Source organism: Paenibacillus suaedae, from assembly GCF_032337355.1.
GTDB classification, from domain to species: Bacteria; Bacillota; Bacilli; order Paenibacillales; family Paenibacillaceae; genus Paenibacillus_B; species Paenibacillus_B suaedae.
Window position 1 is genome coordinate 1,557,130 of sequence record NZ_JAVYAA010000001.1, and the last position, 57,671, is coordinate 1,614,800.

Consider the following 57,671-nt stretch of genomic DNA (forward strand, 5'->3'; position numbering starts at 1 on the left):
CATATGCAGGCCAAGTTACGGCATTCGATGGTGAAATAGCAGCCTTCGCTGCACAGACAGTGGATAAAGTGGAAGCAGCTATGGAAGAGATGGAATTCTCCGTAGCTCTGACTGCCATCTGGCAGTTCATCAGCCGTACGAACAAATACATTGATGAGACACAGCCTTGGGCACTTGCGAAGGATGAATCCAAGCGTGCAGAATTGGCTTCTGTTATGGCGCATTTGGCAGAGAGCCTGCGTATTTCCTCCATTCTGCTGCAGCCGTTCTTGACCCAAGCCCCAGCGAAGGTATGGGCTCAGCTTGGTATTGAAGCGGGAACGATTACGTCTTGGGAATCTGTTCGCACATTCGGAGCCATTCCGAACGGAACCAAGGTTGTGAAGGGTGACCCGATTTTCCCTCGTCTGGAAGTAGCAGAAGAGGTGCAAATCATCGCTGAAGCAATGAACGGAGGCAAGAAGGAAGAGCCAGCAGCTGAAGAAGCACCTGTCCAAGCAAAAGCAGTAAACAGTGCTGCTGCAGCTGAGACAGGTTCGGTGAAGCCGGAGGATGCCAAAGAAGAAATCGCAATTGATGATTTTGCGAAGGTAGAGCTGCGCGTTGCACAAGTCACACATTGTGAACCTGTTCCTAAAGCAGATAAGCTGTTGCGATTGGAATTGGATATGGGCTATGAGCAGCGTCAGGTTGTATCAGGAATCGCTCAATATTACAAGCCAGAAGAGCTTATCGGACGAAAGGTAATCTGTGTAGCGAATCTGAAGCCAGTGAAGCTGCGTGGTGTCTTGTCCCAAGGTATGATTTTGGCTGCTTCGAAGGATGGTCAATTGACGGTTGCAACAGTCCCAGACAGCATGCCGAATGGTGCAATTGTGAAGTAACAGCGGTTTGAACGAAATAAATAGGTGGCAGGCATATGTGGATGATTAGGATATGAATTGCCATAGAAAAAGGCCGGGATCTAAACGATTCCGGCCTTTATTTGTTGAACGTCATTAATTCACGAAGAATAGGACGAACAGTCCTGCAAATACACAATAGAGCGAGAACCATTTCAGATTGCCGCGTGCCATAATGCCCATGAACCATTTCAAGGCGAAGTAGGATGCAACGAAGGAGCATACGAAGGCAAGCAAGTATGGAATCATCATTTGCCCCAGTGTCGGGTCTTTGATCATGTCCTTCCCTTCAAGAATCATGCTTCCTAGGCTGACCGGAATGTACAAGAAGAAGGAGAAGCGAAGGGCAGTTTCCTGCTTCCATCCCAGTGCCATCGCAGCAACGATTGTTGAACCGGAACGGCTAATGCCTGGAATGAGCGCAACCGCTTGCGCTAGACCAACGATGAACGTCTCGCCAAATGACAGATCTTTGTCTCCCTTGCGGCCGCGCAAGTTGCGTATCAGCCAGAGAGCTAGTGCAGTCACGAGCAGTGTTGCTCCGATAATTTTAACACCTTTGAACACATCTGCAATCGTATCCTTGAACACCACTCCGATAATCCCTGCTGGAATCGTAGCGAGAATTAAATAAATTACGAACATGAAGTCGTCTTTTGCATCCTGAGCGCGTGTGAACAGGAAGCGGAACGTATTTACGGTAAGCCGTACGATATCTTTACGATAAATGAGCAAAATAGCTAGCAAGGAGGCAAAGTTGACGAGCACCTCAAAGCCGAGACCTTCGATATGTAATCCGAATAATCGCTCAGCAATAACCAAATGCCCGCTTGACGATACCGGTATTGGTTCAGTGAAACCCTGCACCAATCCAAGCACGGCATACTTCAGCCATTCGATCCAATCCAAATCATTCACTCCTTAATTTCTTTTGTATATGGTTTTGAGCCTAGCGGTAGGATAGGCACTCTATCATATTAGTATCGTCTATCAATGATGTCAAAGAGTAACATGATAGAGAGTGCCTTACAATTTTGTCACATCTGCTTCCAATGAGTATGCAAGCAGGAAATTGGAATGGCAGAAAAGTTAGGATTGACAAGGGAGAAAAGCCTTTTTATAATCTTAATAGTAATCATTACGAATTACAGAAAATTAACATGCGTAACTACATAATTTGCGCAGAAGGAGTTATTCATATGAAGCTGAGAAGTAAATATAGAAGATTGCGTCATTCCTTGTTGACCCTGTGCTGCTTCGCATTGGTGTTGGCAGGATGTACACAAGGTTCTCAATCCGGTATTGTAGAAGGGAAACTGAATGTTGTCACGAGCTTTTATCCGATTGCATTTTTAACAGAACAAATTGGCGGCGAACATGTAAATACCATCAATCTCATTCCAACTGGGATTGAGCCACACGATTGGACACCAAAAAGCCGTGACCTGCATAATGCATCGAATGCCCAGCTGTTGCTCGTCAATGGTGCAGGCTTCGAAACATGGCTGGACGATTTTTTGAAAGGCTTGGATTCCTCGTCTAATGTGAAGACAATTGAGGTAAGCAAGGGCATTCCCCTCATTGAGGCAGATGGAAGCGAGCACGAGCATCACGAAGGAGAAGGCGATACTTCCGAACATGCGCATGAACATGAACATGGCAGCACAGATCCGCACACGTGGGTGAGTCCAAAATCCGCTTTGACGATGGCAAGCAATGTTAAGGATGCACTCGTTCAAGCCGATGGTGCGCATAAGGGTGAATATGAAGCTAATTATAAGCAGCTAAAGTCGAAGATTGAATCCGTAGATAAGTTATATACGGAGAAGCTAAGCTCGCTGAAGCAGCGTGAGATAGTGGTATCCCATCATGCATTTGGATACTTGTGCCGGGATTATGGATTGACGCAGCATGCAATTATGGGCATTACGCCTGATGCCGAACCAAGAGCGCAAGATTTGGTGAAGCTCTCGAAGCTGGTGAAGGAGAAGGGGTTAAAGTACGTATTCTTTGAGGAGCTTGTATCGGATCAATTAGCGAATACACTGGCTGGTGAAGCGGGTGTGAGCACACTTGTATTGAACCCGCTTGAAGGCTTAACGAAGCAGCAAGCAGATCAAGGGGACAATTACGTAACGCTCATGGAACGCAATTTGCAAAATCTCCTTGTCGCGCTACAATAAATGAGGAACGGATCAATGTCCGTTACCGAGAGTTGCACGGCTGGACGGTTCGTGCAAGGAAGAGAGAGGGCACAATGAGCACAATGATGAATATGACGGACACCTGCCATAACCAGGTGATTTCAATAGAGGATGTTGGCTTTAGCTATGAAGGACAGACGGTTCTGCGCGATGTCAACTTCACCGTATATGAGCGGGATTTTGTAGGTGTTATCGGCACGAATGGCGCTGGCAAGACGACGCTCCTGCGACTGATGGTCGGTTTGCTGAAGCCCACCTCAGGGCAAATTAAACTGTTTGGAACGCCGATCAATCGGTTCAAGGAATGGGATCGGATTGGGTATGTGCCGCAGAAGAACTCCTTTAATCCATTATTTCCGGCGACTGTGATGGAGGTCGTACAATCCGGCATGTACAATCGCCGGCGAATGTTCCGACGGCTGAAGCAGGAGGAAATCAATCAATGCCATGATGCGATGCGTGTGATGCGGGTTGAGGACTTGGCGGATAAGCGCATTGGGCAGTTATCGGGGGGGCAGCAGCAGCGGGTATTTCTAGCGCGAGCGATGGTGAACAAGCCTGAACTGCTCATATTGGATGAGCCTACAGTTGGGATCGATACGGAAACGCAAAACGATTTCTTCAACCTGCTGCAGCATCTGCATGAACATCACCATATGACCTTCATTATGGTTTCTCATGATATGGATCTTGTGAATTCATGGCTTGGCTGTGATCCGAAGGGGACATGCGGCAAGCTGAACTTCTACGTGAGGCATTCGCACAATGTGCAATGTTCAGAGCCGGATCTATCGCACGGTATACTCTAAGGAAGACTGCTCCTTGCTCTGCATGGAATTGAATTAAAGGGGACGTTGTCATTGCTGGACATCATACAATCTGATTTTTTTATACGCGCATTGATCGGGGGATTATTAATTGGCGCCATAGGCCCGCTTATGGGAATGTTTCTTGTGCTGCGTCGGTTGTCCATGATAGGGGATACCCTCGCGCATGTGACAATCGCTGGGGTAGCACTTGGGTTTCTGCTCGGCGTGTATCCGCTGGCCATGGGGCTTGTATTCGCGCTTGTGGGTGCGATTGCGATTGAGAAGCTTCGCAAAGCTTACAAAACGTACGCTGAGCTCTCCATTGCTGTCATCATGTCAGGCGGTGTTGCGCTGGCATCGCTCTTTTTTACGCTAGGAATGAACTTTAGCGCGAATGTGAACAATTATTTGTTCGGAAGTATTTATACTCTGAATGGCACTGACTTGATCGTAGTTGGGGTTGTAACCCTTATCGTTGTCGTATTTCTGCTCCTCTTCTTCAAGGAAATGTTTTTGCTTACCTTTGATGAAGATGCAGCTGCGGTAAATGGCCTTCCGGTACGAATGCTTAATATTGCCGTCACGGTGCTGACCGCGCTCGTAATTAGTGCAGCCATCAAAATTGTAGGCGCACTTCTCGTCTCGGCCTTATTAACGATTCCAGTAGCCATTAGTCTGTTTGTAGCCAAGGGATTCAAGCAGTCAGTTATCGTATCAGTGCTTGTAGCCGAAGCTGCTGTCGTTGGCGGGCTGCTGACCGCAGGGATTTGGAATTTGGCGCCAGGGGCTACGATTGTCCTATTGCTCATTGCCGTGTTAATATTGACATTGATAGCAAGAAGAGGAATTCGGGTGTGATACAGCGCCCATCTTCTTCCTGTTAGGGCAATCGACTAATACGGGGAGGCGAAGCGGTTGGGTCATATTACGGTGTGGATAGCTTTCTGGGCGGGATTTGTATCCTTTATATCTCCATGCTGTTTGCCGTTATATCCATCTTACATTTCGATCATTACGGGGATGTCGGTGAGTCAATTAAAGGATAAGCAGAATAAGCGCGAGGTTAGATGGCGCACAATGACTCACACGTTGTTTTTCATTTTAGGGATCAGTGTTGTGTTCTATACACTTGGTCTGGGTGCTACTCTGCTCGGTTCTTACTTGGCTGAATATCGAGATTTGATTCGTCAGATTTCGGCTATTTTCATTCTCATTATGGGGCTTGTGCTCATCGGTGTATTCAAGCCTCAACTCTTAATGAAGGAACGGAAGCTGGATTTTGGACAGAAGAGCGGATACTTAGGCTCCTTTTTGTTCGGGATGGGCTTCTCCGCAGGCTGGTCGCCTTGCATTGGCCCAATTTTGACTGCCATCATTTCATTAAGTGCATCTGAGCCAAGCACAGGAATGTTAATGATTACCGCCTATTGTATTGGTTTTGGTTTGCCATTCTTTATTCTATCCTTCTTCATTGGCTCAACTCGATGGCTTACGAAATATTCGGGCGTCATGATGAAGGTAGGCGGGGCAATTATGATCGTGATGGGGATACTCTTGTTCACCGATCATTTGAGTCAGCTGAATATTTGGCTGCAGCAGATTACCCCGGAGTGGATGAGAAGACTGACATAACTGACAGAACCTACATAATTAAATCATATCTACCGTGACCGCTGCCGTCTAATTTCATAGATGGAGCGGTCTTTCTATGAATTTCCACATATCGCAGCTATGGTAAATGTCGAGCAAAACAGGTCTAAGGTTGAACTTGATCTCGAAACCATGTAAACTTAAAGATACACGATTATTTCCGTATATGAATATGCATGCTTCATTTCCCGCTAAGGGAAAGTAATCTTTATTGATGTGAAATGAGGAACATATTGAAGCAGGAAGCACTTTTGGACAAGTCGTGTAACGTGGAAGGAAATGAGGGACGCTTGATGCCTACACCAAGCATGGAAGACTATTTGGAACGTATCTATAAACTGATTGACGAGAAAGGATATGCTCGCGTATCCGATATCGCAGAAGGATTGGAAGTGCACCCTTCTTCTGTGACGAAGATGATTCAGAAGCTCGATAAGGACGATTATCTTATTTATGAGAAATATCGCGGGCTCGTGCTGACTAGCAAGGGGAAGAAGATCGGCAAGCGATTGGTGGATCGCCATCAGCTGCTCGAAGACTTCTTAACCTTGATCGGTGTAGCCGACGAGCATATTTATACAGACGTAGAAGGTATCGAGCATCACCTAAGCTGGAACTCGATTACATGCATCGAAACACTTGTTGAATACTTCCGCAGAGACCCTCAGCGCCTGCAAGCGCTTCGTGATTTGCGCAGTGAATTGGATAATGAATCGTAAAACATCTGTTTTTTGCGAAACAGATGTTTTATTTTTTGCGTCTAATAGTTGAGGGGAAATGATATTGACTCATTTTCTCGTTCAACATGGACAAGGGAGATGGAAAAAAGAATGATGAATCACGCGAAAAAAGTACTTCTCGGCACATTTGCTGCTGTTATGCTAAGTACACTTATGCCGCAGATGGGGAATGCGGCCAGCAATGACATTCGAATATTGATGAACAATAAGCAGCTTCAAACGGATGTAGCTCCTTATTTGGTGCCAGGCAAGAATGTGACGATGCTGCCATTCCGAGCAGTAGGGGAAGCTACTGGTGCAACTGTAGGTTGGGATCAGGCGAATCGCCAGGTTGAGTTCCAGAAGGATGGACATACCATTCGCTTGACAATTGGCGACAGCAATGCGGAAGTGGATGGGCAACATGTGCAGCTTGACGTATCTGCCTCCATGCGTGGTGGACGAACGATGGTTCCGCTTCGCTTCATCAGTGAAAGTGTTGGATTGAAGGTGGACTGGAATCAGCGAGAGCGTATTATAACAATTGTCTCTGAGGGTGGCGAAGCAGCCCCTGAAGATGGCGAAGCGATCCATGCGGAATCGATGAGAGGAACGTGGATATCGACCGTCTACAATATTGATTGGCCGCAGGATCCGAAGAAGTCAGGCTTCAATGCGGAACGTCAGAAGCAGCAGTATACAAGCATGCTGGACAAGCTCCAAAAGGCAGGAATCAACGCTGTATTCGTGCAGGTGCGCCCAACTTCAGATGCCTTCTATCCTTCGAAGCTGCTTCCTTGGTCGGAATGGCTGACAGGAACGCAAGGCAAGGATCCAGGATATGACCCATTGAAATTCATGGTAGAAGAGACACATAAGCGCGGCATGCAGTTCCATGCATGGTTTAACCCTTACCGTGTAAGTGTACAAGGAGATGTATCCAAGCTGGTTAATGGTCATCCCGCGAAGGAGCATCCAGACTGGGTTGTAAAGCACCAGAACAAGCTTATCTATAATCCAGGCGTCCCAGAAGCTCGTCAGTTTGTGCTTGATTCCATCATGGAAGTTGTCAATAACTATGATATCGATGGCGTGCATCTGGACGATTACTTCTATCCATATGGCGAAGACAAGGAATCATTTAAGGATAATGATACATATGAACGCTACAACAAGGTGTTCAATAACAAGGGAGATTGGCGTAGAAATAATGTGAATGAGTTCGTTGAATCCCTGTACAAGCAGATTAAGTCGGCGAAGCCGAATGTACAATTTGGTATAAGTCCGTTCGGAGTATGGCGCAACTCCAGCGCAGATCCAACCGGATCAGCAACGAAGGCGGGACTTAGCAGCTATGACAATCTGTATGCAGATACAAGAACATGGATCAAGAATCATTGGATCGATTATATTGCACCTCAAGTGTATTGGCACATCGGCCACAAGGCTGCGTCCTACGACACGTTAGTGAATTGGTGGGTCAAAGAAACGGCAGGCACTGGGGTGGAACTATTTATTGGACACGCTGCCTATAAGCTTGCGGATGCAAATGAAACGGACTGGAACAGTGCAGATGTACTCATTAAGCAGTTGGAGTTCAATTCGCGAATTGATGCGGTAGCGGGCAGTATATTCTTCAGCGCTGCTGATCTGGTAAGAAATACGAAGCAGGTATCCGATAAACTTCAACAGTATTACGAGGAAAAATAGAAGAAAGCCATAATCAGAAATTATACCTTTCATACATTCATATCCTCTCCTGCATGAGCATACATACAAGAAGAAGCAGTATGTGTGCGAGGAGGGGTATCCCGTGCGTATCAATGCGGTATTCGAAGGCGGGGGAGTCAAGGGGATATCGTTAGTTGGTGCAGTCCATTCAGCCGAGCAGCACGGGATGACATTCAACCGTGTCGCAGGCACTTCATCGGGTTCGATTGTAGCCTCATTTCTTGCCGCTGGCTATACTGCCGAAGAGATGGAGCGGCTCATATTAGAAATGCCTTTCTCATCCTTCTTACAGCGTGCTCCAATTTTCCAGATTAAATGGATAGGGCCAGCCATGCGGCTGATGTGGAAAAAGGGGCTATATTCAGGTGTAGCACTGGAGAAATGGGTGCATGATTGCCTGTTGAAGAAAGGGATTCGCACGTTTGGGGATTTGAAGAAGGAACAGCTAAGAATCATTGCCTCGGATATTACGAATGGGAGGCTGATGGTTCTCCCTGACGACATTGCGAACTACGGGATAGACCCAGCATCATTTCACGTGAGCAAGGCAATACGGATGAGCACAAGCATTCCTTACTTCTTCGATCCGGTGATATTACGAGCCCCATTCGAGGTGAAGAATGGTCGAACGAAGAAGTTTGCTGATCAATTCTCCTATATTGTGGATGGTGGGATGCTCTCCAATTTCCCGCTATGGCTATTCGATGACGAGGTTGACCCGCGATCGAATCGTCTGATTCCAACGATCGGTTTTCAAATGGTAGGAAATCAGTCTGGCCAGCCCCATCAGATTACGGGTCTCATCACGATGCTTCAGGCCATGGTATCCACCATGATCTCGGCACATGACCAGCGCTATATCGATAAGCAGAACCGCTTCCGTACGATCAAGATCCCTACACTGGGTATCGGAACAACTGACTTTGATTTAACCGTTGAGCAGAGCATGGCATTATATGAGTCAGGCGAGAAAGCGGGTAACGCCTTCTTCGAACAGTGGACGAGGGACGCTTATGAGAAGATGTATAAGGTGCTTTGTTGCGGGAAGACGAAGATATAACCAAAAAACAGCGCTTGGATGAAGGAAACTCATCTACGCGCTGTTTTCTTTATTTAGTCTGTTGTCTGTTCTCATCCTTAGCCTTGTTGCCCTCAATGACCGTAAGTTTTGCTTGGGATCGAGGTCGTATGCGCTTCTTAGCTTGAGACGCACGTGCTGCTTTCAGCTTCGCCTCTGTACGAGGTGAGACCTTCACCTTGACGCTCTTCTTCGGCCCAAATCGATAGACGAGGAATACAACGGCAATGATGGCGACGGGAATTAGAATGGATATAGGATCTCGAGTGAAGCTGCTAACGATTCCGATTCCAACCAACACAGCCATGAGGAGCATAAACCATCGCGGCAGTCGAGCCATCGTCATCATTCCCTTCTTGTCATAGTATTGATGTAGAATTAGGATACAGCCTGTTTAGGCTGTAATTCGCGATCAAGCTCACACATGCGATTGAAGGAAGCAATCGACACTTCCACCTGATCATCTGTAGGTTCCTTCGTTGTGAGCAGTTGCAGCCACAGTCCAGGATACCCAAGCCAGCGAAGCACAGGCACATTCCGCAGGGCATTCGTTAATCGCAGGAACTCGTAGGATACGCCCATGACGACCGGAATCAACAGGAGCCTTGGATAAATGCGTTCCCATAAATTATCATATGGGATAAAGGAGTAAATAACGACTCCAACGATGACGGACAAAATAATAAAACTACTGCCGCAGCGATAATGCAGCGTGCTGAACTTCTGTACGTTCTGTACCGTTAGATCTACGCCGGCTTCATATGCGGTAATTACCTTATGCTCAGCGCCATGATATTGGAACAGACGCTTGACAATAGGAGTCTTGGAAATTAGCCACAAATACCCGAGAAGGAACGCAATTTTAATGACGCCTTCAACGACAGTATGGATCACGATATTATTGAAGGCCGACCCGAAAATGAGTTCTTCAATGACAACTGGAACGGTTGTGAAAATAATTTTACTAAAGATAAGCGATAAAATTCCGACTACCGCTACCCCGACGATCATCGCAAGGTTCCATTTGGAGTCTTTGCCTGCCTCAGCAGCTTCAATTCCTTCTTCATCCTCTGCGTATTTCTCTGCAGCGTAGTTTAAGTGCTGATATCCCTTAGCACTGGCATCGAATATGCCAACAATCCCTCGGAGCAGCGGGATTCTTTTTAGCTTGGCAACCCATGCTTTATCTTTCTTTGGTACTTCGTAGAACGTAATGGATTTATCTTTGCGACGGACAGCCGTCACATTGACGTGCTTGCCGCCGAACATTACGCCTTCAATTACGGCCTGTCCACCGTAAATGGATTTCTGATCTGACAATTACTTCACCATCCCCATCTTGAATGCATTCCGCTTTGCGTGTGTACCGAAGGTGCCTCAAGTAAGAGGCACTTCACGATTTTGAAATAATAATAATTTTATTGTAGCGAATTTTGCTGGCGTTTTCCACACCATGATTGTAATCCGCCTAGGTTGGAGCATACTACATACACGTTGAGATGATCACAATTGGGAGGAATGGCAATGAATGAAAGGCAAGCAAGGGCGGAGCGTAAGAAGAATCCTACTGACCCATTATCGTTTTCTGTGCAAATCGGTTTTTTTGCCGGGCTGATATGGGGCGGGATACGTTGGCTCGCGTATACTTTCCACTTTACTTCGGTGATCCCTGGGATGATTGCGGAACCTTTTTACCCGCATAAATATTTGATCACTACCCAAGGCCAGCTAGTAGGATGGGGCGCATTCATTTTATTTTCAATCGCAGCTTCCATACTATATACACTTTTCCTACGGAAAGTACCTGGTCCGTACCCTGGAATTCTATATGGGATAGTATGGTGGGTTCTATTATATGTTGCACCCGGGCCTATGCTTGGTCTCGTGCATCCAGTATGGAGGACAACATGGAACACGATATGGACAGAATCATGTATCATGCTTGTCTGGGGATTATTCATCGGCTATACGGTAGCAACGGAGTTCAATAATGAACAGGAGCGTGAACCCGATGAGGCAGAGCGTCTCAAAATGAAGGGGGGATCGGGCTATGCCAGCGGTGGAGGACAGGGATCTGGGAAGTCAGGAAATAGAGGGCCTGACCGTGTACCCAGCGAAGGAGTTGTTCATTCAGCAGCAAGAAGTGATTCTGGGGAAGAGGCGCATGAATACCCAGAGCGACGCAAGCCTAAACCGATCATGTAGCTAAATGCGCGATGTCATGCGGGGTTTGCTGTATTGACGCTTCTCATTTTCTGCATCGTATGTTAAAATACGTGAGGATTCGTCTGTTGACGGTACGCTTGAGAGGTGGAATCATCATGGCTTGTTACTTGTTATTGAACGGACCGAACTTGAATATGCTCGGCATTCGCGAGCCTGGTGTCTACGGGAGCGAATCGTTGGCTGCGATTGAAGCACGGCTTACAGAGATGGCTGCATCTTGGGGCGTTTCAATGGAATGCTACCAGAGCAATCATGAAGGAGCGCTCATAGACCGTATCCATGAGGCATATGGGACATGCGACGGTATTGTCATTAATCCGGGAGCACTTACGCATTACAGCTATGCATTGCGAGATGCATTAAGTGCAGTTCGCATTCCGACAGTGGAAGTTCATATGTCCAACATACATAAGCGGGAAGAGTTCCGGCATGTGTCTGTAACCGCTCCTGTAGTGGTAGGACAAATTGCGGGATTCGGAGCATTAAGCTATGAGTTGGGATTGTCTGCACTGCATCAGTATGTGTCCTCACAACGGGCAGAAGGTCAATCTCAAGGGTGACGGAACAATGCAAAGTCGGGAGATGATGAGAAGATGAGCCAATCACGTTTGACTCGTTTAAGAGAAGCAATGGGGATGAAAGGCTTGGAAGCCATGTTCATCACAAGTGCGGTGAACCGTCGTTACATGACAGGATTTACAGGTTCATCCGGCTATGTGCTGATTACGCAAGACCGCGCAGTGCTGCTGACGGATTTCCGCTATATGACACAGGCGCCGCAGCAAGCTGTTGATTATGACGTTGTTGAACACGGCGCGAAGATGACAGATACGCTGAAGCAGCTTCTGTCTGATATGCATATTAGTCGTCTAGGGTTCGAACAGGATCACGTCGCATTCGCGACTTATACAGGATATCAAGGACAGCTCGAAGGCATCGAACTTGTACCTGTATCTGGGCTGATCGAAGATCTTCGCATGATTAAAGATGAGGGAGAATTGGCGATTATGCGCGATGCTGCTCAGCTTGCGGATCGTACATTCAGCCACATTCTGAACTTCCTCAAGCCAGGCGTATCCGAGAAGGATATTGCGCTTGAGATGGAATTCTTCATGCGTAAGAATGGAGCAACATCGAGCTCCTTCGATACGATTGTTGCATCTGGCGAACGATCCGCATTGCCGCATGGTGTTGCAAGTGATCGCATCATCCAAGGCAACGAGTTCATTAAGCTTGACTTCGGTGCTTTGTACAATGGGTATTGCTCAGACATTACACGTACGGTAGTACTGGGTAAGCCGACTGACAAGCATCATGAAATTTATAACATTGTTCTTGAAGCACAGATGAATGCAATTCAACATATTCGTCCGGGGATGACTGGACGCGAGGCAGATGCCTTAACTCGTGACATCATTAAGGGTTACGGATATGGTGACCATTTCGGACACAGCACCGGTCATGGCTTGGGTATGGAAGTTCATGAAAATCCAAGATTGGCATTCGGAAGCGATACGGTGTTAACTCCCGGTATGACCGTTACGGTGGAGCCTGGTATCTATATTCCAGGATTCGGCGGTGTACGTATCGAAGACGATATTGTGATTACGGAAGACGGGATTGAAATAATAACACAATCAACGAAACAACTGCTCGTATTAGACATGTAGTGACGGGCGCAGTTCAGTAGATATCTAACCGATACACTGAGCATCGAACGTATTTCATTACGGTTAATCGGGGTTGCCATGCATGTAGGAGGGAATTTAGAGTGATTTCAGTAAACGATTTTAAAACAGGTTTGACGGTAGAAGTAGATGGAGATATCTTTACAGTCTTGGATTTCCAACACGTTAAACCAGGTAAAGGTGCTGCGTTCGTACGCTCCAAATTGAAAAACTTGCGTAACGGCAACGTTACGGAGAAGACGTTCCGTGCAGGTGAAACAATCGGCCGTGCGCAAATCGATAACCGCGAAGTACAATACCTGTACAACAGTGGTGAAGAGTATACATTCATGGACAATGAGTCCTACGACCAATTCTCCTTGGACAAGAGCCAATTGGAATGGGAATTGAACTTCTTGAAGGACAACATGATCGTTAACATCGTAAGCTATAAAGGTGAAATCCTTGGTATCAACATGCCGAACAACGTTGAGCTTAAGGTAGTTGAGACAGAGCCAGGAGTTAAAGGCAACACGGCTCAAGGTGCAACGAAGAACGCAACAGTGGAAACTGGCTTGAACGTTCAAGTGCCACTCTTCATCAACGAAGGCGATGTACTGCTTATCGATACACGCGAAGGCAAGTACATTTCTCGTGCCTAATTATTGAATAAGATTTTTAATAAGCCCTGAGTGCCCTGTGCATTCGGGGCTTTTATAATTTAACGTACCGCATTGGTAAAATTGTGCTATAATATGCTATTAAAAGAAAGTGCAAGCATTTCTAGTTCATAGGGTGGGAGTGAGTCAGTGTGGCACTATACGTCATGAAGTTCGGAGGCAGCTCAGTAGGAGATATTGAGAGAATGAAGCGGGTTGCCAAACGAATCGTAGAAAAAAAACAAGAAGGCCACAAGTGTGTTGTTGTTGTATCAGCAATGGGAGACACGACGGACGAATTAATCGATCAATCGAAAAGCTTGAATGAGAATCCTCCTGCGCGTGAAATGGATATGCTGCTCACGACAGGCGAGCAAATCTCGGTAGCGCTGTTATCCATGGCCATCCATCAGCTTGGTCACCAGGCGATGTCTATGACCGGATGGCAGGCTGGTTTCCGAACAGACGGTACATACGGCAGGGCACGTATTGTCGACATACAGTCTGAACGGGTGAAGAATGCACTGCAGGAAGGTCAGATTGTAATTGTGGCTGGATTCCAGGGGATGTCGGAAGTCGGAGAAATAACAACATTAGGCCGTGGAGGCTCGGATACGACAGCCGTTGCGCTGGCTGCTGCTATTCAGGCGGATGTATGTGAGATTTATACGGATGTTGACGGCATATACTCTACAGATCCTCGAATCGTAAACTGTGCCCGGAAGCTGAAGGAAATATCCTATGACGAAATGCTGGAGCTGGCTCACCTAGGGGCAGCCGTACTGCACCCGCGTGCAGTAGAATACGCCAAGCACAATTCAGTGTGTCTTGTTGTTCGATCCAGCTTTAACTACAATGAGGGGACAATCGTGAAGGAGGAAGCTACAATGGAACAGGGTGTAGTCGTTAGTGGCATCGCATATGATAAGAATGTAGCGCGTATTAGCATTTTGGGCGTCGCTGATTTGCCGGGAGTATTGGCGAAGGTATTCGGAGCGCTTGCAAATGAACATATAGATGTAGATATTATTGTACAGAGCGGTGTATTAAACGGTGAGGCAGACTTCTCCTTCACGACAGCACTTGCTGATTGTGAGCGAGCAGTATCCGTTATTGAGAACATTCGCGGTGAGGTTCCATACCGTGAAGTTACATCGGAGCGAGATTTGGTGAAAATTTCGATCGTAGGGGCTGGTATGGTTAGCCATCCGGGTGTTGCTGCTAAAATGTTCGACATCATCTCCCGGACGGGAGTCAGCATTAAAATGGTGAGCACCTCTGAAATTAAAGTATCCTGTGTTGTGGCAGCTGATAACCTGCATGATATTATCCGAGCTCTTCATACAGGCTATGGCTTGGACACAATGGAAACAGCATTCGTAGGCGGTCCTCAAGACCGTAGATAATGGATGGACTGCATATTTTAGAACTTATCAATAATCCACCTGCTTATTTGCAATAATAGTGCGGTTATACCGGCGGCCATTAATGGCCCTACCGGAATGCCGCGCAGTAGAACGATCCCGATGATTGACCCAGCCACTAGGCCGACAATCATTTGCGGATCGTTTTTTAATAGCTCCAGTCCCTTGCCATTCATAGAGGTGGCAATAGCACCGCCCGCAAGTGCCATCATACCCGGCCAGGAAGATAGGGCTGACCATAGATCGTGGGTAGTGATTCGCTCTGCCGCAAAGGGAACAAGCACGGCAATGGTAAGAAATAATAATCCGAACTCCAATCCCCGACGTTCAATGGTGGGAAGATAGCGCTCTAAATGGACAAGCTTAACGATTAGCAAAATACATGCGGCAGTCGTAATAATTGGAGATCGGCTAACGAGACCTATGAGTATGAGCGTAACGAGTACAAATTCACCATTCATGTATCATGCTCCTCAAGAGAGAGTTGTTCATACCATCGTGCTGATATGCTGTAGTCATTTTCAATGTATGAACAAGCCCCTCTGCTTTAGAACATAGACCGTCTGGCGCCTTGCTCGTAATTGTGACGTTTATGATGATATAAACGGCTTCATCGTGTGGTTGTCTGTAAGAATGGGGACGAGTGAATACGTATTGACCGTTGCACAGAACTCTACATCTTTTGCGAAGCCAAGCTTGCATAGTTTCTTGCCGCCCGAACATTGTTGAAGCGCTTCTGGAATGCGATTCGCATAATACTGATAGGAGCTGTGAACGGTATATCCGACATCATTCATGGTTAGTTCGTTTGCATTACCCATACAGCGTTGCAGCTCCGCAATTATAAGTCCGGCGCATAGGCCGTCCTCGAAGGCGAATTCATCTTGTGCGCCTGAACAGAGCAATGCCACATCCTTGCGCAGTTTGCATGCAGCATGTGCAGTAGCTTGCGCATTAATGATTGCTCCGGCTAATATATAGTCTGCTTTCAATGCTTTCTGGATGGCACGCGTACCATTTGAAGTTGTTAGCACGATTCGCTTGCCTTCTATGCTGTTCGACATGTATTCATAAGGGGAGTTCCCTGCGTCGAATCCTGATATTTTTTTGCAGTAGCGTTCCCCAGCTAATACATCCTCATCTTTGGCAATTTGTTTGGCTTGGGATACCGTCTCAACGGGAATGACGCCGGAAGCGCCATAATGAAGGGCAGTGATGATCGTGCTTGTTGCACGAAGTACGTCGATGACAATCACCGTGCGATGTGTCAAATCTATTGCTCGTGCCTCGTTTACGCTAAGAATGACATCGATATGCATGTTGGTTCCCCCCCCTTTTTTTATATTTCTGGTTACGTGTGTCGAACAATTAGATCATGTATTGAGATTGAACCATGGCGCTCATTGTATCTGAACGCAGTCCTCTGCGGAGTGCTTCGAAGGCAATAACGTCATGTGGGGATACGTTGCCGATATTCGCCTGCAAACCAACCGTTCGCAAGATTTCAACCTGCTGCTCCTTGTGTGGAGCTTCCCACATCAGTCGGCTAGGCGTATGCACTGCGGAGACAATACGATTGACCAATGAGGTATCACAACTGCCGCTGCAATCATACACGCCAACCCCCACACCAGATTCTCTTCCCTCAAGTGTCATCCATTCGGCTCCGTGAGCAAGATCTTCTGTAAAGGTCTCTACGATATCGGAGAGAACAAATGGTGTTGAATTATCCTTCTTGCCATACTCTGTACAAACAAGCAGTCCTTCCTCGCTAGCGCGGCGGATGAGCGCATTCCGCTCCTTGCGGGTTAATGTGATTGTGCCGTCCGACACCTCAACTCCCGTAAAACCAGTCACTCTCATCATATGAAAAAAAGCATCCACCATGCCTTGCGCGACAGCAATTTCTAAAAACGTACCTCCAGGAATGACAATAACATCATGACGTGCTGCGGCTTCCAGCTTGGTGCTAAGCAGAGAAAGAGGCGTAACGGCAGAGGTTCCAAACCCCAGCTTTATGACGTCGATGTGCTCGTGAGCGAGCTCCAGCATATCCGTAAATTCGCTCATTCCCATTCCTTTGTCCATGACCATCGTCATTCCCGTGGTACGCGGCTTCGCAGTACGTATTCCGCTTGGATCAATTAATCGACTCGGCCAACAGCCAACTTGGTTGTCAGTGAAGCTCATGGTTTACAATCTCCCTCATCTCATGAAGATAGTCAAACTATGAAGTCAATATATGCATACCTCACCTGACAGGTGCCTAGTTGCCTATATGTGCGTGTTCAAAAAGGCCGGTTTTCAGCACCGAAGCTTATGCTACCGTTGTGCGTTTTTTCAAAACGCCTCAGTTGGATGAAGCCAGGGCCTGAGGAGCGGAGCGTACGTTTTGGGTACATGAGCACCTGAGATGTTTCCGCAGGAAACATACTTCGTAAGCATCTGCTTAGGCCCGGCTGAATTCAAGATTCGATGCCGAGTCCACTTCATGATTTACTTCGTGATCAAAAGCGGACTTTTTGAACAACCTCTATATGAGCAGCGTCTATCTGCCAGATTCTCGCGATCTACTGCTCTAAACAAGTCTTGTCCTGCATACAATGTGTCAATATGCGTATTGTACAGGCTGCGTTCACTTGGATCGCTTGATGTTTCCAATTCATGATTGTGTACAGGAGGGGAGAACGGTGACGATTGATAAGTTCGTAGCGAGTATGGCGGGACTGCGCTTTCTGTCTGGATCTCTGGAGATTGCTGTAGCCCTCATTATGTTGAAAGTAAATGATACCGAGAAGGCGCTTGCCGTTAATTCATTGCTCGCTCTTGTAGGGCCGCTCGTGCTTATTACAACGACCACAATTGGGCTGATAGGCATAGCAGACAAGTTGAACTGGACGAAGATTGCCTGGATTGTTGCTGGTGTTACATGCTTGCTTATCGGCATTTTGAAGAAGTAGTGGACGGGGGTATAGGGATCAATCGGTACTAGTCCCACCGAGGTGCATATTTGCCGGACAAGGGTCATACATATGGGATACACAAGGTAGCACCTTATTTCCCTTAAAATAATGAGGATGACCCAAGGAGGATGGGAGAGATGAATGTATACAGCTGGTCAGCGGTGCTGCCTCCCGCGCTTCGTTCTATCTTGCTGCACTTGCCTGAACGCATCTTAGGTGAATTGGAAGAAGTGAGAATCCGACAAGAGCGCCCGCTAGAAGTCAGTGCAGCGGGGGAATTTTATTTTGTGACTAGGGAAGGCACATTGACTGATAAGCCTGATACAGCCTATCGTCCTAACCGCGAAGATAGCCTTCAATTGCTTGACTATGTAACGAATCATTCGCTGTATACGATGGAGGAAGAGCTTCGGCGTGGGTTCATTACGGTAGCTGGTGGACATCGAATTGGACTAGCGGGTCGGACTGTGCTGACGCAAGGAAGGGTTAGCCATCTTCGGGATATAACGGGCTTCAACTTGCGTATTGCCCGAGAAGTAATGGGCATAGCCGACGACATTATTCCACAACTGCTTGATTTCAAGCATCGGACAATCCATAGCACACTTGTCGTATCCCCTCCACAGCATGGGAAGACAACCCTGCTGCGAGATATGGCTCGGGCTATCTCCTCTGGCTGCTGGAATCATCCTCAGGCACTCTGGAAGGCGCTTAAGGTAGGCATTGTAGATGAGCGTTCTGAAATTGCCGGTTGTACGAAGGGAGTGCCTAGTTACCATCTTGGCTATCGAACAGATGTTATAGATGGGTGCCCGAAGGCAGAAGGATTAATGATGTTTATTCGTTCTATGTCTCCCGATGTGCTTGTTGTGGATGAATTCGGAAGAGAAGAAGATTACGAGGCGATGCGAGAGGCCATACATGCTGGCGTAAGGATGATCGCATCTGTTCATGGATCGGACGCAGAGGATGTGATTCGACGTCCTGGAATGGCATCCTTGCTTGATGGAGGGGGATTTACTCGGGTTGTTACGCTGCGGAGGACAGCTAGACAGTGGCAGAGGAAGGTGTACGACGGCAAGCTGCGAGCACTTCAGCCCAGCATCGTAGCGAATGTGCAGGGAGGAGGTGGGTACCACGTATAAATTGCTAGGAGCAGCAATTCTCGTTGCGGCTACGGCGGGGATAGGGTGGGTACAAGCAGCTGCATATGCGGCGAGACCGAAGCAGCTTCGGCTGCTGCACCATGCACTGGCTCGATTGGAAACCGCAATAATATACGGGCACACCCCGCTATCGGCAGCATTTCACGATATTGCACAGCAAATGCCCCCTGTACTGCGCGATATATTCCTCAGCGCATCACAAGCAATGGAACATTCCGCAGCACAATCATTTACGGCAAGGGAAGCTTGGGAGAAAGCGTGGGAACGATATGGCAGCAATACCTCGCTAACGAAGGAAGACCTCCGAATTATTAAGGAACTTGGGTTTACGCTTGGAATTAGTGATCGAGAGGATCAGAGCAAGCATATCAAGCTTGCGATTAAGCAGCTGGAGCAAGAGGAGTGGAGCGCTCGGGAAGATCATAGCCGCTATGGCAAAATGACTCGCAGTCTTGGTGTGCTAGCTGGTTTGCTCGTTGTAATTTTGATGTATTGAGGTGCCAGAAGATGAATGTAGATGTCAGCGCCATTTTTCAAATTGCCGGAATCGGTATTATCATCGCGATGATTCACACCGTGCTGAAGCAAATGGGAAAGGAAGATATGGCTCATTGGGTGACGGTCATCGGCTTTGTTGTGGTCTTGTTCATGGTCGTTCGCTTGCTGGATCACTTATTCCAAGAGATTAAAACCATCTTCTTGTTTCAATAAAATAACGGTAGGTATACAGGTCAGGTGATTTCGTGGAAATCATTCAAGTTGTAGGACTCGGACTTTTGGCGACCATTCTAGTATTGGTTGTCAAAGAGCAGAAGCCGATGTTTGCGTTTATCATTTCAACCTTTGCTGGAATCGCCATTTTTCTATTCTTGATTGGGAAGATCGAAGTCGTCATTCAAGTGCTGGAGGACTTGGCCGATCGCTCGGGAATTCAGCCCATTTATTTGAAGACGATATTGAAAATGATTGGCATCGCCTACATCGCGGAGTTCGGCGCTCAAATTGTTCGGGATGCAGGACAGGATGGGATTGCATCTAAGATTGAACTTGCCGGGAAGGTGCTGATTATGGTACTGGCTATCCCGATCATAAGCGTCATTATCGAGACTGTAATGAAGCTTCTTCCTGCTTAACGTGAGGTAAGGTGGAGTGCGAATGAACCGAATTCAATTGCAAGAACGGCATTGGAACATGGTCTATAGGAAGCGGGTATGGCTCCTGTTGCTGCTGTGCGTGTTGTTCGCTAGTGTGGGTACGGCATTCGCTGCTCCTGCGATAGGAGACAAGCAGGTGACACAGCCGCAGCAGCTGCAAGAAGAAGGGCCCGCAAGACCCGCCCCAACAGAAGCATGGATCGAGCAGCAGACGAAGCGATTACAGACGAGCGAAGTGGAGCGATACTGGAATGATCTGCTCGTCAAGTATGGGGGCTACTTTCCTAGAGATGCCATGCCAGATTTTTTTGATTTGCTGCTTCCTGGCGGTGAGAAGCTGACAGTCAGCAATGTGTTCAAGGCTATCGGGAAATTTATGCTGCAAGAAGTGTTTATGAACGGCAAGTTAATTGTCACGATTGTCATACTCGTCGTATTCAGCATGGTGCTGGAAACGCTGCAGACCGCCTTCGAGCGCAACACAGTCAGCAAAATTGCCTACACAATTTCTTACATGGTCATCATTATTCTGGCTATTAACAGCTTCCAGATCGCAATCGGCTTCGCCAAGGAAGCAATATCAAGCATGATTAACTTTATGATGGCGATGGTGCCCTTGCTTCTAACCCTGCTGGCTTCAATGGGGAATGTTGTGACCGTTACAGTCATGCATCCGCTCATCATCTTTATGGTTCATTTGGTCGGAACACTGATCTATGTCGGTGTATTTCCACTTCTATTCTTCTCAGCAATTCTGCATATTGTCAGTTCCATATCTGACAAATACAAGGTGACTCAACTGGCGAATTTGATGCGGAGCATCAGTGTGGGATTGCTAGGTGTTCTGTTAACGATCTTTCTGGGCGTGATCTCCGTGCAAGGAGCTACGAGCTCAGTCACTGATGGGGTATCTATTCGAACAGCCAAGTATATAACCGGCAATTTCGTTCCTGTAATTGGACGCGCATTCTCAGATGCAACGGATACCGTCATTTCGGCATCGCTGCTCGTAAAAAATGCGGTTGGGTTGTCAGGTGTCATTATTTTGCTGTTTTTATGTGCCTTCCCGGCAATCAAAATATTGACGCTTGCATTAATCTATAACGCCTCGGCAGCCATTATGCAGCCGTTAGGAGATTCCCCTGTGCTTGGGTGCCTGAAGACGATCGGCAAGAGCATGATCTATGTGTTTGCGGCTCTAGCTGCGGTCGGTCTCATGTTCTTTCTAGCAATTACGATTCTCATTACGGCAGGCAATGTGACGGTTATGATGCGCTAGGCCGCGCGGATGAAATGGAGTGAACGAAATGAGCTGGTTAAGTCAATGGATGAAAGAGATCATCATGATAATTTTACTGGCAACGTTCATTGATCTGCTTCTGCCCAATCGCTCGATGCAGCGATACGTCAAGCTAATGCTTAGCTTAATTATTTTACTAACCTTATTATCACCTGTCCTTAAGCTGTTCGATGCAAGACTGGCAGATCAATTAGCAAGCGAATGGAGCTCTACGTTGTCATCCACGTTAACCGCAGAGCGAAATCAGTCAACGAGCGTAAACGAAATCCGAAGACAAGGAGAGTTGCTAGCCCGTGAGCAGGAAGGCAGTGCGCTGCGGCTTGCAGAAGCGGAAATTGGCAGTCAGATGAAGGAACAGCTTGCGCTTGCCTTTCGTCACAGTGTTCAAAATGCCAACGGTACGAAGAGGAACATCTCGGAGGAACAGGTACAAGTGGAGCAGTTGCAAGTCAGGCTTACCCGCAATGCGAAGGGGGAACCAATCATTGAACGGATAGAGCTTGCTCTTTCTGCCGGACAGGCTGCTGTGAGCGAAACCGATTCTATAGATTTCGTTAAAACTGACGGCACAGTGGAGGCTGTGAAGCCGGTTCATCAAGTACAGATTCAATCAGGCTTGATTGGACAAGAGGGCCCGGAGACGGGACAGTCTCAGCAATTCAAGGAAATCCCAGCATCAGGATACTCTGAACAGCTGGGGGAAGAGGCCGAACAGTATCGCAGCAAGGTTACGAATCAAGCGATACGATCACTGATGACCTCTTGGATTGTGAATGCGGAGCAAATCAAGGTGGAGTGGAAACGAGCTGAACCAAAGCTGTAGGACAGCCATCCTTTGGTCATGCGCTCAAACAGGTGAAAATCATGAAAAAACAAGCATATTTTCTATACGGTAGCATATAGGTGAAATAGGACAAGTAAGCCAAGTCCATTCGATAACAAAGGAGTCGATCATGTTGGCGAAATGGTTGCAGCAGATTGAAACGTGGATCGGAAAAGGCAGCAACGGTTCCAAGCGCGTCCGTTCGTTCCGCTGGCTGCTCCTGCTCGGTCTTGTCGGCGCAGCGCTCATATTGTTCGGCTCGTTCCAGCCTCAGGGAAGCGATGGAGGGTGGTTCGGGGGCAAAAGCAGCGCAGACAAAGAGCCGCCGGCTGTCGGGGCCTTTGACTCGATGGAAACCAAGAATTCATCTGATAAGGCTTCACCGAATGTATTCGAGTCCATTGAGCAGTCATTTGAAGCACGCGTCAAAGGCATTCTGGAGGGAATTGTCGGCGTCGGACAAGTTGATGTGCTTGTCACGATCGACTCCACAGAGGAACTGATTGTTCAGCGCAACTTCAAGGACAATCAGCAGCAGACCGAAGAGACAGATTCGAACGGCGGCAAGCGGCACACTACCCAATATACGCGCGATGGTCAAATCGTGACGCTGGAATCATCGGGCAATCAAGCTCCAATCGTGACGAAGCGCATTAAGCCGAAGGTGCGGGGAGTCATAGTCGTTGCGAAAGGGGCAGAGAATGCGACGGTGAAGAAGATGGTCGTCGATGCTGTCGAGAAAGGCTTGAATGTACCGGCTTATCGGATATCGGTCGTTCCACGCAAGATTGCTCAATAGGTAAGCTTGAACGAGAAACTGAATGAACACTAGGAGGTAATGAAGAATGAATACGAAAAGACAGACGATATGGTTAGTGTCTATGCTGAGCTTGATGGTCGTATTGTCCGCATATTATTTGTTCACGGAGGACACAACAGCTCCAGCGAAGCAAACGGTAGACAATGTACGTTCAGAACAGACGTTGAAAGGTGATGCAACAGAAGTTGGGCAATTGCCGGAAATCAAAGTCACTGAGGTATCTACAGGGCATGGTGCTGATCCTAGCGTCAATGGCAAAGACGCTGCATCCGAAGCTAAGGAGAACAGCAGCAAGAGTGACGGGGCCAATCCTTTTGCGACAAGCACTGGCAAGGACGATGAAGCCAAGAATGCTGGAAATGAGACTAGCGCTGCTGCGAAGGAAGACCAAGAGAAGGCGATGCTGGACAAAGTTGAAGCAGAAGGTGTTATGAAGCGGAGCTCTATTGAAGAACTGCAAATGCAGCGTGCAGAGAAGTATCAGCAAGAGATGGAGAAACTCATGAGTGACCTGAACTCAACCAGCAGTGAGAAGACTGCTGCAGTCCATGACGAAATGGGCAAGCTGGAAGAGCATGAGACGAAATTATCAAACCTGGAAACGGAGCTGCAGAAGCAGTATCAGAGTGCAGTCATCACACAGGATAATGATAAATATCAAGTGCTTGTGCAGAGCAATAAGCTTGAAGCCAAAGATGCTGTTGAAATAGTAGATAAAGTCATGAAGGACTTGAATGTGACACAAGATAAGATTGTTGTAGAATATGTCAGTGAATAGCGAATGTACTCGAATCTAGCCCAGTTGCAAACTGGGCTCTTTCCATTTGGAACGATTATGTTATAATACTAACGTCTGTAGATTGTCCTTTTTTGAAGGTTGTTCAAAAAGACAGCTTATTTTTGAGAAAGCAACGGAAGGTCTCTCAGCATGGAATCTAGCATTCAATCACAAGGATTGTCGCATCGAATATGTCATTTCTTCTGCGGCAACACGGCACTCTGCTATGCATGCAGCTTAACAGCTACTTGTGCGCACTGCTGAACAGATTCGGTATTATATTCTGCATAGACAGCATGCGCTGAGCGTCCTTGCGGATCTCTGTTGCGGAATACCGCTCCCTTTTTGGACATGTATTTGCAGTATGAAACTACCTTGCTATAAGAGACTTATCAATTGTCACGAGGAGTGAAACATGTTGTTCAAGATTGGCGAAATCAAAGAACTGATCAAGCTGTTGGACCAAACTTCCGTGCAGGAATTGGAAATCGAGAACGAAGGTTATCGTCTTTCCATTCGCAAGCCCGGCAAGACTGAAGTCATTAGTGTTCAGCCAGCACCTGCACAGCCTACATATACCCCGGTTCCAACTGTACCTGCACAGCCAGCAGCTGCAGTTGAGACAGCTCCTGCACAGCCAGCAGTAGATGTTGTTGCCGACACGAAGGAGCAGGCGGGATTGCATAAGATTGTGTCTCCGATGGTAGGTACATTCTATCGTGCTTCTTCACCAGACACGCCTCCATTTGTGAATACGGGAGATAAAATTAACGAGAAATCGGTCGTATGTATTTTGGAAGCGATGAAGCTGATGAATGAACTCTTAGCTGAAGTCAAAGGCGAAATTGTTGAGATTCTTGTAGAAAATGGCCAGTTGGTTGAGTTCGGCCAGCCTTTATTCTTGGTGAAGCTGGATTAGTGGATGCTATCATCCCGAACAGATGTAAAGCCAAGGAGGTTTAAAACATTGAAATTTCAGAAGATTCTAATTGCTAACCGTGGTGAAATCGCTGTTCGTATCATTCGTGCTTGCCGAGAACTTGGAATTGCAACGGTTGCAGTCTACTCGGAAGCCGATCGTGATTCACTTCATGTACGACTTGCAGATGAAGCGTACTGTATTGGCCCTACATCTTCCAAGGACAGTTACTTGAACTTTACGAATATAATGAGTGTTGCTACATTGACAGAATGTGATGCAGTACATCCTGGCTATGGTTTTTTGGCGGAGAATGCTGACTTTGCTGATATTTGCGAGTCATGCGGCATTACATTCATTGGTCCTTCTTCCGATGCGATTGAGCGTATGGGAGACAAGGCTGTAGCGAAGCAGACGATGAAGGATGCAGGAGTTCCTGTCATTCCTGGTTCCGACGGTCTCGTTGAGAATATCGAAGAAGCTCTTATGATCGCACGCGATATCGGTTATCCTGTCATCATTAAGGCAACTGCCGGCGGCGGTGGCAAAGGGATCCGAATTGCGGATGATGAAGAGATGCTGGTCAAGCAAATTACGACAGCACAACAGGAAGCGGAGAGAGCCTTCGGTAATGCCGGCGTTTATTTGGAGAAGTATTTGACGGGCATGAAGCATGTTGAAATCCAAATTATCGCAGACAAGCATGGTAATGCAGCTTATCTAGGCGAACGTGACTGCTCCGTGCAGCGCAGACGTCAGAAGCTGGTTGAGGAAGCTCCTTGTCCAGTGCTGACGCCAGATATTCGTATGAAGATGGGCGAGGCAGCTGTACGCGCAGCACTCGCTGTTGACTACTCGGGTGCAGGTACTTTGGAGTTTCTGTTCGGTCCAGACGGCAATTTCTACTTCATGGAGATGAATACTCGTATTCAGGTTGAACATCCTGTTACCGAGATGATAACTGGAATTGACCTTATTCAAGAGATGATCCATGTAGCGGAAGGCAATCCATTATCGTTCCGACAAGAGGATGTTCAGCTTAATGGATGGGCGATTGAGTGCCGTGTTAACGCAGAAGACCCTGATCGCAACTTTATGCCTTCCGCAGGGCAAATTCAATTCTATTTGCCTCCGGGAGGAGCGGGTGTACGTGTGGATAGCGCAGCATATCCAGGTTGTGTGATTTCTCCACACTATGATTCCATGATTGCGAAGCTGATCGTGTGGGCTCCTACTCGCGAACAAGCGATTGAACGTATGAAGCGTGCACTTGCGGAGTTCGCGATAGAAGGTATTCATACAACAATTCCGTTCCATCAACGGTTGCTGCGGCATCCGAAGTTCGAGCAAGGGGATTTCGATATTAAGTTCCTGGAAGAGCATGAAGTCTAGAACGTCATCATGAGTAATTTGTCATAAAAATAGACAAATGCTATAGTTATGATTATGACGGACAAGAACTGCCTCTTTTCAAAAAATAATGAGGAGTGTGTAACGGATGAATCAGACGATTATTCCGGAATTTGAGCGTACTGATCTTGGCAATATTCAGATTGCTCCTGACGTGATTGCAGTGATCGCTGGTCTAGCTACTATTGAAGTAGAAGGTGTAGCGGGTATGAGCGGTGGCTTTGCAGGCGGTATTGCTGAATTACTTGGCCGTAAGAACTTGTCCAAAGGCGTTAAGGTTGAAGTTGGACAACGTGAAGCTGCAGTAGATGTGAACATCATCGTAGAATATGGTCGTCGCATTCCTGTGATTGCTGATGAGATTCAGCAGAACGTAAAGCGCTCCATTGAGATGATGACAGGTCTTCATGTTGTTGAAGTGAACGTGCATGTGCATGACGTGCATTTTAAATCGCAAGAGAAACCGGAAGAAACGGAAGTATCTACGCGAGTGAAATAATGATGGCAGTAAACCCCCTCCTGGTGGCAGGGGGTTTACTGCCATTCCATGAGGAGGATCGTCAAGCGTGAGCAGAATTGTAGACAGACTGTTGTTGTTTGTGTATAGTTTGGTCATTGGTTCGTTATCGGTAGCAGCCATTTTAGCTGCACTAGGCTTCATTCCCGAGCGGCTTGATCCAACTCAGCCTCTATGGCTGCAAACAACAGTAATATCGGTTGCGGCCGTTATTTTATTGCTTAGCGTCCGCTTCGTTTACGTTTCTATCCGTCGTGAGCGGAAGTCAATGTCATCGATTGATCAACGCACCGATATTGGTGATATTAAGATATCGATAGAAACGATCGAGAACGTAGCGTTGAAGGCAGCGTCGCGCGTCCGTGGTGTTAAGGACTTAAAGGCACGAATCCGCACCAATGAATCAGGGCTCGATATCACGATTCGCACCGTTGTGGACGGGGAGACGGCGATACAAAGCATGACGGAGGATGTTCAACGCCAGGTTCGCGATTATGTGCAGGAAATTACCGGAATACCGGTTTCTTACGTTTCGGTATACGTTGCAAATATTGTGCAGACGCAAACCTTTAAAGCGCGCGTTGAATAGGTGGTGAGCTGTCCGATGTGGAAGGAAATATGGGAGAGTCACGGCGGACGTCTACTTGGCGTCACGGCGGGCATTTTTTTTGGCATCTTGTATCTAATTGTTGGTTTTTGGGATATGCTATTTTTTGCACTTCTTGTATTCATCGGATTTGCAATCGGCAGACAGCGGGATCTGAAATTAGGCCCCTTGTTCCCATTTCAGCGAATTGGAATGTGGATGTCTGAACGTTGGAGAAGGTTGAAGTAGTCCTATGGACGCTCCGAACGACTGCTTGACCGCCGGTTCTGGCCGACGGAAGGGAATCGGGGAGCTTCATAGGATTTTTTTCACAAATAAATCGTAAGTAGATGCATCGAAGTGCTTAAGATCGTAGTAACGTTGGCAATTGCCTTAATGAACAGTAGAGTGCATGCGCTAGTGAATTGAAGGAATACGAATTCGACATGTCGGATGCTTTACATGCAGGAGGATAAATCATGAAAAGACGCATCGCCAGAGAAATGGCTATTCAAAGTTTGTATCAGCTTGAAATGACAGAGGTAACGCCACATCAGGCTGTTGCTATGATTGTGCAAGAATCTGCACAAGACAATGAAATAGGTGTTAAGCATGAGCATGCGGAAGCCATGCATGCTCATGTATTGGAATGGGTACGAGCTACATGGGAGCATCACGTTGAGATCGACGAGTTTCTGGCACGTTATTTGAAAGGGTGGCACGTTGAGCGTTTGTCCAGAGTGGATAGACAGATCCTTCGTCTGGCTACGTACGAAATGAAATATCGCGATGATGTCCCTCCTAAAGTAGCGATCAATGAGGCCATCAATTTGGCGAAGCACTTTGGTACGGACGAGTCCGGAAAATTCGTCAATGGAGTTCTAGGGCAGATGATGCGTGATATGGACGGAGCTTCTACTACGGAAGCTGCAAAGGAAGAGACAACAGAAGAATAGAAGTAAGTTCAGCTTGGATGACAATGTCGAGTATTCGGATGGAGGCGCAGAGAATGATAACAGCAACTTTATTGGATGGTAAGGCATTATCTCGTACAATTCGTGAGGAGATTACGGCGGAGACCGCTGGGCTGAAGGACAAAGGGATACAGCCAGGGCTGGCTGTCGTTCTCGTTGGTGAAGACGCTGCTTCGCAAGTATATGTGAACAGCAAGCATAAGACATGCTTGGAGCTGGGCTTCAATTCGGAAGTACATCGTCTTCCGGCAAATACGTCTCAGGAAGAGCTGCTGGCTCTTGTTCATCGCTTGAATGAAGAACCTTCCATTCACGGAATTCTTGTGCAGCTTCCGCTGCCGAAGCATATTGATGAGAAGGCTGTCATCGATGCAATTGCCGTTGAGAAGGATGTGGATGGATTCCATCCTGTCAGTGTCGGTAATATGGTCATCGGGGATGACTCTTTATTGCCTTGTACGCCAGCAGGCATTATGGAAATGCTGAAACGCAACCAGATTGACGTTGCTGGCAAGCACGCTGTTGTTATTGGGCGAAGCAACATTGTAGGCAAACCAATATCTCTCCTTCTCCAACGTGAGAATGCAACAGTTACGATGTGCCATTCTCGGACTGTCAATATGAAGGAGATTACAAAACAGGCAGACATTTTGGTTGTTGCGATTGGTCGCGCTAACTTCGTGGATCGTTCTTATATTAAGCCAGGTGCAGTCATTATCGATGTGGGCATGAACCGCCTTGAGAACGGTAAGCTGGCTGGAGATGTTGACTTTGAGGACGTGAAGGAAATTTGCGGCCCGATTACACCTGTACCAGGCGGTGTAGGACCAATGACAATTACAATGCTCATGTTCAATACACTCAAGGCCGCCAAACGAATACATCACATTGCGCACAACGAATAGTTGTGCGCTGTCTGTCATTGGGAACGAAAGGGGGCAGACAATGTGTCCGACGATGCACGAATATTATCAATTAAAGAAGTGAACCGCTACATCCGCATGAAGATGGAAGGCGATCCGAGGCTTCAGGATGTATGGCTTCGTGGAGAAATATCGAACTTCACACATCATTCAAGCGGGCATATGTATTTCACATTGAAGGATTCTGATAGCCGTATACGTACGATTATGTTTGCTTCGCACAATCAAAAGCTGGCTTTTCGTCCGAAGGAAGGAACGAAGGTCATTGCTCGCGGCAATATTACGGTGTATGAACGGGATGGTCAATACCAGTTCTATGCGCTGCATATGCAGCCTGATGGAATTGGAAGTCTGTTCATGGCCTTCGAACAGTTGAAGGAGAGATTGAACGCGGAGGGATTGTTCGGGCAGGAACGCAAGCGAAGTATCCCGCGTTATCCTGCTGCAATCGGCGTCATTACTTCGCCGACAGGTGCTGCTGTACGGGATATCCTCATTACGCTGCGCCGCCGTCAGCCCGGTGTTGCGGTATTGCTATACCCCGTATTAGTACAAGGAACACAAGCGGCAGGATCGATTGCTCAGGCGATCGAGGCGATGAACCGCAGCGGCGAGGTGGACGTGCTGATTGTGGGCCGCGGCGGAGGATCGCTAGAAGAACTATGGGCATTCAATGAAGAAGTGGTTGCGCGAGCAATCGCTGCATCGACGATCCCGATCATCTCAGCGGTTGGACATGAGACTGACTTTACGATTTCGGACTTCGTAGCCGATCTTCGAGCTCCTACACCTACGGCAGCGGCCGAATTAGCGGTCGCGAACAGGGAAGAGCTCAGGCAGCATCTTACACATGTAAATCGCAGGCTGCAATCGGCAATGAATCGTCTCTTGAATCAGAACCAGGAACGGTTGCTTCGGGCACAGCAATCTGCCGTGTTCCGCAAGCCTGAACAGTTAATGATGAAGCATGCGGATAAGGTTGCGCGCCTGCAGGAGCAGTTAACGTACCGGTTGCAGTTGATCCAAGGCCAATCTTCACAGCGATGGAAGGAACTGCGTGGTCGATTGCGTGAACAGACGCCAGTACATCAAGTGCGTGCTGCACGCAAGCGGTTGGATGGCAATCAGCATCAACTCGTTCAGTCGATGGCTGCTATCACGAAGCAGAAGCGGATGGAGGCAGCTGGGATGATTAGACAGCTGGACGCGCTTAGCCCACTTAAGATTATGTCAAGAGGGTATAGTCTTGTGTATGATGAACAGGAGGCGAAGCTGATCCGCTCGATCGAAGAAGTGCAGCTTGGAGACGTAGTGCGGGTGAAATTATCGGATGGCCAATTGGATTGTCATGTATGGTCGATGAAAGGAGAGCGTGAATAACTCTCATGGAAAATAAAGAGACTATTAAACAATTAAGCTTCGAGGCGGCGATGGATAAGTTGGAAGAGATCGTTGCCAAACTAGAAAGCGGAGACGCTCCTCTTGAACAATCAATTGAGTTGTTCCAAGAAGGAATGATGCTCTCTAAGCTTTGTTCAGAGAAGCTGGAACAAGTTGAACGCAAGATAGAGATGGTAACCGAGCAGAACGGCGAATGGAAGCGTCAGCCGTATGCAACAGAGGAGACGGGTGATTCGATTGATTAATTATCAATCGGCCGGAGTATTTGCCGATTATGTGAAGCAGCAGGCAACTCGGATTGAATCGATACTGCCGAAGATGCTGGACAGCAAGCGCAATACTCCTGAGCCGCTAACACAATCGATGCATTATTCGTTAATGGCAGGCGGCAAGCGGCTGCGGCCAGTATGTGTGTTAATGGCCTGTGATAGCTTAGGGGGCAACACACGAGCAGCGGAGCCGGTTGCATGTGCCATCGAGATGATTCATACGTACTCATTGGTACATGATGATCTGCCTGCAATGGACAATGATGATCTACGCCGTGGCAAGCCGACCAATCATAAAATCTATGGTGAGGCCATGGCAATTCTCGCTGGAGACGGTCTGTTGACGCAGGCTTTCCACTGTATTGTGCAGAGCACACGCCAGCATGGTGTTGCAGCTGAGGTATCCTTGTCTATTGTAGAGGAATTGGCAGAGTATGCAGGGATGAACGGGATGGTCGGCGGGCAGGCTGCTGACATGCTCGGTGAGCAAGGGATTACGACGTTGGATCAGCTGGAATACATCCATCTGCATAAGACAAGTGATCTTATTGTATGCTCCCTTCGCGCAGGCGGGCGGATTGGTGGCGCATCGGAACAGCAGCTGCAAGCGCTGACGACCTATGGTTATAAGCTTGGGCTCGCCTTTCAAATTCAAGATGATATTTTGGATGTCATCGGAGATGAAGCCATGCTGGGTAAGCCGAAGGGAAGCGATGAGAAGAGCGGGAAGGTTACTTATCCGTACTTCATCGGCCTTGAAGAATCGAAACAGGAAGTGGAACGCTTGACTGAGGAAGCGAAGGCTGCAATTGCGAATGCAGGGTTCCAAAAACCTGAGCTATTGGTTGGCATGGCAGATTATTTGATGAAGCGAGACCATTAATTGGCGAGTATTTAGGCACTGTTTATGATATAATAGGCCTTGCGTAGAGTGGTGCAGTATTCTAGTCGGCCTACCAACGCTGAAGGCGGGCCTAAAAATTCGCTAAAGGGCACGGCCAAAGAACGCATGAATCGTATGCCGTATGAAATCTGGCTTGCAAAAGAGGCTAGGGGTTGGTTCAGGGCTGCCCGAGGAAAACTCCTAGACTGTTCACTGGCGTGAAGCTTCTTAAGGATTATAGTGTGGACTAAGTGGTAATTCAGTCTGGCGATTGGCGACAACGTCAAGGCGCTCTTAATTGGAAACGGCCTGCTCGGCGACGAGGAGGCGAGCATCTGGGAAAACCTACTTGACCTAAGCCACAGCGTTTACTTTAGAAGTTGCCACTCTTAACTTTACGTAACTGATCAGACAGTTCTAACACATAAAGGATGGAACATCACATACAATGAAATTCTCTTTCAAACATTCCGTTCGGTGGAGCGTATTTATTTTCATCGTCACATTTGCTCTAGCTGCTATTTTTTCCGTCGTATCGACTTCGATGCTGGAGGGAGTAGGCTGGGGCATCGGGATGGTGATCGTGCTCCTACTCGTGCTCATCGGAGTGTTTTTTGATATGATGGGGTTATCTGCAGCGGCAGCGAAGGAGACACCTTTTCACGCCATGGCTTCTGAGAAGGTTGCTGGCGCGAAGCAGGCGATCGCAATCGTTCGTAACGCAGACCGATTCTCCAATTTCTGTAATGACGTGATCGGCGATATGACTGGAGTAATCAGTGGGTCGGCCACAGCAATAGTCGTTACGAACTTGTTATATTCGATGGATGCTGACTCCGCAGTAATGAAGACGGTAACGAGCGTTGTCTTCACAGGACTCGTATCAGCATTGACGGTTGGCGGGAAGGCACTCGGAAAATCCTTTGCTATTTATTACGCCACTCCGATCGTCCTGCTAATTGGGAAGTGTTTCTACGTGTTGGAGACGAAGTTCAATATTTCATTCTTCACCGTTGAAACGCAGCAAATCGAAACAACGAAAGCGAGGGAAATCCCGTGCTGCTCGAACAGATTAATCAACCTAGCGACTTGAAGCAGTTGCCTAAGGAGCAACTGGAGCCGCTAGCGGCCGAAATTCGTCAATTCTTAATTGAAAAGCTGGCAGTGACCGGAGGTCATCTAGCATCTAACTTGGGGATTGTTGAGCTAACGCTTGCCCTGCATTATTACTATGACAGCCCGAAGGACAAAATGTTATACGACGTTGGCCATCAAGCCTACGTTCACAAAATATTAACAGGACGCAAGGATCAGTTCGATACATTGCGCCAATATAAAGGTTTATGCGGCTTTGTGAAGCGTGCAGAGAGCGAACACGATGTATGGGAAGCCGGACACAGCAGTACGTCTTTGTCCGCCGCAATGGGGATGGCATTGTCCCGTGACCTGCAAGGTCAGGATAATCGGGTAGTCGCAATCATTGGAGACGGTGCGCTCACAGGCGGTATGGCGCTGGAAGCATTGAACCATATCGGGCATGAAAAGCGCAAGTTGATGGTTGTGCTGAATGACAACGAAATGTCCATTGCGCCAAATGTAGGAGCATTACATAATTATTTGTGTAAAATTCGCTCTGACCGCAACTATAAAAAAGCCAAAGAAGAAGTTGAACAGCTGCTCAAAAAAATTCCGGCTATTGGCGGTAAGCTGGCTAAAACGGCAGAACGCGTGAAGGACGGACTGAAATACCTAGTCGTCTCCGGCATGCTGTTCGAAGAATTCGGCTTGAAATATTTTGGCCCTGTAGACGGTCATGATATTGATAAGCTCCTGGACATTTTCCAGCAGGCAGACCGTATCGATGGACCGGTTCTCGTCCATGTTGTAACCCGCAAAGGGAAAGGATATTCACCAGCTGAAGCCGATTCCCATAAATGGCATGGAGCAACACCTTATAAGATTGAATCCGGCCAGCCCCTTAAATCAGTGGGCACGCCGAATTACACCGATATCTTCAGTGATGTGCTCATTGAGCTCGCTGAGCAAGACGAGCGAATCGTGGCAGTAACACCTGCAATGCCAGGCGGATCAGGACTCTTGAAGTTCGAGAAGCTGTATCCGAACCGGATGATTGATGTAGGTATCGCAGAGCAGCATGCAGCAACGATGTGCGCTGCTATGGCTATGGAAGGAATGAAGCCTGTATTTGCGGTATATTCAACCTTCCTGCAGCGAGCGTACGATCAGGTTGTACATGATATTTGCCGTCAACAAGCTAATGTCATCTTTGCAATTGACCGAGCGGGCTTCGTAGGCCCAGATGGGGAGACGCATCAAGGGGTATATGATATACCATTCTTGCGTCATATCCCTAATATGGTCATTATGATGCCGAAGGACGAGAATGAGCTTCGTCATATGATGAAGACGGCTGTTGATTATGACGCAGGCCCGATTGCCGTTCGCTATCCGCGTAATGCGGTTGTAGGGGTACCAATGGACACCGAATTGAGCCCGATTCCAATAGGAACGTGGGAAACCGTTCGGAATGGAGATTCAGCGGCTGTGCTGGCTATCGGTCCGATGGTGCAGGTTGCAGAGGAAGCAGCAGAGTTGTTGCGAAAAGAAGGCATTCGTATTCGAGTGATTAATGCGAGATTTGTTAAGCCGCTTGATGACGAGATGCTGCATCAGCTAGGGAAGGATCGCATTCCGGTAATCGTGTTGGAAGAAAGCTCGGCAATCGGAGGTTTAGGTAGTGCTGTACTGGAATGGTATGCTAACCATGGCGTTTACGATATGAGAGTGAAGCCAATTGGGGTTCCTGATTGCTTCGTCGAACATGGTAGCATTAAGGAACAGCGGAATGAAGTTGGCTTAACGCCTGAACGGGTTGTGAAAGAAGTTCATTCGATGTTATTCGCAACAGGCGGCAATAATCGGTTGACTCGGGCTTAATTATGTTCGCATTGATGAATGAATGGAATGAGACGGGAGTACAGAATGTCTATACCGAAGGAACGAATTGATGTCCTGCTCGTCGAGCAGGGGTATTATACGAGTAGAGAGAAGGCCAAGGCTGCCATTATGGCAGGCCTTGTGCTTGCAAATGCGGAACGAATTGAAAAGGCTGGCATGAAAGTACCGCGTGATGCTGCAATTACCGTGAAGGGAGCGGTTCATCCTTATGTGAGCCGCGGCGGACTTAAGCTGGAGAAGGCGATCCAGCAATTCGGATTGAACATGCAGGACGCTGTAATGCTTGATATTGGAGCATCTACTGGGGGATTTACCGATTGCGCATTGCAAAATGGTGCACAGAAGGTGTATGCGGTAGATGTCGGCTACAACCAGCTTGACTGGTCTTTGCGCAATGATGATCGGGTAATCGTCATGGAGAGAACGAATTTCCGATATACGGAGCCAGGGGATTTAGTAGGACCGGTACCGGATACAGCTTCTATTGATGTTTCTTTTATTTCCTTGAAACTGATCCTACCACCACTTGCGCGATTGCTGGCTAAGCCTGGACGGGTAGTTGCACTGATTAAGCCTCAATTCGAAGCAGGGCGTGAGAAGGTTGGCAAATCGGGAATTGTTCGTGAAGCAAGTACACATGAGCAGGTGTTGAGAGAGATTCTTGATTTTGCTGCCTCGATCGGTTTCCAATTGGAAGGGTTAACGTACTCTCCAATAACGGGCGGAGAGGGAAATATTGAATTTCTAGCGTACTGGAATGTGCCTGAACTTACGGAAGAAGAAGTGCCGCATGTATCACGCGATCTGATCGCTGACATCGTGAGGGAGGCACATACTACGTTCCGATCCTAGCTGGCAATGGAACATGCTGTAGAAGAAACTCATCCGGGACAAGCATCCGTCGGATGAGTTTCTTTTGCACCATAGCACGTATCTAATCAAATCTATATGCGCATAGGCTGCGAACCAGGGGTGAATTTCGATGGGTGATCGTTGGATCATGGGATTGATCGGAATTGGTTTGGCTGTATGGATTGGATATGCAATACGACATTATATGCGAACACCTGAAGCGATGGAGAATGTGTGCTTATCCGAGAGATATCCGCAGGATGATGAGATTGTCGCATTGCTTGAGTCAGCGGGTTACGAGATCATTGGCGGCAAGTATTTTGTGCCAATTCAGATTCAGATGAACGGAGAAGAGCTAGAGTCCACGAAATTGTGGATTGATATGGTCGTCAAACGGGGCGAACAATGGTATATTGTTCGTATCGTACGCGAACGGATGCAGCTCGATTGGAGCGCCAGTGCGATTCGCAGACATTGGGGAGCTTACTTCGCGGCATATCCTGAATGTGATGGGCTGCTTGTCGTTGATATGGCAGAGCGGCGAATTCGCATGCTTCATATGGAGTTTGGGGAAGCAGAAGCTTGACCCTTGCAAGATTAGGCGTAGGTATGAAAGAATGGCAAGCGAACAATGCAATATGAAAGTTATCGCAATAAGCAAATAATAAGTCATGGAATTATGGTGTAGACAGTATGGAGGGCATGCATGAAAGGACAACGACATATTAAAATCCGAGAAATCGTAATGAATAACGATATTGAGACGCAAGACGAGCTGGTGGATTCATTGCGCAATGCAGGGTTCCATGTTACTCAAGCAACTGTATCTCGGGATATGAAAGAATTGCATCTCATTAAGGTGCCAATGGACAATGGCCGATATAAATATTCACTCCCAATCGATCAGCGCTTCAATCCTGCACAGAAGTTAAAGCGGTCACTTCTTGATAACTTCGTCAGTGTAGACAGCGCTGAGAACTTAGTAGTCATGAAGTGTCTACCAGGTACAGCAAATGCGATCGCTGTATTGATGGACTCGATTGAATGGCCTGAAATTATGGGCACGGTATGCGGTGATGATACAATCTTGATCATTTGCCGTACCAAAGAATTGAGTCAGAGTGTTGTTGATCAAGTGATGAGTTACATTTCATAAGTGTTCTTCCGGGAGGGGTTCTTCTTGCTAGTAGCTATATCTATCCGCAATTTGGCGGTTATTGAATCGGTACAGCTGCGGTTTCACCGTGGATTTCATGTCTTAACGGGGGAAACGGGCGCGGGCAAGTCGATCATTATTGATGCGTTAGGTCTTATCGGAGGAGCAAGGGGATCAGCAGATTTTGTTCGATATGGCTGTGATCGCGCGGAAGTCGAGGCTTCGTTCGATCTTGCCATTGATCATCCGGTATGGGAGGCGCTTTCCCGCTTAGGGATTCAGGGAAGCAGTGAAGAGCTCCTCATTATTCGCAGGGAATTGACCGCGCAGGGCAAGAGCATGTGCCGGATCAATGGTCAAATGGTTACGTTGACGATGCTGCGCGAAATCGGTGAGCTGCTCATAAATATTCATGGGCAGCATGAGCACCAATCCCTGCTCAAGGTTGAGCGTCACTTGGACTGGCTCGATGCTTATGGCGGGGAAGAGGTTGCTGTACTTAAGCGGAAATATCGTGATGATTACGGATGCTTCATGGCGCTGCAGCATGAATTGAATCAATTGAAGGAAACGAGTCAACAAGCCTACCAGATGCTTGATCTGTACCGGTTCCAGATTGAGGAGCTGCGCAATGCACAGTTGAAAATTGGCGAGGATGAATCATTAACGGAAGAAAAGCGCAAACTAGCCAATGCGGAGCAGCTTATGGATCATGTAAATGTATCTTATGAACGCTTGTATGGCCAAGGTGCAATGGATTCCGTTAGTGTCGCAATTTCCAAACTTGAAGATGTGCTCATGTACGACACAGTTAAGTTTCAGCCTATAATTGAGCAAATGCAAAATGCGTATTATCAACTGGAAGATGCGGCTTACCAGCTCCGCGATTACCGTGAGAATATCGAGTTCAATCCGGAACGCCTTGAACAAATTGAGGATCGACTGGATCAGCTGACTTCATTGAAGCGCAAGTATGGCTCAACTGTTGAGGAGATGCTTGAATATTTAGCCAAGATTGAAGATGAAGCTGACAAGCTGGAACATAAGGATGAACGCATATTGAAGCTCGAAGCAGAGACACAAGAACGTCTGGGTAAGCTCGCTAAGCGAGCGCAAGCCCTGAGTGATGCTCGCCGAGAGTTATCACTGGAATTGACGAAGCGAATTGAAGCGGAACTGCAGCATCTTCATATGGAACGTACTCGGCTCGATGTCCGTTTGGATCGATTGCAGGATGGACAAGGCGGGCATGAGGTCGACGGTGTATCTGTTCGCTTCACGAAGAACGGATGGGATGATGCAGAGTTCCTTATTTCACCGAACCCTGGAGAACCATTGCGTCCGCTCCATAAGATCGCATCTGGCGGTGAGCTGTCACGTATCATGCTTGCCATGAAGACAATCTTTGCCGAAGTTGATCGAATCCCAGTGCTCGTATTTGACGAAGTGGATACTGGCGTAAGTGGCCGGGCCGCTCAAGCCATTGCTGAGAAGCTTGCTGAAGTGTCTCGGAGTGGACAAGTATTCGCTATTACTCATCTTCCACAGGTTGCTTGCATGGCTGACCACCAATACTACATCGAGAAGCAGGTTCGAGATGAACGGACTTCTACTCAGGTACATGAATTGGAGGATGAAGGCCGTATTATCGAGCTTGCTCGCATGCTAGGCGGGGTGGAAGTAACGGAAGCGACTATGCATCATGCACAAGAAATGCTTGAATTGGCTGAACGTCAAAAAGGTGCGTAATTCTAAGGGATTTAGGAATCATTTTCACTTATAAAACGTAGGGGCCGGGGATACCTTAAAGTTACGAAATGGGCACGTCTCTTTTCGTCAAGCTTCCGTCTAACAAAGGAGTGTGACCACCTTTGAACCCCAACGTCAAACGACTGCTTGGCCTAATGCTCGTCATTCTTGTATGCTTAAGCACTACAACAGCAACCTTTCGCACGTATGCGGCGCTGCCGAATCAACTGAGGTTATTTGAAGGACAGCAAACGAAGCTTGATCTCGTGATGCCTGTTCAGGCTTCAGCGACGGTAGATCGACCGGATATTTTGCGTGTGAACGGCGAGAATCGACCTACATTCCAATTATCACCGAATCGTCCAATTTCATTACAGTCAGCCCAATCAGGTCAAGCAGAGCTGAAATTGAAGCTGTTCGGAGGCATTCCACTCAAGACATTGAAAGTGAATGTAGTTCCGAATTTGCGTGTCATTCCCGGAGGCCAAACGATTGGCGTCAAAGTCAAATCAGCAGGCATCCTTGTTGTCGGCCATCATCTTGTGAAGGTTGAGGGAGAACGCAAAGTATCTCCAGGTGAAGAAGCAGGTGTTCGCCTTGGTGATCTCATTACGAGTATGAACGGAAATCGATTGAATGATGTAAGCAAGGTTGCGGATATCGTGAAGCAGGCTGGCGAGAACAAACGTCCACTTGATCTTGTAATTCGGCGCGGCGATACTGAAGTGAAAGCTCAGTTGACCCCCGCGTACGATCAGGAGGACAAAACGTGGCGGCTAGGCTTGTACATCCGAGATTCAGCAGCCGGAGTAGGAACTTTGACGTTCTATGCTCCAGACCAAGGAGTGTATGGGGCGCTTGGACATATCATTACGGATATGGACACGCAGACTCCGATCGTGGTGGGGCAAGGTGAAATTGTCCAGTCCCATGTAACTTCCATTTCGAAAAGTCAAAATGGAGAACCAGGTGAAAAACGTGCTCAATTTGTGAAGGAAAGCCGTGTTTTAGGCAATATTGAACGTAATACGCCATTTGGCATTTTTGGTAAGATGGTATCGAATCCAGAACATAGTGTATATAAAGAACCGATTCCTGTTGCATTCCGCGAAGAGGTTAAGGTGGGACCTGCCGAAATGCTGACCGTGGTGAATGGTCAACAAGTGGAACGATACAAGATTGAAGTCGTCCATGTTACGAAGCAATCAGCACCTGCAACCAAAGGGATGGTTATCCGCATAACAGATCCGCGGCTGCTGCAAAAAACCGGAGGCATTGTGCAAGGGATGAGCGGCAGTCCGATTATTCAAGATGGCAAATTGATTGGTGCAGTTACGCATGTGTTCGTCAATGATCCAAGCTCAGGCTATGGATGCTTTATCGAATGGATGCTGCAGGATGCTGGTGTTGTCCTGGCTTCGCCTCAGTCAATGAATGAACAAGGGAAGGTTCACGTTCAACGTGATCCTTCTTTTTCTTTTACATCACGACGATCGCATCAATCTTCAGGATATGTCGAATCGATACGAATGAATACGAAATCTGTTGGATCGTTGGACAAATCATTAATTATAATAGAAAAATTTTAAAAAATAAAGAAAAAAAGTTTTCGACAGAAGGAATTTCATCTTTGATGTCGAATAACATGATCTGGAAGCGATAAACACCAAACCGGTTACTATCGTGTGCGAAACTTTGACAAGGGAGGATCCCAAGTTGCAAAAGATCGAAATATTGTTAGCGGACGACAACAGAGAATTTACAAATTTGTTGGCTGATTTCTTATCCGAACAAGACGACATGGTCGTTACTGGTGTTGCCTATAATGGCGAAGAGGTGCTCCAATTCCTTGAGCAGACGAGAGCGGTGCCTGACGTGCTCATTCTCGATATTATTATGCCTCATTTGGATGGTTTGGGTGTACTTGAGCGCTTGCGCAATATGGACTTGTCCCCGCAACCGAAGATCATTATGCTCACAGCCTTCGGCCAAGAGAGCATTACGCAACGTGCGGTTCAACTTGGCGCATCCTATTACATATTGAAGCCTTTCGATATGGACATTTTGGCGAATCGTATTAGACAGCTGGCAGGTGTTGCATCCAATGCTTCGGTAACTGGAGGATCTGCTAGTAACTTAATGACATCATCTGTATCGAAGTCGAATGTCGTACCGCTTGGCAAATCCAAAAACTTAGACGCGAATATCACGTCTATCATACATGAAATCGGTGTTCCTGCGCATATTAAGGGGTACCAGTACTTGCGCGAAGCAATCACGATGGTGTACAACAATATCGAAATTTTGGGCTCCATCACGAAAACGCTGTATCCAGCGATCGCGGAGAAGTACAAAACGACACCCAGCCGCGTTGAGCGCGCGATCCGCCATGCGATTGAAGTTGCATGGACTCGCGGCAACATCGACAGCATTAGCCGTCTATTTGGCTACACAATCAACATCAGTAAGTCGAAGCCAACTAACTCCGAGTTCATCGCGATGGTCGCTGATAAGCTGAGAATCGAGCATAAGGTTTCTTAGGAATCATTGCTGTGGATTTTGCGGCGAGATTTTATTTTTTCGTTGTATTTAACGGTAAACATCAAAATAAATAGCGGAGCACTATCAATAAATAAGCGTCGATCCTAATCGGATGGCGCTTATTTATTCTTGTTATATCATCTATTATATGGGGAATAAACATAATATAGTAAAATTAGATCGAAGATGATTCATTATTTTCTCCGAAACCCCCTTATTTTGTTAGATTTACCTTGATTATCATTGAATGTTGATGCATAACATGCAATAGTATTAAAATCAAATATCAGCATAGAGATTGTAAGAAGGGGAGAGAGTCTTGGTCGGTTTACTTAAATTTACTTTCATCTTCACATTGCCAATATCAATAGTTTGTCTATTATTGCTTTTTTTCGGTAATCATCATGATGTTCCTTTTTCTTTTTATGTAATAACTTTTGCTTCTGTGCTAATACCTATTTTTAGCAGATTTAAATGGAGGCAGCTTGAAGCAGCGGAAATCGATAATAATCGCACTATTACAACTACAGTATTAAATCGGGCACCTGAATTTAAAGCTTCTCATCATTTCGAATCGGTGGGCGCAGAAATGTCATTACTCGTTGATGAAAAACAACAACAAATATGCTTCTGCCATAAAAACAGTTTTAGACCTCAAATATACAACTACCGAGATATCGTAAAGTCTGAATTGCTTCTTGATGAGAACAATATCTCAACGATGCATAGAGATCACTGTGGTCATGATAATGGAGGGGGACACTCTTTACTAGGCTATAGATGTAATAGACGTATCAAAAAAATTGAGTTGAGCATCATAGTAGATGATATGTATCAACCCGTGTATAAAATTAAATTTCTTAACGATGGTTATGGGCTTCTTGAGAATGAATCTGAATATAAAAGGGCTTTTGAAGAGGCATATCAATGTCATCAGCTAATTAATGTGTTAATGAAACGTGGATTAGACTCCGTTAAGCCAAATGAGACCGTAAAGTCGACAGGGACTACAACTGTAATAGAGCCAACGTCTACAGTATTAGTGGCTGATGAGCTTCGCAAGCTTTCTCAATTGAAGGATGAGGGCGTTATAAGTCAAGAGGAATTCGATGCCCAAAAGAAGAAATTAATTGGTTAGTTTAAAATACATAAAGTCATATTGAAATAAAAAAATCATTATAATTTACAATAAAGCACAATCGTAAGAGAGAATAAGTGTCGACCGTACAGGGAGACGCTTATTTTTTTTGATAGATTTTAAGGTAATGATGGAAGATGGGATGGTGATATATTACAATTAACTTATTGAAAAATGTTCCAAACCAAAGGAGAAACCCTGCACATGAGAACGATATTGGTCGCAGACGACGATGAAAATATAGTGGAACTGATAGGATTATATCTCCGAGCAGAAGGATTTCACGTTATTGAAGCACGGGATGGGGTGGAGGCGCTACGGTACATGGATGCGGAGCGAGTCGATCTTGTCATTTTAGATATAATGATGCCGAATATGGATGGGTGGGAGCTGTGCGAGGAGCTGCGCCGTTCACATCCTGATTTGCCTATCCTTATGGCTACAGCCAAAGGGGAGCCCGGGCAGAAGGTAAGAGGATTCCAATTGGGAACGGACGATTATATAACGAAGCCATTCGATCCAGTGGAGCTGGTGATGCGCGTCAAAGCACTGCTTCGGCGTTACCGAATTGCATTCTCGCAGGTTGTGCAGCTTGGCCCGCTGCGTTTGGATCGAAGCAGTTATAAAGTAATGATGGAGGATGACGACTCTGTCATTACACTGCCACTGAAGGAATTTGAACTCTTGTTTAAGCTTGCGAGTTGCCCTGGGCAGATCTTAACGAGGGAACAGCTCATACAGGATATATGGGGGATGGACTATACAGGGGACGACCGAACCGTTGACGTACATATTAAGCGGCTCCGTGAACGATTTTCCAACTACTCGGAGATCTTTAATATTGTGACTGCTCGCAGCCTCGGATATCGAATTGAGGTATGTCATGATTAAGACCCTGTACGTTCAAGTGGTGCTTACGTTCATATTAGCAATTATTATCGGCATTATTGCCGCCTTTTCTGTGTCGGGGTTGTTGTTTCAGAAGGAAATGGAAGAAGTGTCGTACCGTCAATTGATGAATCTTGGTGATGACTTGGCTCGTCTGCGTACATCGATGTCAGCATCTCAATTTAAGGATTACGTGATGTCGTTGAAGGCACTTACGATGTATGAGGTTCGGATATTGAATAGTGATGGAGACACTGTTATTCACCACAATGCGAAAGAACGGGCAGGTTACCCCATTAAGGCAGAACAGCTGAAGAAGGTGCTGGAAGGGGAGCGGATTCGTGCAATTGCGGACAATGATGAACAAGAGCCGATTATCGGGATCCCTATACAGATCGGTAACGAGCGTCAGGCTTTATTTTTGCAAATGTCGATTAGCGGTTTGGATGTAATCGGCCGATTTATTACAATGGTTCTCGTCGTCGTGCTTGTTGTTGGCAGCTTATGTTTCCTGATCGCTGCCCGATTTGTTGTATTGCCGGTTAAGCGAATGACTGCAGCTACGAGGAAGATGGCAAAAGGGGATTTCTCGGCAGAGCTGCGCATGAGGAGAAGAGATGAGATTGGCGAGCTGGCGAATAGCTTCAATCAAATGGCTAAAGAGCTGAACCAGCTTGAGCAGATGAGGCAGGATTTCGTCTCCAATGTATCGCATGAAATCCAGTCCCCTCTAACCTCAATCATAGGATTCACTAAAGCTCTAAAATCGAATGTCATTCCGGAACAGCAGCGGGAGAGATATCTGCACATTATTTTAACGGAAAGTGAGCGATTATCTCGGGTAAGCGATAACCTGCTCCAGCTGGCCTCTCTGGAGTCGGATCATCATCCGATGAACATGAGAGCTTACGCGCTCGATGAGCAGCTTCGGAGAATTGTAGTAGCCTGCGAGCCGCAATGGAAAGACAAGACGCTGCATATGGATTTGCAGTTGACTCCTATAACGATTGTCGCGGACGAAGATCTGCTTAGCCATGTTTGGATGAATATAATCGGCAACAGCATGAAGTTTACGCCGAACAATGGGACAATTACCATTTCGTTAACGAACCAGCCGACAGGGTGGACGCAAGTGACGATTACCGATACCGGAATAGGTATCCCTGATCAAGAGCTAACTCGGGTATTTGAGCGGTTTTATAAAGTTGATCGGTCAAGGCGTAGAGATGGAAATGGAAGTGGTTTGGGACTGGCAATTGTCAATAAAGTCATAGCGCTCCATCAAGGGACAGTCACAATTGCGAGCCGTACTGGGGAAGGAACGACGGTGACGATTAGACTGCGATCGCCTAATGCGATGTAAGGAATTGCAATCATGAAATTTATATATAAGAGAACGAATGGGACCATAGCCAAAGGAAAACCGCGGTTATGGTTTTTTTGTATCCACAAATTTGCAGAACATTATTGTAAAAATGTTCCTGAGTTCATACTCCGTTCATATTTCCTTGTTAGCGTATATCTCAAGCTATCGCAAGGGGACGCGGAGACGTTAAGGAGGAGGAAGAGACACACATTATGAATTCGTTGATTCGATTTTCAATGAAGAATGTGGCTGCGGTGTTCATTATCGTAGCAATGCTGTTCGGGGGAGGTATCTATGCGTCGACGGGCTTGAAAATAGACAACATGCCAGACGTTTCCATCCCGTATGTATTGGTGACTGCACAATATGCAGCACCCCCTCAGGACGTAGTGGAACAGGTTACGAAACCGATTGAGAAGAAGCTCTCCGGCATGGAAAGAATCAAGTCGATATCTTCCACATCCAGTGACCAAACAGCGTCCATTCTTATCAGGTTTGAAGAAGGGGTGGATACTGATCGGAAGAAGGCGGATATAGAAAGCTTGATCCAAGAAATAGCGTTCCCATCGGGTGTAGAACGACCGCGTGTATCCACATTTGGGGTAGCCTCCATCCCTTCCTACTATTTAGCGGTATATGGAAAAGAGGGGGTAACGCAATCTCAATTAGAGGAGCATTTCACCAAGACGATTAAGCCGGGATTTCAAGCATTACGAGGCTTGGATCATATGGACGTGATCGGTGATCGAAGTACACATCTGAGCATAGGACTCCTTCCAGATAGGCTTCGTTCCTATGGGTTAACGCCTGCTCAGGTATCAGAAGCCGTCCGCAACGCTTTGGCATCAGGTCCGGCAGGAACAGTGGAATTGGAGGGGAATACGCTGCTTGCCCGCATGAACAACGGATTAACTAGTGTCAAGCAACTAGAGGAAATTGCTGTGCAATCTCCTCAGGGGGATACGATCCGATTGACGGAGCTCGGGAAGATCACTGAGATCTCGGAATCCAAGTTCATCGCGAGGCTGGATGATCAGCCGGCTATCGGTATTTTGCTATATAAGGCGAACGGAGCTAACGCGGTTGAATTCTCTACAGGTGCCGATCGTTTGATGAGCAAGTGGGAATCAGAACTTGCAGGTGTAACCTTCAAGAAGGTCTACAATTATGCTGACGAAGTGAAGCAATCCATTGGCGGGCTTGTCCGGGAGGGATTAGTTGGTGCACTGCTTGCCTCTCTCATGATTCTGGTTTTTCTGAGAAATATGCGAATGACCTTAATCGTGCTCATATCCATTCCACTCTCCGTGCTTATTGCCCTATTGCTGATGAAATGGATGGATATCTCCCTTAATATTATGACGCTCGGCGGCATGTTTATTGCGATAGGCCGTGTGGTCGACGACAGTATTGTCGTCATTGAGAATATATATGCCAAGCTGTATCGGGCTGAGGAACGGAATGAATCCGTTATCGCGCTGGCGACGAAGGAAGTAGCCAATGCAATTACGTCATCTACGTTAACAACAGTGGGCGTATTTGCACCGATCGGCATGATCAGTGGAGCAGCGGGGCAGCTGTTCCGTCCTTTCGCAATTACATTGGCCTGTGCTTTGATGGCATCACTGCTTGTGGCCCTGACTGTTATCCCGATGCTGGCGAAGCTGCTCGTACTGAAGCAGGCTAATGTGAAGGGACATGATGCTGGAGAGCACAAGCCATCCAGAATTACGACCGGCTATCGCAAGCTCTTAGTGTGGTCCCTCAATCATCGGATCAAGACATTGTTCATCTCAATTCTGTTGTTTATCGTCACAATGGTTGCGCTTGTCCCACAGCTTGCCTTTACCTTAATGCCAGAAGGGACACCGCCGCGTCAGTTCTTCTTCACCATTAAGCTTCCTTATGAGAATTCCTTGAAGGCGACAGATAATGTGATGAAGGAGATGGAAGCGGAGCTTCGCGCTGCTAAAGACGCACAGAATAAGCCGCTGTTCACGTTCATTGAGACGCTGGTCGGGTACGCAGGCGATCCGAATGCGATGCCATACATGGCCCAAATCTATACGGAAGTAAATGAAGAGGCTAATGTGGAGCAAGTAAGACGTGAATATAAAGCCAAGCTGGAAGCATATATTCCCGCTGGATCGGAGCTGGATACACGGACATTGACAGGGGACACCAGTGCAGCGCCGGATTTTGTATATGTGTTGTCTGGTGAAGATGCAGTTCAGCTAAGAGAGGCAGCGGCAATTATCAAGCAAGAAATGATCAAATTCCCTGAGTTGTCGGAGATCAAAGATTCGTTAAGCGAAGCTTCCTCTGAAGTGGTGATCGATGTCGATCCGCGGAAAGCGAGACAATTCGGACTAACACCTGCTATCGTCCAGGGCACACTGCAGACGTGGCTGTTCCAAGATAAGATTGGCGAGTATCGGTACCAAGAAGGTCTGTTGTCCACGGTAGTAGAGACGGAGAAGGGGTTGAGTGGTGATCTGAGCGCGGTTGGACAGATTCAACTGAGAACACCGACTCAGGAAACCATTTCAGTTGCGGATATCGCTACGATTAAACGAGTGAAGTCCCCAGCTTCCATTAAGCGAGACAATCAGAAACAGGTCATCAATGTTACGGCGAAATTAAATGGACAGAACAAAGGCGGCATTAGTGCACAAGTAGCAGCCTCCTTAGATCTGATCCAGCTGCCAGACGGGGTTGGACGATCCGTGTCGGGCATAAGTGCAGATATTGGAGACAGCTTTGGACAGTTATTCATAGCAATGGCTGCGGCAGTGTTTGTCGTGTACTTGATTATGGTACTTACGTTCGGCAATGCGACTGCTCCATTTGCGATTATGTTTTCCCTGCCGTTTGCAGCTATAGGCGGTGTGCTTGGTTTGATTGTTACGAATGAATCGATTAATATTACCTCCTTAATCGGTTTCATGATGTTGATCGGCATTGTAGTGACGAATGCCATTGTGTATATCGATAAGGCGCAGCAGCTGCGAGAAGCCGGACAGGATGTAAGGAGTGCGTTGATAGAAGCGGGTATATCCCGTTTGCGGCCTATCATCATGACGGCAGGAGCAACCATTATGGCGCTGCTTCCACTTGCATTTGGATTCGGCCACGGTACGCTTATATCCCGCGGATTGGCGGTTGTTGTAATTGGCGGCTTGACGGTATCCACATTATTAACGCTTGTGGTTGTTCCAATTATGTATGATATGATAGCTCGGCGTAAAAGAAACAAGAACCAGTTTCTTGATCAACAAGGGAATGGAGCAGCGCCGCTAACAGAAGGGAAGGAGACCTCATCATGAATCAATCCCATTTACGAAGCATGAAAATACTGCTTATGTTGATGCTTGCGGGAGCGGCTGTGGGAGTGGCTGGGTGCTCTGCGTCGGATCAAGTGAATGGTCCCGAAGCGACAAGCGAACAACATTCGCAATCTACAGTTGCAGAGGTTAAGACGACCGTTGTGACCAAACAGATCATGGGGGCCGCACCTGAGATCGTCGCTGATATTGCGCCGTCAGTGACGATAGACATCGTAGCTAAGGGTAGCGGAGAAATTGTGGCAGTGGAGAAGAAGCGCGGAGATCGTGTGAAGCGCGGAGAAGTGATCGCTCGGACGGATGTGTCGCGTATTCTTTCTCAAAAGCAGCGAGCAGAGCAGGCGTTGCAGAATGCCAATAAACTGCTGGAAACTTCACATGAGACGAAACGTGTGAACAATTCGGAAACGCGAATGTCCATAACGAAGATGGAAGAGCAAATCGAAGAGCAAACAAAGGCGTTGAATAAGCTTAAAAACGGCTACGATGAAGGCACTGTAGAAAAAGCTTCTGTAGAACAGTCTGAGCTGCAACTTAAAAATACAAAGTTTGATTTGCAAGTGTTGAAAATGAAGCTGGATACAGCGGAAAGACTTGCAGAGGATGTAGGTGCAGAGGATCAAATCTCGGCAGCAGAGTTTCAATTGAAAGAGGCGCAATTTGCGATTGCAGAAGCTGAAATCAAGGCTCCTACCGATGGCGTCTTGACAGAATGGACTGTGCTTGCTGGAATGAATGTGGCTCCAGGCACGAAGATCGGACGCGTTGCCAATGTCCACACCGTTCGCGTACAGGGGAAAGTGACCGAAGACATGCTTTCTCTGCTTCATGGTAAGAAGAAGTTGCCTTTCTATGTGTCTGGCAAGCCAGAAAAAAAGTATGAGGGCTCTATTACCTATTTATCCGCAGTTATGGATATGGACACACGTACGTATGCTGTGGAGCTGTTAGTGGATAATGCCAAGCTTGAATTAAAGGCGGGGATGAAGGTTCAGGTCATTCTTGCTGGGGAGAATGAACGCAAGGTTCCTGTCGTACCAGCAACTGCTGTCGTACGTGAACAAGGCTCTGCATTTGTGTTCATCTATCAAAATGGTACGGCGATTAAGCGCTCTGTCACACTTGGCACGTTGGAGGATGCGATATATCCGGTAATTGAAGGATTGCAGGATGGAGAATCCATTATTATCTCAGGCCAGCACCAACTGAAGGACAAACAACAGGTGCGGCTTGCGAAGTAGAGGAGTTGACAAGATTTGAAACAGAAAACAATTCAGGTCGTGGCTTTTGCCGCTCTGTGCGGAATAATCATTGGGACTCTTCCGACAGAGGCGCTCGCTGCTGCCACAGATGGGAGCAAGTCAGCTAATACTGCTAATCAAACTACGCATCCTGCCAGCGCAGCGAAAGCGAAGCCAGTTCAGAAGCAGATACCGAAGGCTCAGGACTACTGGAAGAATAGGTTTGGATTACAGATTGACCTAACCAATGTGATCAATAGCGTAACGGACAAAGGGAAACAAGTTGCTGCCACCATGAAAATCAAAAATAATTCTAGCAAAAAGCTCCGTCTTCCTGATTATGAATTATATGTACTGATGGATAACAAAAAGGAATATGCGATGATATCTAGCGAGAACAGTGCTCGCGTTCTGTCTCAGGGCGAAGTGGTGGAGTGGAGGTTAATGAGTCATGTCGTCGAAGATGACATGGCGGCTCCTGTACGATTTATTTGGAAGGAAGTTAATCGAGAGGTATATCCGAAAAAGGAAACAGTCGTTGCGGTGATGGATGTCGTGCAGCCAGCATGGGAAAATGACTATACTCCAATTACCGATCCCGCCTTGATTAAGGAATGGGGGCAATCCTTCCAACTGCAAGCATTGTCGGATTCATCAATGCTTACGTATACGCCTGTAAGCATCATGAAGAGTTCAGGCAAGCCAGCGCAAGTGGCCGAGCGGTTCAAACAAAAGCTGGAGACGGTTCATGTGGTCACTTTCCGTGTCGTAAACAGGAACAATATACGCGAGAATGTCCCAGACATCAAATTGACGGCATGGTCGAACAACGATCTGTATCAGTCTACAAAACTGGGCAAGGCTCCTGAATCGCTCATGCCGGGTGAGGGCGCAACGCTGCGATACGCTGTAGAGACAGGTGCGAATACGGTGCTGACAGGATTGAAGCTATTAACCTCGGAATCGTTTCTGCCTCCTGGAGCGGCCGATCCGACCAAGGCTGCAACCTATCAAGTAGGGCGATTATATATTAACATTCCGAATCGAGGAACGAGTCAGGTTGTACCGACCGATTATAAGCTGCGGGATAAGCTGAATTTCAGCGATAGTACGGATTTATTTCCAGAGGGCTTGAATGTCTCAATGGAAGAAGAGACGCTGTTAGAGAACAAGGAAGCAGGATTCAGAGCACTTCTTCTCCGTTTCAAATTCGAGAATAAGAGCAGTTCCTCAATCACGATCCCATCCTATCAATTCGAACTGGAAGATAAGGATGGATCTCGATTTGGAGGGGAACGACTTGGTGCCAAGACGGATAAGAAATCACTGCTTCCAAGCGCTGCTGTAGTTGAATCTCACATGTTCGTGATCCCTGATGGCTCGAAGGAACCGGAGTTACTGCTGCATGTTGTCGACAACCGAGAAGAACAAACCTATCCTTTCATTGTGGATACGTTCCGTTTCAAGACGAGTTACGATAATACTGGAGACTTGCTGTTTGATATGTATCCATTCCAATTGAAAATTAATGATTGGGGCGGAAGCTGGTTGCGGGGCGGAGCTGACATGGTTCAATCGTCTTCGTATGCCTTAAGACTGAAACTGAATATTATTCGGGCGAAGCAGGTAATGAGTGAGCCGAACTTATCGAAAATCAAACTGGAGCTAACCGATCATAGCGGACGGATGCTTGGATCCAAGCTGTTCTCACTTGTTGAGGAGCCACTCTTGAGGGAAGGAGAACAGAACATCATTTTTGAGAACATTGATATGCTTGGCTTGAGTTATCCTGTCACGGTCAGCTTCTATGAAATGCTTGATACGCCATATGGACCGGTAAAGCGGTTCCTGGGTAGAGTGATAAGAAGTTAATTTTGACCAGAGATTAACTACTATGATAGGAGAGGGTTAGAGAATTATATTTTCTCTAACCCTCTTTTCTTATTGTTACAGATCGAGTAAAGGCAACATCCATTCCTTTAACCCCCGACTTGTCCACGTTTACGAATGCGAAATACAGCCCTATTCACCAAATCGTTTTAAACTTTCTAGGAAATCACCAACAGACAGCTCGCTTATTTGATTAAGCAGGTTATCCATTTGGGTTTTCTTGCGAAGAGAGCCGACCAGCAAGACCTCAACGGCTTGATCGCGGTCGACAAGAACAGATTGAACCTGCAGAGAATTGGTTAATAATGCAGCAATAACTGCAATTTGGTCAATGCTTAGTTTAGGGCAGTTGGCTTTTTTCTTATTATTATTTTTAGAGTTTCCGTTTCCATTTCCACTTGATTTTTTATTATTATTTTTTGAAAAGGACACAGCCACTCACCCTCTTATCAGATTACTCTCCAATTGTCTCTGCTGGTGCTGCCCCCGTTCCTTGAATGATCCCAAACGCATAGGCAACGAACAGAACTATGACCACAATGAGAAGTATCAGTCGTTTATTGTCATCTTCATCGGTCATGCTCATTCTCCTTGGTCACACGGTATTTTATCATGATTATTGTAATCAGGATGAGGGGGAAAGGTTCCAACAGTTCGGCCTAATCTGGCAGTAAATCATCCAGAATACTGGCTTACAAAAATGTAATGTGGCAAATACAGTGTATTTCGTTGACTTTTGATCGTCTAATCGATAAAGTTACGAATGCGACTATAGTGATAAAGAGGGTTACAGATGAACGCGTATCTATTTCCAATTAAATTTGCTTTTCTTACGTTCCCGATAGCGGCATTACTCTTGACGCTTCCTTTTTTAATCGTGCAATATCGCAAATACGGGTATGTCAATAAGGTTCGCGCTTTGGTGCTTTATTCCATGCTGCTCTATTTCATTTCTGCTTATTATTTGGTGATATTGCCGCTGCCACAAAATGTGCACAATTGTGTGGATCGGGCAGGTGCAGTATTTGAGCAGCTGCGCCCATTCCAATTCGTTCGCGATATTATGAAGGAGTCTAATGTTGAATGGTCGCATCCAACGACCTATGTACAGCTGCTGAAGGAAAGGGCCTTTTTCCAGGCCGCATTCAATGTGGTATTGACGCTGCCGCTTGGCGTATATATGCGCTACTATTTCCAACGATCGTTCTTGCAGACGACGGTTATTGCATTTCTTGTCTCATTATTTTTTGAGATTACGCAACGAACAGGCTTGTATGGGTTCTACGATTGTCCATATCGGTTGTTTGATGTAGATGACTTGATTTTGAATACTGCAGGGGGCTGTATCGGATTTTTACTGGCACCAGTATTTACATACTTCCTGCCGCGTTCACACCAGCTGGATGATCATGTCGATCTGAGCAAGAAGCCTGTTGGATTCATTCGCAGAGGAATCGCGGTGTGGCTGGATATGACATTGCTATCGATTATCATGGGTTGCATATACATTGTATACCGTACGATTGCATATGGAGACAACTATAGCAATTTCGAGCTGAGTGAATTCAATTTCTTGTATTTGGCAGCAGGTGTTTTCGTTTATTTTATACTCATACCAACGTTTACGGATGGGAAAACCTTCGGCAAATGGGTAACACGTATCCACTTGGTTCAGGACGATACAGAGGGTTCCCTTTGCAGAATTACATTTGTCGGTTTGCTGAAGCGATACGGTATATTGTATTTCGGTGTGGGTGGCATCAATTACGTACTTGGATATGTATTGAAGTTCAACGAGGCTATGGATTCGCTGGTTATGATATTGGTAGTGATTGCGTGGCTTGGTTTCAACGGTTTACTCTTCCTGCACCTCATGCTGCATCTGTTCAAGAAAGATAAGCGTCTATTTTACGAAAAAATAAGCCGAACTCGTAATGTGATTACCATCCCAGAACGAATGAGGCGAGAGATGGAAGATGAACATTATGCTCCTTCTGCGCAGGATGAATCAGTTGGTAATGAGCCTGAAATCACATCTAAACCAAACTACGATGACATCCTGAACAAAGAGCTGGTTGTTGATGACGTGACAACCTCAGTACCATCCAGTCATGAAGTGCATTCAGATGAGAAACCTGAAAATCAGGTTATGCAGGCTCCGCAGTCAACAGGGTCAGCACGTTCGAATAATGCTCGCGACTTGGTTGATCAAGAGCTGGCTCGTCTGAAGGAGAAGCTGGCGAAGAAAGAAGAATAATTACAAATAAGAAGAGCCTCTAATCATCACAACATTGTGATCATAGAGGCCCTTCTTCTTGGAATTTCGTTCATTTAAATCGAGATGCGAGCGTAAATTGGTAATAAATGCAGTATAGAACAATATCATTCGTTGTTTGACCAGAAGGTTACTCCTAATGCGCCAGCAACAATTCTTATCGTGGCTTACTCTTTGCCTTCTACTGAGCCATCCGCACTAGGACGGAAGGATTGTGGCTTGGGGCTTTTTTTTGCACGGAAACGTGCCGCTACGTAGTTACGCTTGCGGTCGCGATAAAATATCCATCCCCCTATGAAGCCCACGCCAATAATGAACAGAAGCAGACCAGCGGTGAAGGGCAGCCATTGGAATGCGGGAGCAGACAGCTTATCATTGCCATGGTCGACCACATAATCGAACACAGCATTTTTCATAAGCAGAAATCCGCTTGTCGCGGTTACGCCTGGAATAACCAGAAGCAGAACCGCAATAAATCGAGTGATAACATGTGTTTGCTTCATTATGATCTTCACCTGCTCACGTTATGTAAGTTAGCTTCATATTACCTTGATTGCGCATTCTTGTCTAATGTTTCCTCTCCTTTAGAACCAATAGGATGACAGTTGTCATGTTTGCTGCGCAAAGAAAAGGGAGTACAATAGAACCATCGGAAATGAACGCGAAAGGAGAGTTGCTTGTATGACGAAACAAGTAGATGTTGCGATTCTGGGTGGAGGAACTGGAGGTTATATCGCTGCAATTGCAGCAGCCCAGGCTGGCAAGTCAGTCGTTGTCATTGAGCGTGAGAAGCTGGGGGGAACATGCTTGCATCGAGGTTGCATCCCAAGCAAGGCTCTGCTTCGGAGTGCTGAAATATACCGTCAGGCTGGAGAAGCCGAATTCTTCGGCATCGAGATTGAGGGACGGAAGCTGCGCTTTGATCGGGTTCAGGCTCGCAAGCAGAAGGTTGTAGACCAGCTTCATAAAGGTGTGCAATTTCTGATGAAGAAGCACAAAATTGAAGTCATTCATGGAGTGGGACGGATTATGGGCCCTTCCATCTTTTCACCGAGAAGCGGCTCAGTCGCCGTAGAATGTGATGAGGGAGAAGCGATTACGATCGTACCGAACCATGTCATCATTGCAACAGGATCACGTCCGCGCATATTGCCGGGACTTCCAGTAGATCATCCTTCTGTTGTTACGACGGATGAGGCGCTAGAATGGACAGAGCTGCCGAAGCGAGTGGCGATTCTAGGAGGCGGAGTCATTGGGGTAGAATGGGCATCCATGCTGACAGACTTCGGTGTTGAAGTGAATGTTATTGAGTCTGCTGCTCATCTTGTTCCGCAGGAAGATAAGGACGTCTCAACCGAACTTCAGCGTCAATTGGTGAAGCGTGGTGCACGAATACATACACAAGCAATTGTTGAACCGGAGAAGGTTCAGATAGATCCGGACACAGGAGAAGTGAAGCTCGAGATTGTCTCGAACGGACAAGCGATAGACATAAATGCAGACAAGCTGCTCGTATGTATTGGAAGACAGGCCAATATCGAGAACATTGGGCTGGAAAATGCGGGCATTGAATTCGGCAATGGTCGAATTATCGTTAACGAATTTATGCAAACAAATGAGTCTCATATATACGCGATTGGCGATGTTGTTGGGGGATTACAGCTTGCTCATGCAGCATCTGCAGAAGGTATACTTGCAGTTCGCCACATATGTGGCGAGGCAGATTCGGGGATCGATTCCCGTCGTATACCTCGCTGCATCTATACAGCGCCAGAAACAGCATCCATCGGTTGGACGGAGAAGGAAGCAGTTGAAGCGGGATATTCGATTAAGACGAGCAAAGTTCCGTTTCAAGCAATAGGCAAGGCAATTGTGCAGGGTGATACGACAGGATTCGTGAAAATAATTGCAAATGCGGATACCAATGATTTACTTGGGGTTCACATTGTCGGGCCTCATGCTACGGAACTGATAGGCGAGGCAGCAGTTGCACAATGGCTTGATGCAACACCATGGGAAGTAGGCGAAGTTATTCATCCGCATCCTTCATTAAGCGAGATTATGGGCGAGGCAATGCTTGCTGTTGATGGTCATGCGTTGAATCTATAAGTGCATGAGAGTAGTCTGACGTTTTCTTTTGGGGATGTTCAGAGTATAATAGTTTTTAGACTCTAGTCTTAGTACCTGGTATTAGATTACTGACCACTGTTCATTGACTTGTGTGCAGGATAGCTGTGAAGCTGCTCTGTACAAGGGTCGAAGAACGGACTTTGCGATAATAAAGGAGGATGACTCCATGACACCAGATATGACGACTCGTCAGCAGACGAGACATGAAGAGCTTGGCCTAACCCATAAGCAGGCACAGGAAATGTACCGCATGATGCTTCTTGCACGCATGTACGATGAACGTGCGCTGCTGCTGCAGCGTGCCGGTAAAATCAACTTTCACGTATCAGGCATAGGCCAAGAAGCAGCGCAAATTGGCGCGGCTTTTGCGCTCGATCATCAGAAAGATTACTTCCTGCCTTATTACCGAGATTATGGATTTGTCATGTCGGTTGGTATGACCGTACGTGAACTAATGCTTGCCTTGTTCGGCAAAGCGGGCGATCCGAACAGCGGTGGGCGCCAAATGCCAGGTCATTTCGGCTGCAAGCGGCTGCGTATCGTAACCGGCTCTAGTCCGGTAACGACACAGGTTCCACATGCGGTAGGCATAGCTCTGGCAGCGAAGATGCGCAATGAAGATTCTGTATCATTTGTGACGCTTGGAGAAGGTTCCAGCAACCAGGGAGATTTCCATGAGGGCTGCAACTTCGCAGGAGTTCATAAGCTGCCAACCATCATTATGGTAGAGAACAATCAATATGCCATCTCTGTTCCAATTGCGAAGCAAATTGCAGGTCGCGTATGTGATCGGGCTTTGGGTTATGGCTTCCCAGGGGTTCAGGTTGATGGCTGTGATGTGTTAGAAGTATACCGAGTTATGAAGGAAGCGCGTGAACGTGCTGTCCGAGGTGAGGGGCCTACGTTGGTAGAAGCAGTCATGTATCGCTTGTCTCCCCATTCAACTGCGGATAATGACATGGTATATCGTACGAAGGAAGAAGTGGAGGAGCACCGGAATAAGGATGGTCTTCCTCGATTCAAGGCCTATCTGATTGAATGCGGCATCTGGTCTGAAGATGAAGATGCAGCTCTGCGCACTGAACTGAAAGCTGTGCTCGATGACGCAACCGCATATGGTGAACAGGCGCCGTTCCCGCAAGGGGAAGAAGCACTGAAGCATGTCTACGCGGAGGAGGGTCAGGGAACATGGCAGTAATAGAGTATATTGACGCAATTCGACTTGCAATGAAGGAAGAGATGGAACGAGACAGCAATGTATTCGTGCTCGGTGAGGATGTCGGGGTCAAAGGTGGCGTCTTCACAACAACCAAGGGGCTGTATGAACAATTTGGCGAAGCTAGATCGTTAGATACCCCGCTTGCAGAGTCGGCCATTGCCGGCGTTGCAATTGGAGCTGCAATGGTAGGAATGAAGCCAATTGCTGAGATGCAGTATTCAGACTTCATGTTCCCAGCAACGAACCAAATCATTAGTGAGGCCGCTAAGATTAGATATCGTTCAAACAATGACTGGACCTGTCCACTTGTGATACGCGCCCCAATTGGCGGTGGTGTTGCAGGGGGGTTGTACCATTCACAATGCCCGGAATCTGTATTCTTCGGGACACCAGGTCTAAAGATAGTTGCTCCTGCAACGGCATATGATGCCAAGGGCCTGCTGAAGGCGGCAGTTCGTGATCCTGATCCGGTTATCTTCTTCGAGAATAAGAAGTGCTACCGAATGATCTCGGGAGAGGTTCCAGTTGAGGACTACGTAGTACCGATTGGTGAAGCGAAAGTGGTTCGTGAAGGAACGGATATAACAGTTATTGCTTACAGTTTGCCAGTCCATTATGCATTGCAAGCTGCGGAAGAATTGGCGAAGGAAGGCATCAGCGCACATGTACTGGACTTGCGTACGATTCAACCGCTTGATCGAACAGCGATACTTGAAGCTGTCTCGAAGACCGGCAAAGTGCTGATTATTCATGAGGACAACAAGACTGGCGGCGTCGGGGCAGAGGTAGCGGCAATCATTGCAGAAGAGCTGCTCTATGATCTCGATGCGCCGATTCAACGTCTGTGCGGACCGGATGTGCCTGCAATGCCTTATAGTCCTCCGATGGAGAAATTCTTCATGCTGAATAAGGACAAAGTGAAGGAAGAGATGCGCCAATTGGCGATCT

At 47.0% G+C, this 57,671-nt stretch carries 58 protein-coding genes and 1 pseudogene (2 of these 59 only partly in view); 50 read left to right on the plus strand and 9 right to left on the minus strand.

Annotation, left to right across the window (positions count from 1 at the left end):
* Nucleotides 1–884 carry the 3' end of a methionine--tRNA ligase gene (gene metG, locus RQP50_RS06850; protein WP_315744221.1) on the plus strand. Its footprint begins 1,129 nt before the window's first position, so 884 of the gene's 2,013 nt are visible here — the last part of the coding sequence; the start codon falls outside the window, past its left edge; it ends in the stop codon at nt 882–884.
* 114 nt (nt 885–998) lie between these two features.
* Here the strand turns inward: metG and RQP50_RS06855 are convergent, their stop codons facing one another.
* On the minus strand, nt 999–1,811 hold the full coding sequence (locus RQP50_RS06855) for an undecaprenyl-diphosphate phosphatase (RefSeq protein ID WP_021261803.1): 813 nt from the start codon (nt 1,809–1,811) through the stop codon (nt 999–1,001).
* 290 nt (nt 1,812–2,101) lie between these two features.
* Between RQP50_RS06855 and RQP50_RS06860 the strand changes: the two genes are divergently transcribed.
* From RQP50_RS06860 to RQP50_RS06890, 7 genes are all read left to right on the plus strand, one after another.
* The gene (locus tag RQP50_RS06860) at nt 2,102–3,085 is read left to right on the plus strand and encodes a metal ABC transporter substrate-binding protein (RefSeq protein ID WP_315744224.1); all 984 of its coding nucleotides are present in this window, start codon (nt 2,102–2,104) and stop codon (nt 3,083–3,085) included.
* A gap of 83 nt (nt 3,086–3,168) precedes the next feature.
* Nucleotides 3,169–3,915 carry a metal ABC transporter ATP-binding protein gene (locus RQP50_RS06865; protein WP_083545037.1) on the plus strand — a complete coding sequence of 249 codons (747 nt, stop codon included), beginning with the start codon at nt 3,169–3,171 and terminating at the stop codon, nt 3,913–3,915.
* A 51-nt stretch (nt 3,916–3,966) separates the two neighbouring features.
* Nucleotides 3,967–4,773: a metal ABC transporter permease gene (locus tag RQP50_RS06870; RefSeq protein ID WP_021253007.1), complete on the plus strand. Its 807-nt coding sequence runs from the start codon at nt 3,967–3,969 to the stop codon at nt 4,771–4,773.
* 57 nt (nt 4,774–4,830) lie between these two features.
* On the plus strand, nt 4,831–5,547 hold the full coding sequence (locus RQP50_RS06875) for a cytochrome c biogenesis CcdA family protein (protein WP_021253006.1): 717 nt from the start codon (nt 4,831–4,833) through the stop codon (nt 5,545–5,547).
* Between the two features lie 311 nt (nt 5,548–5,858).
* Nucleotides 5,859–6,284 carry a transcriptional regulator MntR gene (mntR, locus tag RQP50_RS06880; RefSeq protein WP_021253005.1) on the plus strand — a complete coding sequence of 142 codons (426 nt, stop codon included), beginning with the start codon at nt 5,859–5,861 and terminating at the stop codon, nt 6,282–6,284.
* Nucleotides 6,285–6,395: 111 nt separating this feature from the next.
* Nucleotides 6,396–7,994, plus strand: a complete 1,599-nt coding sequence (locus RQP50_RS06885; protein ID WP_227774390.1) for a family 10 glycosylhydrolase — start codon at nt 6,396–6,398, stop codon at nt 7,992–7,994.
* Between the two features lie 103 nt (nt 7,995–8,097).
* A complete protein-coding gene (locus RQP50_RS06890) occupies nt 8,098–9,075 on the plus strand; it encodes a patatin-like phospholipase family protein (RefSeq protein ID WP_072727882.1) in 978 nt (325 codons plus the stop codon).
* A gap of 49 nt (nt 9,076–9,124) precedes the next feature.
* Here RQP50_RS06890 and RQP50_RS06895 read toward each other — a convergent pair whose 3' ends face one another.
* Both RQP50_RS06895 and RQP50_RS06900 read right to left on the minus strand, forming a co-directional pair.
* Nucleotides 9,125–9,433, minus strand: a complete 309-nt coding sequence (locus RQP50_RS06895; RefSeq protein ID WP_028533133.1) for a hypothetical protein — start codon at nt 9,431–9,433, stop codon at nt 9,125–9,127.
* Nucleotides 9,434–9,471: 38 nt separating this feature from the next.
* Complete coding sequence (locus RQP50_RS06900; RefSeq protein ID WP_051249871.1) at nt 9,472–10,362, minus strand: DUF1385 domain-containing protein; 891 nt, start codon at nt 10,360–10,362, stop codon at nt 9,472–9,474.
* A gap of 255 nt (nt 10,363–10,617) precedes the next feature.
* On the opposite strand from RQP50_RS06900, the gene RQP50_RS06905 reads away from it, so the two are divergent.
* The 5 genes from RQP50_RS06905 (at nt 10,618) to RQP50_RS06925 (ending at nt 15,051) form a co-directional block, all read left to right on the plus strand.
* Nucleotides 10,618–11,298, plus strand: a complete 681-nt coding sequence (locus RQP50_RS06905; protein WP_072727883.1) for a YqhR family membrane protein — start codon at nt 10,618–10,620, stop codon at nt 11,296–11,298.
* 116 nt (nt 11,299–11,414) lie between these two features.
* Nucleotides 11,415–11,879, plus strand: a complete 465-nt coding sequence (gene aroQ, locus RQP50_RS06910; RefSeq protein WP_072727884.1) for a type II 3-dehydroquinate dehydratase — start codon at nt 11,415–11,417, stop codon at nt 11,877–11,879.
* A 33-nt stretch (nt 11,880–11,912) separates the two neighbouring features.
* Entirely contained in the window at nt 11,913–12,989 is a 1,077-nt protein-coding gene (locus RQP50_RS06915) for a M24 family metallopeptidase (RefSeq protein ID WP_021252998.1), read from the plus strand.
* A 101-nt stretch (nt 12,990–13,090) separates the two neighbouring features.
* Nucleotides 13,091–13,648: an elongation factor P gene (efp, locus tag RQP50_RS06920; protein ID WP_021252997.1), complete on the plus strand. Its 558-nt coding sequence runs from the start codon at nt 13,091–13,093 to the stop codon at nt 13,646–13,648.
* Between the two features lie 149 nt (nt 13,649–13,797).
* Nucleotides 13,798–15,051: an aspartate kinase gene (locus RQP50_RS06925; RefSeq protein ID WP_021252996.1), complete on the plus strand. Its 1,254-nt coding sequence runs from the start codon at nt 13,798–13,800 to the stop codon at nt 15,049–15,051.
* Nucleotides 15,052–15,068: 17 nt separating this feature from the next.
* Here the strand turns inward: RQP50_RS06925 and RQP50_RS06930 are convergent, their stop codons facing one another.
* The 3 genes from RQP50_RS06930 to RQP50_RS06940 form a co-directional block, all read right to left on the minus strand.
* Complete coding sequence (locus RQP50_RS06930) at nt 15,069–15,530, minus strand: DUF441 domain-containing protein (protein ID WP_021252995.1); 462 nt, start codon at nt 15,528–15,530, stop codon at nt 15,069–15,071.
* Between the two features lie 129 nt (nt 15,531–15,659).
* Nucleotides 15,660–16,388, minus strand: coding sequence for a 2-phosphosulfolactate phosphatase (locus RQP50_RS06935; protein ID WP_072727885.1), 729 nt, complete (start codon nt 16,386–16,388; stop codon nt 15,660–15,662).
* A gap of 49 nt (nt 16,389–16,437) precedes the next feature.
* Nucleotides 16,438–17,259: a phosphosulfolactate synthase gene (locus tag RQP50_RS06940; RefSeq protein ID WP_315744236.1), complete on the minus strand. Its 822-nt coding sequence runs from the start codon at nt 17,257–17,259 to the stop codon at nt 16,438–16,440.
* Between the two features lie 500 nt (nt 17,260–17,759).
* Here RQP50_RS06940 and RQP50_RS06945 point away from each other — a divergent pair, with 500 nt between their 5' ends.
* The 33 genes from RQP50_RS06945 (at nt 17,760) to RQP50_RS07105 (ending at nt 51,081) form a co-directional block, all read left to right on the plus strand.
* On the plus strand, nt 17,760–18,029 hold the full coding sequence (locus RQP50_RS06945; RefSeq protein ID WP_021252992.1) for a YqhV family protein: 270 nt from the start codon (nt 17,760–17,762) through the stop codon (nt 18,027–18,029).
* 140 nt (nt 18,030–18,169) lie between these two features.
* On the plus strand, nt 18,170–19,177 hold the full coding sequence (spoIIIAA, locus tag RQP50_RS06950) for a stage III sporulation protein AA (protein WP_021252991.1): 1,008 nt from the start codon (nt 18,170–18,172) through the stop codon (nt 19,175–19,177).
* Complete coding sequence (gene spoIIIAB / locus RQP50_RS06955; RefSeq protein ID WP_315744240.1) at nt 19,161–19,694, plus strand: stage III sporulation protein SpoIIIAB; 534 nt, start codon at nt 19,161–19,163, stop codon at nt 19,692–19,694. The genes spoIIIAA and spoIIIAB overlap by 17 nt, the downstream gene beginning before the upstream one ends.
* A gap of 11 nt (nt 19,695–19,705) precedes the next feature.
* Nucleotides 19,706–19,909 carry a stage III sporulation protein AC gene (gene spoIIIAC / locus RQP50_RS06960; protein WP_005546700.1) on the plus strand — a complete coding sequence of 68 codons (204 nt, stop codon included), beginning with the start codon at nt 19,706–19,708 and terminating at the stop codon, nt 19,907–19,909.
* 32 nt (nt 19,910–19,941) lie between these two features.
* The gene (gene spoIIIAD, locus RQP50_RS06965) at nt 19,942–20,331 is read left to right on the plus strand and encodes a stage III sporulation protein AD (RefSeq protein WP_021252989.1); all 390 of its coding nucleotides are present in this window, start codon (nt 19,942–19,944) and stop codon (nt 20,329–20,331) included.
* 22 nt (nt 20,332–20,353) lie between these two features.
* Complete coding sequence (gene spoIIIAE, locus RQP50_RS06970) at nt 20,354–21,631, plus strand: stage III sporulation protein AE (protein ID WP_315744248.1); 1,278 nt, start codon at nt 20,354–20,356, stop codon at nt 21,629–21,631.
* Between the two features lie 28 nt (nt 21,632–21,659).
* Nucleotides 21,660–22,475 (plus strand): stage III sporulation protein AF, encoded by an 816-nt coding sequence (spoIIIAF, locus tag RQP50_RS06975; RefSeq protein ID WP_315744250.1) that lies wholly within the window; start codon nt 21,660–21,662, stop codon nt 22,473–22,475.
* A 130-nt stretch (nt 22,476–22,605) separates the two neighbouring features.
* Complete coding sequence (gene spoIIIAG / locus RQP50_RS06980) at nt 22,606–23,274, plus strand: stage III sporulation protein AG (RefSeq protein WP_315744252.1); 669 nt, start codon at nt 22,606–22,608, stop codon at nt 23,272–23,274.
* Between the two features lie 46 nt (nt 23,275–23,320).
* The gene (locus RQP50_RS06985) at nt 23,321–24,073 is read left to right on the plus strand and encodes a SpoIIIAH-like family protein (RefSeq protein WP_315744254.1); all 753 of its coding nucleotides are present in this window, start codon (nt 23,321–23,323) and stop codon (nt 24,071–24,073) included.
* Nucleotides 24,074–24,491: 418 nt separating this feature from the next.
* On the plus strand, nt 24,492–24,992 hold the full coding sequence (gene accB, locus RQP50_RS06990; protein ID WP_028533131.1) for an acetyl-CoA carboxylase biotin carboxyl carrier protein: 501 nt from the start codon (nt 24,492–24,494) through the stop codon (nt 24,990–24,992).
* 48 nt (nt 24,993–25,040) lie between these two features.
* Nucleotides 25,041–26,384: an acetyl-CoA carboxylase biotin carboxylase subunit gene (accC, locus tag RQP50_RS06995; RefSeq protein ID WP_021252983.1), complete on the plus strand. Its 1,344-nt coding sequence runs from the start codon at nt 25,041–25,043 to the stop codon at nt 26,382–26,384.
* A gap of 106 nt (nt 26,385–26,490) precedes the next feature.
* The gene (locus RQP50_RS07000) at nt 26,491–26,901 is read left to right on the plus strand and encodes an Asp23/Gls24 family envelope stress response protein (protein WP_021252982.1); all 411 of its coding nucleotides are present in this window, start codon (nt 26,491–26,493) and stop codon (nt 26,899–26,901) included.
* A 67-nt stretch (nt 26,902–26,968) separates the two neighbouring features.
* A complete protein-coding gene (amaP, locus tag RQP50_RS07005; protein WP_072727892.1) occupies nt 26,969–27,508 on the plus strand; it encodes an alkaline shock response membrane anchor protein AmaP in 540 nt (179 codons plus the stop codon).
* A 15-nt stretch (nt 27,509–27,523) separates the two neighbouring features.
* Nucleotides 27,524–27,754, plus strand: a complete 231-nt coding sequence (locus tag RQP50_RS07010; protein WP_021252980.1) for a DUF2273 domain-containing protein — start codon at nt 27,524–27,526, stop codon at nt 27,752–27,754.
* A gap of 230 nt (nt 27,755–27,984) precedes the next feature.
* Nucleotides 27,985–28,461 (plus strand): transcription antitermination factor NusB, encoded by a 477-nt coding sequence (gene nusB, locus RQP50_RS07015; protein WP_072727893.1) that lies wholly within the window; start codon nt 27,985–27,987, stop codon nt 28,459–28,461.
* 53 nt (nt 28,462–28,514) lie between these two features.
* A complete protein-coding gene (folD, locus tag RQP50_RS07020) occupies nt 28,515–29,384 on the plus strand; it encodes a bifunctional methylenetetrahydrofolate dehydrogenase/methenyltetrahydrofolate cyclohydrolase FolD (protein WP_021261775.1) in 870 nt (289 codons plus the stop codon).
* 42 nt (nt 29,385–29,426) lie between these two features.
* The gene (xseA, locus tag RQP50_RS07025; protein WP_072727894.1) at nt 29,427–30,782 is read left to right on the plus strand and encodes an exodeoxyribonuclease VII large subunit; all 1,356 of its coding nucleotides are present in this window, start codon (nt 29,427–29,429) and stop codon (nt 30,780–30,782) included.
* Nucleotides 30,783–30,787: 5 nt separating this feature from the next.
* Entirely contained in the window at nt 30,788–31,048 is a 261-nt protein-coding gene (gene xseB, locus RQP50_RS07030; RefSeq protein ID WP_072727895.1) for an exodeoxyribonuclease VII small subunit, read from the plus strand.
* Nucleotides 31,014–31,955, plus strand: coding sequence for a polyprenyl synthetase family protein (locus RQP50_RS07035; RefSeq protein WP_072727896.1), 942 nt, complete (start codon nt 31,014–31,016; stop codon nt 31,953–31,955). Before xseB ends, RQP50_RS07035 begins: the two co-directional genes overlap by 35 nt.
* 448 nt (nt 31,956–32,403) lie before the next feature.
* A complete protein-coding gene (locus tag RQP50_RS07040) occupies nt 32,404–33,048 on the plus strand; it encodes a hypothetical protein (protein WP_394358352.1) in 645 nt (214 codons plus the stop codon).
* Nucleotides 33,012–34,913, plus strand: coding sequence for a 1-deoxy-D-xylulose-5-phosphate synthase (dxs, locus tag RQP50_RS07045; RefSeq protein ID WP_072727897.1), 1,902 nt, complete (start codon nt 33,012–33,014; stop codon nt 34,911–34,913). The genes RQP50_RS07040 and dxs overlap by 37 nt, the downstream gene beginning before the upstream one ends.
* A gap of 45 nt (nt 34,914–34,958) precedes the next feature.
* Complete coding sequence (locus RQP50_RS07050) at nt 34,959–35,786, plus strand: TlyA family RNA methyltransferase (RefSeq protein WP_065293212.1); 828 nt, start codon at nt 34,959–34,961, stop codon at nt 35,784–35,786.
* A 130-nt stretch (nt 35,787–35,916) separates the two neighbouring features.
* Nucleotides 35,917–36,372, plus strand: coding sequence for a hypothetical protein (locus RQP50_RS07055; RefSeq protein ID WP_021252971.1), 456 nt, complete (start codon nt 35,917–35,919; stop codon nt 36,370–36,372).
* A 120-nt stretch (nt 36,373–36,492) separates the two neighbouring features.
* The gene (ahrC, locus tag RQP50_RS07060) at nt 36,493–36,942 is read left to right on the plus strand and encodes a transcriptional regulator AhrC/ArgR (protein ID WP_005546729.1); all 450 of its coding nucleotides are present in this window, start codon (nt 36,493–36,495) and stop codon (nt 36,940–36,942) included.
* 24 nt (nt 36,943–36,966) lie between these two features.
* Nucleotides 36,967–38,691: a DNA repair protein RecN gene (gene recN, locus RQP50_RS07065; protein WP_065293214.1), complete on the plus strand. Its 1,725-nt coding sequence runs from the start codon at nt 36,967–36,969 to the stop codon at nt 38,689–38,691.
* Nucleotides 38,692–38,813: 122 nt separating this feature from the next.
* A complete protein-coding gene (gene spoIVB, locus RQP50_RS07070; protein WP_072727900.1) occupies nt 38,814–40,280 on the plus strand; it encodes a SpoIVB peptidase in 1,467 nt (488 codons plus the stop codon).
* Between the two features lie 127 nt (nt 40,281–40,407).
* Complete coding sequence (spo0A, locus tag RQP50_RS07075; RefSeq protein WP_021252968.1) at nt 40,408–41,232, plus strand: sporulation transcription factor Spo0A; 825 nt, start codon at nt 40,408–40,410, stop codon at nt 41,230–41,232.
* Between the two features lie 319 nt (nt 41,233–41,551).
* A complete protein-coding gene (locus RQP50_RS07080; protein ID WP_072727901.1) occupies nt 41,552–42,370 on the plus strand; it encodes an SHOCT domain-containing protein in 819 nt (272 codons plus the stop codon).
* Nucleotides 42,371–42,574: 204 nt separating this feature from the next.
* Nucleotides 42,575–43,261 (plus strand): response regulator transcription factor, encoded by a 687-nt coding sequence (locus tag RQP50_RS07085; RefSeq protein ID WP_083544929.1) that lies wholly within the window; start codon nt 42,575–42,577, stop codon nt 43,259–43,261.
* On the plus strand, nt 43,254–44,621 hold the full coding sequence (locus RQP50_RS07090; RefSeq protein WP_072727902.1) for a sensor histidine kinase: 1,368 nt from the start codon (nt 43,254–43,256) through the stop codon (nt 44,619–44,621). Before RQP50_RS07085 ends, RQP50_RS07090 begins: the two co-directional genes overlap by 8 nt.
* 215 nt (nt 44,622–44,836) lie before the next feature.
* Entirely contained in the window at nt 44,837–47,950 is a 3,114-nt protein-coding gene (locus RQP50_RS07095) for an efflux RND transporter permease subunit (protein ID WP_315744269.1), read from the plus strand.
* Complete coding sequence (locus RQP50_RS07100) at nt 47,947–49,209, plus strand: efflux RND transporter periplasmic adaptor subunit (protein ID WP_072727904.1); 1,263 nt, start codon at nt 47,947–47,949, stop codon at nt 49,207–49,209. Before RQP50_RS07095 ends, RQP50_RS07100 begins: the two co-directional genes overlap by 4 nt.
* Before the next feature lie 15 nt (nt 49,210–49,224).
* Complete coding sequence (locus RQP50_RS07105; RefSeq protein ID WP_072727905.1) at nt 49,225–51,081, plus strand: DUF4352 domain-containing protein; 1,857 nt, start codon at nt 49,225–49,227, stop codon at nt 51,079–51,081.
* Between the two features lie 150 nt (nt 51,082–51,231).
* Here RQP50_RS07105 and RQP50_RS07110 read toward each other — a convergent pair whose 3' ends face one another.
* The gene (locus RQP50_RS07110) at nt 51,232–51,537 is read right to left on the minus strand and encodes a hypothetical protein (RefSeq protein WP_315744271.1); all 306 of its coding nucleotides are present in this window, start codon (nt 51,535–51,537) and stop codon (nt 51,232–51,234) included.
* 16 nt (nt 51,538–51,553) lie between these two features.
* Nucleotides 51,554–51,679 (minus strand): hypothetical protein, encoded by a 126-nt coding sequence (locus tag RQP50_RS07115; protein ID WP_260612150.1) that lies wholly within the window; start codon nt 51,677–51,679, stop codon nt 51,554–51,556.
* Nucleotides 51,680–51,892: 213 nt separating this feature from the next.
* Here RQP50_RS07115 and RQP50_RS07120 point away from each other — a divergent pair.
* Nucleotides 51,893–53,047, plus strand: a pseudogene (locus RQP50_RS07120) (VanZ family protein); the annotation flags it as partial.
* Between the two features lie 494 nt (nt 53,048–53,541).
* On the opposite strand, the gene RQP50_RS07125 reads toward RQP50_RS07120, so the two are convergent.
* Nucleotides 53,542–53,877, minus strand: coding sequence for a DUF2627 domain-containing protein (locus RQP50_RS07125; RefSeq protein ID WP_072727907.1), 336 nt, complete (start codon nt 53,875–53,877; stop codon nt 53,542–53,544).
* Nucleotides 53,878–54,055: 178 nt separating this feature from the next.
* On the opposite strand from RQP50_RS07125, the gene lpdA reads away from it, so the two are divergent.
* From lpdA to RQP50_RS07140, 3 genes are all read left to right on the plus strand, one after another.
* Nucleotides 54,056–55,483, plus strand: coding sequence for a dihydrolipoyl dehydrogenase (gene lpdA / locus RQP50_RS07130; RefSeq protein ID WP_315744274.1), 1,428 nt, complete (start codon nt 54,056–54,058; stop codon nt 55,481–55,483).
* Between the two features lie 187 nt (nt 55,484–55,670).
* Nucleotides 55,671–56,702, plus strand: a complete 1,032-nt coding sequence (locus RQP50_RS07135) for a thiamine pyrophosphate-dependent dehydrogenase E1 component subunit alpha (protein WP_072727909.1) — start codon at nt 55,671–55,673, stop codon at nt 56,700–56,702.
* Nucleotides 56,693–57,671, plus strand: partial view of an alpha-ketoacid dehydrogenase subunit beta gene (locus RQP50_RS07140; RefSeq protein WP_315744277.1) — the 5' portion only. 5 nt of this gene lie beyond the right edge of the window; 979 of the gene's 984 nt are visible here — the first part of the coding sequence; its start codon is at nt 56,693–56,695; the stop codon falls past the right edge of the window. The genes RQP50_RS07135 and RQP50_RS07140 overlap by 10 nt, the downstream gene beginning before the upstream one ends.

Excerpts from the sequence above, each read along its gene's own strand:
- RQP50_RS06915 (WP_021252998.1), top strand. The coding sequence starts at position 11,913 with ATGAGCCAATCACGTTTGACTCGTTTAAGAGAAGCAATGGGGATGAAA.
- RQP50_RS07090 (WP_072727902.1), top strand. The coding sequence starts at position 43,254 with ATGATTAAGACCCTGTACGTTCAAGTGGTGCTTACGTTCATATTAGCA.
- RQP50_RS07095 (WP_315744269.1), top strand. The coding sequence starts at position 44,837 with ATGAATTCGTTGATTCGATTTTCAATGAAGAATGTGGCTGCGGTGTTC.
- RQP50_RS07050 (WP_065293212.1), top strand. The coding sequence starts at position 34,959 with ATGTCTATACCGAAGGAACGAATTGATGTCCTGCTCGTCGAGCAGGGG.
- RQP50_RS07040 (WP_394358352.1), top strand. The coding sequence starts at position 32,404 with ATGAAATTCTCTTTCAAACATTCCGTTCGGTGGAGCGTATTTATTTTC.
- RQP50_RS06930 (WP_021252995.1), bottom strand. The coding sequence starts at position 15,530 with ATGAATGGTGAATTTGTACTCGTTACGCTCATACTCATAGGTCTCGTT.
- xseB (WP_072727895.1), top strand. The coding sequence starts at position 30,788 with ATGGAAAATAAAGAGACTATTAAACAATTAAGCTTCGAGGCGGCGATG.
- ahrC (WP_005546729.1), top strand. The coding sequence starts at position 36,493 with ATGAAAGGACAACGACATATTAAAATCCGAGAAATCGTAATGAATAAC.
- RQP50_RS07135 (WP_072727909.1), top strand. The coding sequence starts at position 55,671 with ATGACACCAGATATGACGACTCGTCAGCAGACGAGACATGAAGAGCTT.
- RQP50_RS06940 (WP_315744236.1), bottom strand. The coding sequence starts at position 17,259 with ATGAGCTTCACTGACAACCAAGTTGGCTGTTGGCCGAGTCGATTAATT.
- nusB (WP_072727893.1), top strand. The coding sequence starts at position 27,985 with ATGAAAAGACGCATCGCCAGAGAAATGGCTATTCAAAGTTTGTATCAG.
- RQP50_RS06905 (WP_072727883.1), top strand. The coding sequence starts at position 10,618 with ATGAATGAAAGGCAAGCAAGGGCGGAGCGTAAGAAGAATCCTACTGAC.
- aroQ (WP_072727884.1), top strand. The coding sequence starts at position 11,415 with ATGGCTTGTTACTTGTTATTGAACGGACCGAACTTGAATATGCTCGGC.
- RQP50_RS07010 (WP_021252980.1), top strand. The coding sequence starts at position 27,524 with ATGTGGAAGGAAATATGGGAGAGTCACGGCGGACGTCTACTTGGCGTC.
- lpdA (WP_315744274.1), top strand. The coding sequence starts at position 54,056 with ATGACGAAACAAGTAGATGTTGCGATTCTGGGTGGAGGAACTGGAGGT.
- RQP50_RS06900 (WP_051249871.1), bottom strand. The coding sequence starts at position 10,362 with ATGTTCGGCGGCAAGCACGTCAATGTGACGGCTGTCCGTCGCAAAGAT.
- spoIIIAE (WP_315744248.1), top strand. The coding sequence starts at position 20,354 with ATGAACCGAATTCAATTGCAAGAACGGCATTGGAACATGGTCTATAGG.
- spoIIIAA (WP_021252991.1), top strand. The coding sequence starts at position 18,170 with ATGAATGTATACAGCTGGTCAGCGGTGCTGCCTCCCGCGCTTCGTTCT.
- RQP50_RS06895 (WP_028533133.1), bottom strand. The coding sequence starts at position 9,433 with ATGGCTCGACTGCCGCGATGGTTTATGCTCCTCATGGCTGTGTTGGTT.
- RQP50_RS06860 (WP_315744224.1), top strand. The coding sequence starts at position 2,102 with ATGAAGCTGAGAAGTAAATATAGAAGATTGCGTCATTCCTTGTTGACC.
- RQP50_RS06865 (WP_083545037.1), top strand. The coding sequence starts at position 3,169 with ATGATGAATATGACGGACACCTGCCATAACCAGGTGATTTCAATAGAG.
- RQP50_RS07125 (WP_072727907.1), bottom strand. The coding sequence starts at position 53,877 with ATGAAGCAAACACATGTTATCACTCGATTTATTGCGGTTCTGCTTCTG.
- RQP50_RS07000 (WP_021252982.1), top strand. The coding sequence starts at position 26,491 with ATGAATCAGACGATTATTCCGGAATTTGAGCGTACTGATCTTGGCAAT.
- RQP50_RS06885 (WP_227774390.1), top strand. The coding sequence starts at position 6,396 with ATGATGAATCACGCGAAAAAAGTACTTCTCGGCACATTTGCTGCTGTT.
- spoIIIAC (WP_005546700.1), top strand. The coding sequence starts at position 19,706 with ATGAATGTAGATGTCAGCGCCATTTTTCAAATTGCCGGAATCGGTATT.
- folD (WP_021261775.1), top strand. The coding sequence starts at position 28,515 with ATGATAACAGCAACTTTATTGGATGGTAAGGCATTATCTCGTACAATT.
- RQP50_RS06985 (WP_315744254.1), top strand. The coding sequence starts at position 23,321 with ATGAATACGAAAAGACAGACGATATGGTTAGTGTCTATGCTGAGCTTG.
- RQP50_RS07055 (WP_021252971.1), top strand. The coding sequence starts at position 35,917 with ATGGGTGATCGTTGGATCATGGGATTGATCGGAATTGGTTTGGCTGTA.
- spoIIIAG (WP_315744252.1), top strand. The coding sequence starts at position 22,606 with ATGTTGGCGAAATGGTTGCAGCAGATTGAAACGTGGATCGGAAAAGGC.
- spoIIIAF (WP_315744250.1), top strand. The coding sequence starts at position 21,660 with ATGAGCTGGTTAAGTCAATGGATGAAAGAGATCATCATGATAATTTTA.
- mntR (WP_021253005.1), top strand. The coding sequence starts at position 5,859 with ATGCCTACACCAAGCATGGAAGACTATTTGGAACGTATCTATAAACTG.
- RQP50_RS07115 (WP_260612150.1), bottom strand. The coding sequence starts at position 51,679 with ATGACCGATGAAGATGACAATAAACGACTGATACTTCTCATTGTGGTC.
- RQP50_RS06935 (WP_072727885.1), bottom strand. The coding sequence starts at position 16,388 with ATGCATATCGATGTCATTCTTAGCGTAAACGAGGCACGAGCAATAGAT.
- RQP50_RS07085 (WP_083544929.1), top strand. The coding sequence starts at position 42,575 with ATGAGAACGATATTGGTCGCAGACGACGATGAAAATATAGTGGAACTG.
- RQP50_RS07035 (WP_072727896.1), top strand. The coding sequence starts at position 31,014 with ATGCAACAGAGGAGACGGGTGATTCGATTGATTAATTATCAATCGGCC.
- RQP50_RS07100 (WP_072727904.1), top strand. The coding sequence starts at position 47,947 with ATGAATCAATCCCATTTACGAAGCATGAAAATACTGCTTATGTTGATG.